Genomic DNA, 57,671 nt, shown 5'->3' with positions numbered 1-57,671 from the left:
GACTCCAACCGCCACACAATTGGCGCTGTTTTGCGATCACTCGGCGCGGAGGTCTCCGATCACGGTCTCGTTGCCGATCAGAGATCGCTCATCAGGGATGTGTTGTCCGAAGCCGCGAGCGAAAACGATCTGGTCATCACATCGGGAGGTGTATCGGCGGGAGAGGAAGATCATGTGCGTCCCGCCGTACAAGACATCGGTTCGCTGAATTTCTGGAAACTGGCGATTAAGCCCGGCCGGCCTGTCGCAATGGGCGATGTTGCAGGCGTTCCATATCTTGGCCTTCCGGGAAATCCGGTTTCGGCGATGGTCACTTTCTGGCTGATCGGCCGCCCGCTGATCCTTCGTCTCATGGGCGCGACCGATCTTTCCTTGCCGCGCTTTCCGGTCGTTTCCACGTTTCATCATTTCCATCGGCCGGGTCGGCGGGAATTCCTGCGCGCGCGCGTCAGCGCCGGTCCGGCCGGCACGATGCAAGCCGAGATTTATCCGTCCATGAGTTCGGGGATGCTGAGTTCACTGACCTGGTCCGACGGACTTGTCGAGGTCCATGAAAACACCCGTGATGTCGAGATAGGCGATGTCCTGTCCTACCTTCCCTACAGCTTTCTATGAAGAAAGATGAGGTCCCAGAAATGCCGATAGATCCGGCGCGTCAATTCAAACCGATCCGTATCGCCGTCTTGACGATCTCGGACAGCAGGAGCCGTGCCGAGGATGTATCGGGCGACCTTCTAGTCGAGCGCCTGATAAACGCCGGTCATCAACTTGGAGATCGTGCGATCGTCAAGGACGAAGCCGACGTGATCGCGCAACAACTTCGCCAGTGGATCGACGATTCCAGGATCGACTGCGTGATCTCAACGGGAGGAACTGGGCTGACCGGTCGCGACGTGACGCCGGAGGCTTTCGCCCGGGTGTGGGACAAGGAAATTTCGGGTTTCGGCGAGTTATTCCGCTATCTCAGCTACCAAACGGTGGGAACATCGATGATGCAGTCACGCGCCTGCGCGGGCATGGCGAGAGGCACCTATCTGTTCGCGCTTCCCGGTTCTCCAGGTGCCGTCAAGGACGGCTGGGACGGCATTCTGCTCACTCAGCTCGATAGCCGGCACCGGCCCTGCAATTTCGTTGAACTCATGCCCCGTCTTGCCGAGGCGTAATCATGTCGCATCCGGTTTTGCAGGAGATCGCACCCGTGTTTATCAACGCTCCCTTCATCCGTCTGTTGCGAAAACGATTGTTAGTCGTCTGTGAAGAATTCCCAAGTCGTTGATTTGGAATCAGGAAACGGCATTTTGCGGTAACGGCATTTGCCGGAAAGCGGGGCTTTGGAGCGGGATTCCTTGCAAACTTGATTTGTGATTCACTCGCCCAAGAACCGGCATTGGCGGGGAATTCGATGCGGCCACCAGAGCGTCGCGAGACGGGGGAGCAGGATCTTTTCCGCTCCCGGCTCGATCAGATCATCGACATGAGGCATCCGCTGGTGACGCTATCGCGCACCGTGGACTGGGGCTTTCTGGAACAGCGGTTCGGCGAGGTTTACGACGACGACCCCGGCCGGCCGCCGCTGCCGACGCGCCTGATGGCGGGGCTGGCGATCCTCAAGCACACCTACGACCTGTCCGACGAAGTTCTGTGCGAGCGGTGGGTCGAGAACCCCTATTACCAACATTTCTGCGGCGAGGAGTTCTTCCAGCACCGGCTGGTGTTCGATCGCTCGTCGCTGACGCGCTGGCGCAACCGCATGGGTGAGGAACGGCTGGCGGCACTGATCCAGGAGAGCCTGTCGGTTGCCGTCAGGACCAAGGCAATCAAGCCGTCGGAGCTGTCGCGGGTGATCGTCGACACCACGGTTCAGCCCAAGAACGTGACGTTTCCCACCGATGCAAAGCTTCTGAACCGGGCGCGCGAGAAGCTGGTGCGGCTGGCGCAGCGCCATGGGGTGGCTTTGCGGCAGTCCTATGCGCGGGTAGGCAAGTTCGCCCTGATCAAGCACCAGCGCCATGCCCACGCCAAGCAGTTCAAGCGCGCCAACCGGGCGCTCAAGACGCTGCGAACCTATCTGGGCCGCGTGATCCGCGACATCGGCCGCAAGATCGAGGGCAATGGTGGGCTCGAAGCGGCGTTCGCCAAATTGCTGTTGCTGGCGCGGCGCGTACGCGAGCAGCAGCAGCGTCAACGGGGGCCGAAGGTCTATTCCCTGCACGCGCCGGAGGTCGAGTGCATCGGCAAGGGTAAGGCTCACAAGCCTTACGAGTTCGGCGTCAAAGTCTCCGTCGCCACCACGATCGGCCACGCCAAAGGCGGCCAGTTCGTCACTCATGTGAAGGCGCTGCCCGGCAATCCCTATGACGGTCACACGCTGGCCACCGTGATCCCGGACATGGAGGCGCTGATCGGCAACACCATCGCGCGCCTCCTCGCCGACAAGGGATATCGCGGCCACAACGCGCCGCCCGATTACAGGTTCAGGGTCTTCATCTCCGGCCAGAAGCGAGGAGTGACACCCAGCATCAAACGCGAATTGCGTCGCAGGGCCGCTGTCGAGCCCGTCATCGGCCATCTCAAAGCCGAGCACCGCATGGGCCGCAATTATCTCTGGTTCCGTCGCGGCGATGCCGCCAACGCCGTCCTCGCCGCCGCTGGCTACAACTTCCGACGCCTCATCCGCTGGCTCAGGCTTTTGTTGCGCCAAATCCTCTCGGCTCTAACTGCCGCGCCTCAGACCGTTCCAGCCTGAGGACAGAGTTCTTCACGGACGACTTGTTAGTGTTTGGAAGTCGGGCCGGCGCCTTGCGTGTCACCCCGCCCAGACGCGGTCCGGATGACCCTCGATCCACCCGTCACTGATCTGCATCACGTTGTTGAGCGGTCCCGGTCGGTGTATTCTCGCAAAGCGGTTTCCTTTTCCTGATCCTCGGTTTGTCTGTCGAGACCCACAAGAGCTGAATCGGAGCGCCAGCCTTCTTCAAATTGTGCGAAAGAGTTTGTACGTAATCCTAGACTCAACGGAGCTACCATTTATTGTCAATACGCGGGGGCATTCCCCCGCAGCTGAGTGGTCATTGTGAGCCGCGCTAACGACGTGAGAGCCGCCGGCGCTAGACTCAAAACGGCCGCCGAAGCGGCCTCGGTAAGTCTGCCGCCGCGCAACAAATAAGAAGCAGGGAGCGTAAACGAAATGTCGAAAATTTTGATTGCGGATGACCATCCAGCATTCCGGCTGGTCCTTAAAGACGTGATGCGTTCTTTGGTTCCACCGTCCGAGCTAACGTGTTTCGAGGCTGCAGATCGCGCGCAGTTGTTTGACCGGTTGAATGTCGAACAACCCGACCTCATCCTGCTTGATCTTTGTATGCCAGGAATGACCGGTCTGCCGGAGTTGGTTGCGATCCGCAACATTGCGCCGACCACGCCTGTCGTCGTCATTTCGTGCCTCGACGACGACGCCACCGTCACGCAAGCGATCAATTGCGGCGCCTCCGGCTACATCCCGAAGTCTTCGCCCATGGACGCCTTGTCCTTTGCGCTGCAATTCGTCCTAGATGGCGGTGTTTACGTTCCCGGCGACACTGAAATCAACTTTCCCCAGAGGGGCAGTGCGGGAAGCGATGTCAGTCCGCTCACACCGCGCCAACTCGCTGTGCTTGGGCTTCTGGCGGCGGGCAAGGCGAACAAGGAAATCGCGCGCGAACTCGCGATCAGTGATTTGACAGTGAAAGTGCATATCACGACGATCTTTCGTAAGCTTGGCGTCACAACGCGCACGCAAGCCATTGTTGCGCTCCAGCGCGGACGGGCGTAGCTTTTGGATTATTCCAACTGAGCTTGCTTCGCCGCGAGGGAAGCCAGCGAGGCGCGCAGCTTCATTGGCATTGTAGGCTTGGCGAGAAAATCAAAACTGAGCCGTTTCAGCTCGCGCGGCAACTCATCGCGGGAATCGCTCGAAATAATCAGCGCCTGCAGTCCGTCCCCGAAAGCCGCACGGAGTGCGGTGACCGCATCGGTTCCGAGATTGTTGCCATCGAGATGGTAATCGGCGATAACAATCTGTGGTATTTCCCCTGCAGCACCGAGTTGCGCGATGGCCTCAGCCGCTGAAGGCGCGGCGATGGCGATGCATTTCCACGACCGGAGCAGGGACACGAGAGCGTTGCGCACCTGAGTGTCGTTATCGATCACGACGATGCAGCGCCCTGCCAACTCTATCGGCTTGATCGGGTACTTTTTCTTTCGCACCGCCACGGGCGCATCGGTCGTCTCGACCAACACGCTGAAGACCGAACCGCGGCCGAGTGTCGACGCGACCTCGATTTTTGCATCGATCAGGCGCGCAATACGCTGCGTGATCGCGAGGCCTAATCCGAGGCCTGGCTCCTGCTCATGTGCGGAGATGTCAATTTGCTTGAATTCCTCGAAGATCAGCTCAAAGTGATCTTCGGCTATTCCAATTCCGGTATCCAAGACCTGAATTGCGATTTTGCCGCCTCGTCGGCGGCAGCCGATCAGAATTGAACCCCTTGCGGTATAGCGTAAGGCGTTGCTGACGAAATTGCGCAATACGCGCTCGAGCAGGATGTGGTCGCTCATTATCACGGCGCTACTCGGTGCAACCCGCAAATGCAGACCCAAGGCTTCGGCTTGAGGCTGATAATCCTGGCGCAGCCGGTCGAGCAAGGGTGTGATCCGGAAGCTCGAGATTTCGACAGGCCAAACGCCAGCGTCGAGCCGGGAAATATCAAGGAGCGCCCGCAGCAATTCGTCGACCGTGTCGAGTGCTGCCCGAATGCCGTCGACGACATCCTTGGTATGTTCCTCTGCCTGCTCAGTCAGCGTGCCTAGAAACAGCCGAGCAACGTTCAGTGGCTGATGCAGGTCGTGGCTCGCCGCGGCCAAAAATCTAGTCTTGCTCAAATTGGCTTTCTCAGCCTCGGCCTTGGCGAACGACAACGCCTTCTCCGCGGCGCAACGTTCCGCAATCTGCTGGAAAAGCTGATGCGTCAGATGCGTCAATTCAGCAGTGCGCTCTGCGACTCTGTTTCCGAGCGTGATCGTTGCCTGGAACAGGGTGAAGCCGTTGGGGGCTTGCGCACTCACCTCGTTTTCGACGCGGTCCATCAAGACAGTGTTAATTTTCTGGAGCTTGGCGAGTTCTGCGTGAAGTGTGTTGACATCGACTTCGACGCTACCGCTCTGTGGAGCCGGCGGTTGCGCCGCTTGCCTGTTATCGCCCATTTTAATCGACGTCATAGGGTGTCCCGATCGCGACAGCGGTAAACGTTTGGTTGAGATGCATTCCCGCGAATTGTTCGCCATAGGTGCTGAAACCAATGACATTGTTGGCAGCGAAAATCTCGCTCGCAAGGTGCCTTGTCTGTGTTTCTTGAAGTACCAGGCTCCGGTAAATGCAATCGAAGCCGATCACCAGCTCCGGTGGCCCCAGGCTTTCGCTCACAGACTGAAAGAACGTGGTGAGATTAGGTACGATAGCCTCGCAGTGCGCGAGCCTCAGAACGACACCTTCGTCGATCGCGCAGAAGAAGGTCATGCTGCCGTCGAAATGCACCGACTGGATCGAACGCACATGGAAGTCTGCGCCAACTTTCACCATAAGGGGAAATTCGGAAAATATTGCGGCCGTCAGCATTTGTTCCGAGAGATTCAGAATTCTCGCGTATTCGCGAGCGGCGGGCTCGGCATTCAGTTCGAAGATCTTGCGCTTCACCGGGTCGGCCTTGGTCACGACCATCCGCACGTTCGATTCCAGAAAATTCTGGCACTTCATAATCCGGAAGGGTGCCCTGATCTTGACCACAGTTAGTAGTGCGGCATCGCGATGGAACGCACCATCGAAATAGACGAAAGCGCCTGTGAGGCATAAATTGTCCGCGGCGGAACCGCCGCAAAGCGGGACGATCTCAGTTAAGATATGAATCGAGGAGAGCACAACCTCTTCATTGCGAGACAAGCCGTCGATCAGAAGCATGGCGAAGGTATCTCTCGGGTCGAGCGCGCAGCCCTGCTCGCCCATCGCGGCCACTAGTTTTTGCGTCGCCGCATGGCCATCGGACATTTGAATCTGTGTCAGGTTTTGCATCACGACCGTCGCGGCGCGGCAGTGGGAAGAGGCGATGCTAAATCCGGTGATCGAGCCTTCGACGTACCCGATCGGGGCGATCTCGCCAGCGGTGGTGCAGCCGATGACATGCAAGTCGCCGAACGCCCGCCTTAGCTCAGGCTCTAAAGTGAACAAGTCAAAGTTGAACGAGCAAAAAAAGACGACTAGGCCGATGTCCGGTTGAGCGATAGCTTCGGCGAATTCGTGCACCGCCGTCACGGCGTCGATCGCAGTTGAAAAACCACGGCGTATCGGTCCTCGCCCCGCCATTCATCATCCCTTGCCACGCCCGATGGCCGAGAGCCCAGCCCTACAACCCAGCAATTCGGCGTCATAGTTCGTGTCAGCATTCTATCGCATTATACGACATAAATGTAGTTTTTCAGGAGGTCGGCACGCGGAGGAGGTCATGGTTAAGCAGGGCCTCGAAAAGCGTCATGGCACATGAGATCCCGGCAAGCGAAAGCTGGCGATCCGCCAGCTCGTGAAGCAGTTCCGCCGCGCCCCGGAAATGCTGCGCCGCCCACGATAGCTATTACCTCAGTAGTATATCTGCTTTGGAGAGCCGGTGATACGTTTGCTGGAACAATTCGAAGGAGACTTTAAAGAAGCTCTTTGACCAAGCAAATAACGTAAAACGGGAGCGAAAATGTTTGGAATTGACGAAAAAGTGCCGGAGTTTAAGGTTGTAGGCGTCAAGCCGGGCTTCGAAAATCCTCAAGAAAATGACGAAAGCGCCTTTGAAGTTCTGACGGAAAAGAGCTTCCCGTCGAAGTGGAAGATCCTCTTTTTCTATCCGAAGGATTTCACCTTCGTGTGTCCAACTGAGATCGCTGAGTTCGCTCAACTCTCGAATGATTTCGCGAAGCGCGGCGCGATCGTGCTCGGAGGTTCGACAGATAACGAGTTCGTAAAGCTGGCATGGCGACGGGAGCATAAAAGTCTTCGGAAGCTCCGGATCTGGCAGTTTGCGGATAACGGCGGCCTGCTCGCCAGCAGCCTCGGCATCCGGTCTTCTGAAGGCGTCGCGCATCGTTATACGTATATCATCGATCCAGAAAACGTTATTCAGCATGTCTACGCGACGAGCCTGAGCGTCGGACGGGCGCCGCATGACACCCTACGTGTTCTTGATGCGCTGCAAACGAACAATCTGTGCGCTTGTAGCCGGCCTGTCGGCGGGCCGGTGCTGACGCCGGCTGATCCATGACGGTTCTTTCACCATGAAGAACGATAGTCTTGGAGGAGCAAACCTGAACATGGACGCGGACTATCAGAATATGGCGGTGCTTGGCGCATCTCCCGCCGACCATGTGCCTGTGGGCTTTTACGGCGAGCGGGTGCTGCGCGTGCATCACTGGAGTTCCGCGCTTTTCAGCTTTGCTATTTCCAGGCCGCCGGGCTTCCGTTTTCGCTCAGGCGAATTCGTGATGATTGGTTTGCCTGCCCCGGGTCGGCCGCTGCTGCGCGCCTATTCGATCGTCAGCCCCTTCTACGCTGATGAGCTTGAGTTCTTGTCGATCAAGGTCCCCGGTGGAGCGTTTACCTCGCGCCTTCAAGGCATCGAGCCCGACGATCTCATCCTGCTCAGTTCGAAGCCGGCCGGCACACTGATCGCGGACGCCTTGCGACCAGGACAGCGTCTCTTTCTCTTGGCGACCGGCACAGGACTGGCGCCGTTTCTTAGTGTTGCTCGCGATCCCGATACCTACGAAAAATTCGAGGAGATCATCCTCGTTCATTGCGTCAGATATGTCAGTGATCTTGCTTATCGGGAAACGCTGGCCGGTTTATTCGCGGACGATTGTCTGGTGGGCGAGCAGGCGCTCGCACAGTTTAGCTATCTTCCGACCGTCACTCGTGACGGTTTTCCTCAGCGCGCTCGCATAACCCACATGATCGAACGCGGAATACTCGCAGAGGGATCCGACAAAGAGTTGGATCCAGTCACAGACCGGGTGATGCTGTGTGGCAGTCTGGCGATGATTGGCGAATGCCGCACGCTTCTGGAGCGTCGAGGATTCGCCGAGGGTTCGGCTAACAAGCCGGCGGAGTATGTCCTCGAACGCGCATTCGCGGGTTAGGAGATATTGTCAGAATGACTATTAGCTTCAACTGCGAAAATGCCCGCTATTCTTGGAACGGAAAGCTTGTCGCCTCGATCCATCGTCGCGACAAATTCCCAAACGGTGGTTCTGCGCGAACGATACGACGCCAGTTGGAAGGACGGGGCTCGATGATTCAAAGAACCGGAGGCGAGGCTCTGTCGAAGCGCCAACGCGCGCTTGTTTCTATCTTGATAAGAAAGCGGGGGAGGTCATGACTTTCGTAGTGACCGAGAGCTGCATCCGCTGCAAGTTTATGGATTGTGTTGATGTGTGCCCGGCGGAATGCTTTTACGAAGGTGAGCGGATGCTTGTCATCCACCCGGAGGAATGCATCGACTGTGGCCTGTGTGAGCCGCATTGCCCCGTCGATGCCATTGTCCCTGACAGTTATCCGGAAGGGCAGCGTTGGGCCGGCATGAACATTCAATATTCGCAGCTTTGGCCCAAAATCCGTAAAGCCAAATACCCGCCGCCGGACGCTGAGGAGTTTCGCGGATTGCCGAACAAGTTCGACAAGTTTTTCAGTTCCAAACCAGGGAGCGCGAGTTGATGTGCGTGATCTGGGCATTCTTGTTGGTCGGCCGACGCGAGATAACCGACTGAGGACTGGCATCTACAGAAACACAATTATCGAGACACGATTACTGAAACACAACTCGCATGCACAACCCGTGAATTAACTCGCAAACTGGGAGGAAAATACCATGGAAACCAAGAAAGTTGTTTGCCGAGCCTGCGACATGTTCTGCAACGTTCTCACTGACGTGGAGGACAACCGGCTCATTAAGGTTCACCGCGATCCCAACCATCCGATCACTCCGCACAGCCTCTGCAACAAGGGTGCGGCTTTCGCGGACACGGTCTATCATAAAGACCGCCTGCTCTATCCGATGAAAAGCGTAGGCAAGCGGGGCGAGGGCAAATGGGAGCGGGTCTCGTGGGAAGAAGCACTGGATGGCATTGCGGAACGGCTGAAGAAGATTGTTAAGGATTACGGCCCGGAAGCTGTTGTTCACACATCCGGTGAAACCGTGCCGCTCGAGTTGGCGCGCCGCTTCTCCAATCTCCTCGGCTCGCCGAACTGGATCCAAGCTGGCTATCTTTGCCTGGGTAACACGGCCGACGTCGCCAAGGTCACGGCCGGGTTAATGCCCTTCCCCGATTTCTGGCACACCAAGTGTATCGTGTTGTGGGGGCATGATCCTCAGCCGAACAAGTGGACAGCGGAATATCTTTGGGTGCGTGATGCTGTTAAGCGTGGGGCGAAGCTCATCGTCATCGACCCGCGCAACTGCTTCAGTGCAAAGCGCGCCGATATGCACCTGAGGATTCGTCCTGGTACGGACTCAGCGCTCGCCCTGGCGTGGCTGAACGTAATCATCAACGAGGAACTCTACGACAAGGAGTTCGTCGCTAAGTGGACACACGGCTTCAAGGAGCTGAAGGAGCGCGTTCAGGAATACACGCCGGAGCGCGTTTCGGAGATCACATGGGCTCCTGTGGACCAGATCAGGGACAGTGCGCGTATGTATGCCACCATGGGCCCATCGATCATGCCGTGGTCATCCAGCACCGATCAGACAGCCAACAGCACACACTCGTTGCGTTGTTTCATGATTCTCCGTGCCATCTGCGGTTACATCGACGTGGAGGGCGGAGAGTTGATGATGGGCTATCATCCGACGATCGTAACTGAAGATGAGATCGCGATGACCAGTGCTCTCTCTTCTGCGCAGATGGCCAAGCAGGTCGGCGTCGACTTTGCGAAAGTGCACAGCTACGAACTCTGGGACAAGCTCAACGATTCCTCTGAGAAGGTCTTCGGAAGAAGGTGGACGAGTCAGATCCACGCTGGTGCGATGTCTCGGCCAGCCGAAATCTGGACAGCCATGGCCGAAGGGATTCCCTACCCGATCAAGAGCCTCATCACTGTCGGGTCCGACCCTCTCACCGGTTACACTGATCCCAAGCACGCTTTTGAAGGTCTCATGAACCTCGATCTCATCGTGGCGATGGACATCTTCATGTGCCCGACGGCTCAGTTGGCGGACTACGTGCTTCCTGCCGCGAACTGGGCCGAGAAGTTGGGTATTCACAATCACTGGGATTGGCACCCGATTGTTATCGGAGGCGAGAAGGCTCTCGAGCCTCCGGGCGAATGCCGTGACGAGTTCCATTTCTGGCGAGAACTCGCGGTTCGCATGGGGCAGGGGAATCACTGGCCGTGGGAGACCCAGCGTGAGTATTTCGATTGGCGGCTAGAGAAGACCGGAATGAACTTCGATGAGTTCATGGCTGCCGGAGGCGTCAACGCTCCCGAGACTGAGTACAAAAAGTATGAAAACACCGGGTTTGCGACGCCCACGGGCAAGTTCGAGCTCTATTCGACCATCATGGAAGAGTTTGGCTATGATCCACTGCCCCGCTGGGTCGAACAAAACAGCACCTACGTCAGCAATCCGGAGCTGGCGAAGGAATATCCGCTGACTTATTTCGTCGGTAAAAAGGACGACCCGTTCTTCCAGTCTCAGGGGCGCCAGATTGCATCGTTGCGCAGACTGATGCCAGAGCCGGCAGTGGAGCTTCATCCAGACGCCGGTTACGACCTCGGTCTGTCCGATGGCGACTATGTCGCCGTTGAAACGCCGCACGGCAAAATTACTGGCGTCGTCAGGTTCAGCGACGACGCGCATCCGAAAGTGGCCCGCGTACCTTACCGGTGGTGGTTCCCGGAGCAGGCGCCTTATGCGCCGAACTTCTCGGGAGCGTTCCAGTCCCAGGACGGCCTGCTTGCTAGCGATAGTAAGGAGTTCGCCGATCCTGAGCAGGGTATGCCCGCGATACGCGGCTTGATGTGCAAGGTCTACAAGATCGACCGTCCGGAATACACCTCGGCTCTTGAAGAGCTGTCAGAGAACTGGGGTGGCTTCTCAGATGCCTGGGGCGGGCAAGTCCGCCGAGACAAGCGGTTGGAGAATGCTACATCGTAAGCTGTTCGGTATTCAGCTTGCACGGTAACTGAACTGGTTTCTGCGAAATCTGTACGGCGATGTCGGTTGATGGTGCGCAGAGACTAATCGGGCAGTCGGATGGAGTAGTCTTGAGCGGCTACTCCATTCGGTTACTGTAGTCCGTTCACTGTATGAAGCGTGAACTGATCAGCAAACCTCCAAAAGCTTGGACAGCCGGTCGACAGGCGATGTCATGAAGCTGAATAGGAATTTAACGAATTACGGTGACCGTACCAATTCGATCAAGTCTGCATCCGCGTGTGCCTTGATAAAGTCTTCCAATTGACCGAGTGACAAACCCAGTCATCGGCACCATTGGATCGCATAACGACAAAAAATTGAGTGAGGGTAAGAAGTACGTAGCGTTCTGGTCGGGTTCAGGCAGTGTGGCAAGAGCTGCTGTAGCGGACCAACCTCCGCGATCGCGATCTACGGTTTCGGATTTTCGGCGGTTTTCGAGAAGGTTGCGATGCACCGCTCAATAATAAAGAGACAAAAGAGCTCCTCGACGATCTAGGGATTGTGAGACGAACATGATGATTGATCCGTACAGCAGAGTAATAAATTACGTCCGTGTTTCCGTGACGGATCGATGCGATTGTCGCTGCATCTATTGCATGTCCGAGGACATGACGTTTTTGCCCAAAAAAGACGTGCTTACACTCGATGAGCTTGATCGTCTCTGCTCAACGCTCGTGCGGCTCGGCACGACCAAGCTCAGAATCACGGGCGGAGAACCCCTCGTTCGTACAAGCATCATGGAGCTCTTTCGACGTCTCGGGCGCCATCTGCAGTCCGGGATGTTGCGCGAACTCACACTAACGACCAACGGCACCCAGCTCTCCCGGTATGCGGATGAATTGCGATCCGCCGGCGTCAAAAGGATCAACGTGTCGCTCGATTCCTTGGACGCCGACAAGTTCAAGGCAATTACGCGCTGGGGAAAGCTCAAGAGTGTTTTGGATGGGCTGAATGCAGCTAAGAGCGCCGGCCTGATCATCAAGATCAATACGGTTGCTCTGAAAGGCGTGAACGACGACGAGCACAACGATCTTGTCGCGTGGTGTGGCGAGCAGGGGTTTGACCTGGCGTTCATCGAGGTGATGCCGATGGGCGATCTGATGGGCCCGAACCGCGTCGACCAATTCATGCCACTCACCCTCGTGCGCTCACGTCTTGCCGAGCGGTGGACGCTCGAAGACAGCGACTATCGAAGCGGCGGTCCGGCTCGCTATGTGCATGTTGCGGAAACGGGGCGCCGCGTCGGCTTCATCACCCCTCTGACCCACAATTTTTGCGAAAGCTGCAATCGCGTCCGCGTCACGTGCACGGGCACTATGTTCATGTGTCTCGGACAAGAGGATTCGGCCGACTTGCGAACGCCGCTGCGCACGTCGAGCGATGACGTATTGCTTGAGCACGCCATCCGAAACGCGATCGCGCGTAAGCCAAAGGGGCACGACTTCAAGATCGAGCGCGGCCGATCCGAAGTCGCGGTTGGTCGCCTTATGAATGTCACGGGAGGTTAAGCACGCGGTGAAGCTATATCAGTTCAAACACTTCGTAGCCGTCGTTGAAACTGGCAGCTTCACGAAGGGTGGACAGCACGCTGCCGTCTCGCAGCCGGCTCTTTCCGCAAGCATCGCAAAGCTCGAGACGGAGCTCGGCGTGAAGTTGCTTGATCGGCACCGGTCGCGCGTCGTGTTGACACCGGCAGGCGACCGTTTCCTCGAAACGGCGAAGTCAATCTTGCTTGCTTGCAATACTGTCAAGGCGGAGCTGAAATGCACCGTCGTGCCGAAGCCGCTGCGGATCGGCATCCTTCAGACTCTTTCTACATTCCGCGTCGCCAAATTGCTGAGCGCATATATGGAGACAAAGCCGAATACGGAGGTCCAGCTGTTCGATGCTTCGCGCGAAGACTTGCTCGAGCAGCTTAGCGAACAACGGTTGGATGTGATCATCACAAGCTTGGTAAATGATGGCACGAAGTTTACGACGCGCCCACTGTTCAAAGAGCCTTACATTCTCGCCATCTCAAGACACCATCGCTTTGCGCGGGAGAACAGCGTGAAGCTGGCTGATCTCGAAAGCGAGCCATTTATCATCCGCACAAGCTGTGAGACTTTTCAGCAAACGTCGAAGGTGCTTGAATCGCGCGGTATCAAGACGAGGATCGCCTATCAAACGGACCAGGACGATAGAGCGCTCGCGCTCGTGGCTGCCGGCGTGGGCATTTCTCTCTTTCCAACTCTGACGCAGTCGCCGGACGTTATACAGGTTCGTGTGAGGGATTTCGACGTCGTGCGCACCATCGGTATCCAATGGTACGATCGATTCGCCGACGAGCACTTGAAACGCTTTATTACTTTTACCCAGAACCATGACTGGAGGGCCACAGCGCCCGAGTAAGGCTCGGACCACTAGAGATAGCCTTGCAAGCGCAGCCGACAACGCGCGCCTTTCATCAGCGTCGCCAATGTAACCTGCCCGTTGGAAGGCTTGGCACCCTGATCTTCGAGGCGATGTATGTCCGACGGTCCGCCTCGCTCGGATAGACGGCCGCGAAGAGCGCTGCATATTCGTCGGGCGAACCGGGCGGGCAAGTTGCCGACGCCGTCGATGAACGATTGCAGTTCGCGTCGGACGGCCGGATTGGCGAGGTCGGCGACTTGCTTGGGGGAGACGCGTTGGCTGACGTAGAGTTGCTGCCTGATCCACGACCCCGAATGCGCTGAATCCCTCCCGAGGTCCTGGAGGGACCCTCTACAAAGGGGCCGACTCGAGAAGGACGAACGCGGATCGGAGCGCGAAACCGACACCAGCGCCCATCGGGCAGGGCGCCCGAGTCGGTGAATCATGAGTTAATTTTCCGGCAAATTTCGCCACTCGGCGACCCGACGACTCAGTCTATGACGACTTCGTCGCACGAAAAAAGCGGGTGCAAACAGATGCCAAATTCGAATGACGTTGCCAGCAACGAGATGCTTTGGGAGCGCGTCCTGTCCCTGCTCGTCGTGGGTGCCAGCGTGTTAGGCGGAGGCACCGTGTTGCTAATACAGGCGCTACCACCAATACTTCACGGATTTCCATAGAGGCAGAACGAGTTTTGAGTGGGCACGCGAGCCAAGTTGAGCGTCGAACGAAACGTCCAACAATACGTCCAACACGAAAATAGGCCGAAGACGTAAGTAATTGGAGTCGTTGGAAGAAATCGGAAGAAAAATTTGAGTCGGAGCGCTTCACCCGCATCGAACTTCATTAGGCCGGCTGGACGTGAACCTCTAAATGGATCGGATCGCTAGGCTTGACGCACAGTGCAATGCAGTTCGCGAAATCGCTTTCGGGCAAGGAGGCCAATGCTAGGCCTCAAGCTTCGCGAGCTCATCGGCAGATAGACAATGACGAGCGGGCGAGCAGGTCTCCCTCTATTCTCATGCTACGGCGGCCGATCGCTGTGGTCGGCGACGGCGGTTACGGCAGGCGCAATGCGTGATCTTTCTGATGAATGGCGCGAAGGATTGATCCACTGGGCGCCGCGGACGAACGCCGTTTCCGAACTGTGATCGCCCAACGCAAGGACCATCGTGAACCGCCTGCTATCGGCCCGATATTTACCTGCAGAGCGATAACGGGACGGCGTTCTTTGATGTCTGATCACGGCAAAGCGCACGCTTGCACGTCATAAAGACAGCTACGCGGCGACCGCCAGGATTTGGCATCGACTATCGATTTAGCCATCTTGGCGATAGTAGAAAGTTATCGCAACCTGTCCAAACGACCCAGCAGCGCGTGGCTGAGCTGAATTGCGCCATATTTTACGTGTGACCTGAATATGAAGTATCATAAAGGGCAGGGTTGATAGATAGCTGCCGAGGAGCCGAAAAACAGTTGCTCGGCGCGATGTCCTGACGCTTCAACGAGGGATCGCGCCATTGCCGGCAATTCGGCTTTGGCACGGCGATAATCGTCGAGCGGGATCGGGGTGGGTGTCTCGGGCGCATCGATTCGCAAGACGTTATCTTTCCCCACCAGCAGATACGCCTGCCCAAGGGCGTTCAGGGATTGTGCGCGCATGGCGGCGCTGAAGACGTCCCGCCATTGGAAAACGCCACCCTTCGCGCGTTTCTCGTCAACCTTGAAGGTCGTTTCGCCGCAGCCGAGGCTGAGAATCTGGATCTGCCCACGATCAAGCTCGAAGCAGGAAAGCGCATCCACCAGGGCGTTCATCACGGGATTATTGGCCCACAATCCGCCATCCACCATGACATAGCCGTTATTCGGCAGGGCCTTCAGGAAGGTCGGTGCTGCCGACGTCGCGAGGCCGACGCGCACCATGCGCTCGAACCTGTCCTTCTTGTAGTCGGGGTGATGGGGCGTCTTGAAGATCCAGGGTTCCCCGTGTCGCCCCTCAAAACTCGGGATGCACAGGCGGGTCTGCGCCGCGCCGAACGGGGTGTCGCCAAAGATACGAAGCAATTCTTCTTCCAGGGCCTTGCTGTCATAGGCATAGCGCGCGATCCGCCTCGCCTTTCGGAAGAACCCACCCAAAAACCCTGCAGGCGGGAAAATATGTCCGCCGCGCTCGACATAGATGTCCCGGATCTCGTGGGCTCGCTTTCCATGACCGAGGCCAAGGGCGATGATGCCGCCGGTCGACGTGCCGGCGATCATGTCGAAGTGGCGCGCGATCGGTTGGCCGTTCAAAAAACGGGTTTCAAATTCCGCCAGGATCGATGCCGGCAGGATGCCGCAGATGCCGCCACCATCGATCGACAAGATTCGAAACGGCCGGCCGGCCGGCCAGGGGAGTCTCGTCCGCCGTTTTTGGAGTGTCCCATCGGAGCGACGCGGTGGCACGTAGTTCATCGTTCACTCCCCAGCCAGAACCGGCTTTTCGAGGTGTTTGCCACCGCCAGTCCATGTCCCGGTTGCCCGCCATCCTTCGTAAGACGTGATCCAGTCGATCGCCCATGGCACCGTCGTCTCGGCGATCGTCATCAACGGCGACCATTCGTCACTGTCCGGATCGAACATGCACAGCGCCACGTCGAGCGCGCTGTCGCCGATATAGTAGACGTGTGGCAGTTGACCCTCCGGATCGCCACGTCGCGGTCGCAACCGCGGCGACAGGATGCGGACACGCGGCTGCAAGCGACGATTGTCGAGTAGTTCGATCACGCTCGGCGCGCGGTAGCTGATCTCGACGCTGCAGGTCTGCAGCAGGGGACGTAGCGGTCCGCGCCACGTTGCGCTCGCCCCCTCACGCCGGATTACCTCGAACGCGGGCCATTTATCAGTCATCATCGCAATCTGCTGATCGATGCTGACGATCCCGCTCAACGGCGTTCACCCATATTGGTATGGGACCTCGCCGCGACAGGAGAGATCGTGCTTGCGGCGCCGATGATTGCGGGCGCGGCGGGCACGAACAATCCGCCGGAGGGCGTGTAACGTTGGCTCCTCGAACGGATGGCGCGGCCCGTGCGCTCGTTGAACGTATCCAGCGAGCGCGTCACCACCCGTTCGCCGAAATAGTCCCGCAACCAATTCTGCAGATCCTCGAGCTGCACATCCCCGTTCTTGATGGCTTCCAGGCCGTTGGCGAGATCATGCAGGGAACGCGCGAACTCCGTCTGCTGCGCCTGGTTCTCAGGCCAGCGGTCCGTGAAGCGGTCTTCGTGCCATTCGGGGTTGCGGACATCGAGCAGATGCCCGCGGCTCGCCGCGGCATCGATGGCGCGGGCCGTCCAGCGCGCCTGCCGGATCACCATCGCCGACAACGACATGCCGGGGCTTGCGGCATGACCAGCATGGCATGAGAGCATGACTGACGGCGGAATCCGGCCAGATGCATTGGTATAGAGCACGTTCCGTAAACGCTTGATGAGTTGCAACCCGACTGTGGTCACGCTCTTGATGATCAGGGGAGTCTGTTCGGGAACCTCGTGCACATCGGCATCGGCGGCGAAATCCATGCCGTCTGCCGCGTAGAGGCGTTTGTTGAGGGCGAGGGCGAAGCGTTCCTCGGTCGGGGTCTGGCGCCGATACCACTCCGCAAACGCCCACGCGTTCATGGCGACCGACCTGTGCTTGTGCGTCGGCTCCCCCTTCTTTGCATGAAAGATGACGCTTTCTCGGTCTTTCGGGGTCGCGAGCCGCCGAGACGGCGTGATGTCGAGGTGCATCCGATCGGCGTAGCGGAGCGTGATACAGCGGGTCTGCCGTACCATCTCCACCGGATAGCCCCTGAGTGCTTCCTCCAGCAGATCGAGAGCTTCGTTCGGGGGCATCCATTCCGGAATGTCGAGTTCGGCGACGATGTCGAGGTCGTATTCATTGTCCGTGCCGCGCGTCGAGATCGTGGCGTCGATGGCCATCGAACCCTGCGGGTAGAAGCAGATGACCTTGCCGGCCAGGGGGCTCCCGGGGCGCTCGATGTAGGTCCGGACCGCCTCGTAGCGGGCGGTCGCCTTGGCGAACAGGCCAGGCGGAAGCTGGCAGTTGATGGCGATATCCGCGAGAATCGCGTCAAGTGGGTCAAGGAACGGGTCGATGGGGCCGCGGCCCCCGGAGAAGCGTGCATGTTCGTTCATGAGGCGCTCGGTTTACAAAACCGGCGGGGAATTCCGCCATCTTCCTCAATAGATGGTGAAGTAATTGAACTTTCGCAAGGTCTTGCGGTTTACAAATTGCAAATTATTTTCGCATATTGTAAACTATTCAGGAAAAAGGGAATCGGACATGATTGGAGCCAGACTGAAGGTGGCCCGCGCTGCGTCCGGCCATTCCTTGCGGGAATTAGCGGCCCGGATCGGTGGGTTGGTGACGCCGCAGGCCATCGGCAAGTACGAACGAAATGAAGACATGCCGAGCTCCCGGGTGCTGATCGCGCTCGCGGAGGCCCTTGGCGTTACGGAAGACTACCTTCTGAGCGATGAAGAGCTGGTGTTGGAGGGTATCGAGTTCCGGAAGAGGGTTCCGTCCTCCCGCGAGGAGGCAACGATCGAGGCGCGCACGATTCATCTATTGGAGCGTTATCTTGCTGTCGAAGATCTCCTGCAGATGCGCAGTGTCGACTGGGAAAAGCCTCGCAGTGCGCCACACCCGGTCAATGACTTGCACGACGCGGAAGACGCCGCGCGTTCGGTGCGGGAAGACTGGGGGCTTGGCAACGACCCGATCCCGAAGCTCGCCGAACTTCTGGAGGAGCGAGGGATCAAGATCCTGTCTCTTGATCTGGACGACATCGACGGTTTGGCAGCCAAGGTGCGGCGCAAGGACCGCGAAGCCGCGCGCGTGATCGTGGTCAGGAAAGACACCTGGTCAGAACGCAAGCGTTTCACGCTGGCACACGAACTCGGACACATGGTGATCGCGCCTGCCCAGGACGTTGACCCCGAAAAGGCGGCGCATCGTTTCGCCGGGGCCTTCCTGATGCCAGCCGATGCTATCCGCGCCGAGGTCGGCGCCAATCGCTCGTCCATCAGCATTGGCGAACTCGTCGCCCTGAAAGGACGCTTCGGCGCCAGCATTCAGGCGATCGCTTATCGCTGCAAAGACCTAGGGATCATCAGCGGGCCGGCGTTCTCGCAGCTTTTTCGGGTGTTCGCGACCCGCGGTTGGCGATCGTATCCCTACAAAGAGCCTGAAACGATTCCTCCTGAACGGGAAGAGCCGAAGCGTTTCGAGCGGCTATGCTATCGCGCGCTGGCCGAGAAAGTAATCGGCGAGGCGAGGGCGGCGGAGTTCCTCGGCATATCGGTTCGCGAACTGGAGGCGCGCCTCGATCAGGGGGCCACCTGATCCTTGCGTGTCCTTGTCTCCGACACCTCGGCCATCATCGACCTGGAGCGGGGCTCGCTTCTGCAGGATCTGTTTCGGCTGCCCTTCGAATTCGCCGTTCCGGACCTTCTCTTTCACCGCGAACTCAAAGGACCCCTGGGCGAGCAACTGATCGCCTTGGGCTTGCGTGTGGAAGAACTGACACCCGATGAAGTGAGGCGTGCAACTTCGACGCGCCGGGCGAATTTGGCCCTCTCTGTGCCCGACGCATTTGCCTTCTCGCTGGCGACTGTTCGCGGCTGGACGCTTTTGACAGGCGACGGAGGTCTGCGCCAGCTCGCCGCTTCAACAGGGCTTAGCGTGCACGGCGTCCTGTGGATCCTTGATCAATTGGAGACAGGTCGGCATGTGCCGAATGATCGATTGCACGCTTGCCTGACGGCCATCTCAACGCATCCGCGTTGCCGCCTGCCGACAGCAGATGTCAGAAAGCGCCTCGCGCGGTATGCCTCGAAGACCTGAAATTGAGATCATTGATCGAAGGCGATTTCGAAGCATTAGTCTAAAAGATGGCAAGTCGCGGCAAAGCCAAAGGAGTCAGCCTGGCGGATGTTGGCCGCCGTTCCCAACGACCCCGCGCCAGCATCGTCCAAGCGGATCCCTGACGATCAACTTGCCGCGAAGACTTGGCCCTGCCGCCTTATCGATCGGCAGCAATCCCTCGATCCGAGGTGACTCCGACCTTGACTGAGGGGCTGAATGTTCCTAATTTGTTCTCATGCGTTGGCTCATCGGCCAGGTCCGCGACTGCGGGCACGAGGCGGCAACGAGATGAGCACTTCGAAACTGACGCTGGCCTAGCCGTGACGACCGCCATGTGATCTGGAGCAATGATCAGCTTCCGCATAGCGATGGCCGCTGCGATCGAGGCGTTCCAACTCGGTATTAACAGTTAAGCTGCTATTGACTGATCGACGAACGACGTCATCGAGCGTGCGATGTGGGGACGGTCATGGCCGAGACACAGATTGAGTGGACCGACGCCACCTGGAATCCGGTTGCAGGCTGTTCCATCGTCAGCGCCGGCTGCACGAACTGCTATGCCATGGAGATGGCAAGACGTCTTCAGGCGATGAGCGTCCCGAAATACAGAGGGCTGACGCGCCGGAGTGGAAAGCGAACGGTTTGGAATGGCGTTGTTCGCGAAGATAAAACTGCGTTGGATATTCCGCTAGGTTGGAAGAAGCCCCGAAAGATATTCGTCAACTCGATGTCCGACCTGTTTCACGATCGGGTGACGGATACCTTCATCCTGAAAGTCTGGGCCGTCATGCGCGCTACGCCCCACCATCATTATCAGATTCTCACCAAACGTCCGGAGCGAATGGGCGCTCTTGTTCACTCCAAGATCGGCGAAGTCCTCCCGAACGTGTGGCTCGGCACGAGCGTCGAGAACGCTGACGTCGTCGGCCGCATCGATTATCTGCGGACCGTGCCGGCGGCGATCCGTTTCATCTCATTTGAGCCGCTGATCGGTTCGGTAGGCGCCGTCGATCTTCACGATATTCATTGGGCGATCGTCGGCGGAGAGAGCGGGAGGTCTGCCCGCCCGATCCGCGAGGAATGGATTGATGAAATCTTTGACCGTTGTGCGATGCACAATACGGCATTTTTCTTCAAACAGTGGGGGACATGGGGGAAAGACAATAAGCGTCGTTCCAAAAAGGCCAACGGGCGCGTATATCGCGATAAGGTTTGGGACGAAATGCCGAAGGCTTCGCTGTCGCCCTCGATAGCCTAGCCGGACGGCGGGGGCTTATTTCGACACAACAATAAGCTGTTGCATGGGCAACGCCTGCCCTTGTCCTGCTCTTGGGCAAGAATGGGAGGTTGTCGCCAGCGCATTGAAGCGTCCTTAGTGTTCGGGTTCTGCGTCATCAGCGACGAGCAACGGAGCACCTTTCGCGATGAGTGGACAGTATGAGTGGAAGCTCGGCCAGCCACTTCCTGTGCTGGGGGCCCACAGCGTCGCGAAACACGACATTTTCGAACAATACCTCGGTATCTATATTGAGCGGCTGACACGCACCCCAAGCCAGACGATGCTCAACTTGACCATCGTGGACGGCTTTAGCGGTGGTGGGCTCTATCGGCAGGGCTCTGCCGAGGTTAATGGTTCGCCGCTCCGTTTGTTGGCCGCTGTCGAAACCGCGGAAAAGGCGCTAAACGCCGCACGCGCGAAGGGATTCAACGTCAGGGCAGACTTTTTCTTCATAGACGCCAACCCTCATCACGTGGCCTTCCTAAAGGACCTACTTGAGAAGCGCGGCTATGGTGCCCGTCTCGGCCAGGACATTTTCATCTGTGAAGCCCTGTTCGAGGAGGCTTGCACCGACGTGCTCGCGCACATCCAGAAGAAAGGATCTGCGCATCGTTCGTTATTCTTCCTGGACCAATATGGCTGGAGTGATGTTCGGCTCGAGACGATCCGTAAGATCCTGTGTACCCTGAAAAACCCCGAAATCCTGCTAACGTTCGCCGTTGATGCCTTGATCGACTTCTTGTCCGTGAAGACTGCGGAAACGCAGGCGCTCCTGAATATCGATCTTAATCGCGAAGACGTCCGGGCATTGATCGATCTCCGCACAGGAGAGGGCTGGCGCTACCTGATCCAGAATGGACTGTATCGCCACATCCAAAATCGAACCGGATCTCGGTTCTATACGCCATTCTTCATTCATTCCGTTGAAGCCCATCGATCCTATTGGTTGCTACACTTGTCAAACCATCGTCAGGCACGCGATGAAATGGGAAAGCTGCATTGGCGGTTAAACAACCATTTTCAACATCACGGTGGGGCTGGCTTCCATGCGCTCGGTTTCGACCCGTCGAAAGATCTGCGACAGGGATTTCTGACTTTTATGTTCGACGATGACGCGATGAAACGCTCAGAAGCGGCCGTCATCGATCAGCTGCCCCGCATGATTCATACAGCGAACCGTAATGGTGCAGGTCTCGCGCTCGAGGAGCTGTTTGAAGGTAACTGCAATGACACGCCGGTCACGTCTGAGATTCTTAGTCGCCAGATCGCACTCCTTCGTGACGAGGGCGAGCTTATAATTGTCACGCCTGATGGTTCAAAAAAGCCGAGAGCGAAAACCATTAACTGGGATGATCGCTTGGTCTTGCCGTCAGAACGGTCGCTGTTTAGTCGTTTGGGCTGGCAATGAAATACGGTCCGGCCAAATTCAGCCGAGACGGTCTAGGTATCGGTCTCGCGGAGGTTTTCGAGCAGCGATTGACTCGCGCGCCACCGTTGCTCCTGCGCAAAAGCCGAGGGCAGCGGCTAATGATCGTGTGCGATATTGGCGGTAGCCTAAGACAGCAAGCTTTTGAAACATTCAGTTTTCTCGTTATCGATCTCGACCAGAACGGTAGCTGGCTTCAGCAGCAACGCGCTTTTCGCCAGCAGGTCTTGCCTCATCGTCGGCGTATCGCATTCAAGGCGCTCAACGATGCAATTCGTCGCCATGCTCTGGCGCCATTCTTGACCTTGGCTGAAAGCTTGACTGGCGTTCTAGTCACTTTCGCAATTCACAAGAACGAACGGCCCACCTTCGGGAGCGATGGTGCGGCACGGGAGGAACTCGCAGCTTGTTGGAAGCCTCTCGTAATTGCGCGAGTGATGTGGCTCGTCCATCTCGGTGCCTTTTTGATCAGCGGCCTGTCAGCGCCAGGGCAGGATGTTCTCTTTATCATCGATGAAGACGAGGTCGCCGCCAATGTCGGGCAACTGACGAAATTGACCGAGCTGATCGGTCGCGCCGTCAGCAACCAGGGAGGCGCCATGATGGGACACCTCCGAGTGGGAACAACACGATCGGATGATGGTAGCTATGGGCTGGAAGATCTCGCCGCACTTCCGGATCTTGCCGCTGGCGCAACCGCTGAATTCATTTGTGCGCTGGAGAAGAATGGTTTGGGCCCGCTATCGCCCATCGTTCAACGAATGCCCTCGTCCATTAGTTGGAAGACACATGCAATCATGTCCTGGGTGATCAATGCCAGCGATTCGCTTGCACGTTTTGTTTGCTTGATCGATCGCGTTCCAGGATCGTCAAAATGGCGCGCGACAATACCAGAATGGTTTCAGGTCCCGGGATTAATCGCGATGTTTGCCGCTATCCTTGTCGTATGACTCGACGACACGCCAGCCAACCCATGGCAACGACCTCCGGCCATAGTTTTGGTGATAGCATCTTTGCAAGCTTTCGAGGGGAGGGGAGTGATGAAGGTCTACTGCAACGGTAACGCTCGGATCAGCCACAATACGACCGGGGAAGTTTACGAGATCGAAGGCGATGAGCTGGACTGGGATGCAGTGGACGGCGACGAGCGCCAGATGGGGCCAGAAATCCACTATGAGGCGACTATTGAGCATCCCGAATTAGGCGAGCTGACCTGGGGCCTTTGGGAGTATCCGGTCGGTATCGAGAACAATCATGAGACGAACGCAGGGCCTCACCACGTCATTGCGGATTTCGACTACGGCCTCGAACATGGCGAGCCAGAGCCCGATGAGTGGCTCGACTATACGGCCCCCGACAATCCCTTCACGATCTTCATGAGTTCCTATCATCATACTGGCGATCTGCTCGCCGATCATGGAAAGGACAACGGCGGCCATCTGCTCAATCGGATGGTCTTTTCGCACCAGGTCACGGCTTTAGAAGCCTATCTGGGTGACACGCTGATCAATGAGGTTATAGCCGACAAAGCCACCATGCAGCGCTTGATCGATCAGGATGACGATCTCGCAAAGGAGAGGTTCACACTCGCCGATATCTCCAAGGATGCTGGGCTGGTCGAACGCAAGGTCCGGGAGCACCTGCGTTCCATCCTGTACCACAATCTCGCCAAGGTCGATGTCCTCTATAATATTGCTCTCGGATTCCGCATCCTGAACCTGGCCAACGACAAGCAGAGCCTCTTCAAGGCGGTGATGCTGCGCCATGACTGTATCCACCGGAACGGCTTCGACCGGGACGGGAACGAGCTGAAGGTTTTCACCAAGGCGTTCGTTCAGGACACGGCCGATCTGATCAAGGTCTTCGTCGATAATATCGAGAAGGCGGTGCGCGCACGACCAGCGGGCACATTATAATAGTGCATTATGCGCCGGACAGGTCGGCCGGTCCCACGTAGGTAATGTCGATACGGCCGACGTCCTGAGCCACCTGGGCGCGCAACACCCCGGCTCTCCCGGGGTTGAGCGCGGCCTGCACGGTGCCAAGCGGTGTGCCGTCGGTCGAGAGCAGGCGGGGCTGACCGGCCCAGTGATGAATCTGGACGGGCGTGCCTGGCGGCGGTGGCGCGCCGAGCCATGCCACGTTCGCCCAATATCGGCGATTGGCCCAAGTGCGATTTTCGCGCGGCGTAAAGCTTTGCGCGAAATCCATCCACATCGCCTTGGTTTCCGCGGTCGGCCAATTCGGCTGCGCGCTCCACGCCGCGACGGCTTCGGAATTGAGCCATTGCCGAAGTTCTTGCCCGGTCTGGAAGGTGGCGCCGGTATCCGTGACGGCTTTGATGGCGGCGAGCCGCGAGTTGAAGCCGGCCTGGATGAGGATTGACGCAGAACGGTTCAGCGTGCCGGTTTCGACGGCGGGAACGGCGAGACCAAGCTCGTGAGCTTCGACGGGAAGATCAAAGACGCCGACCGTATCGCCGTTCGCGGCTGCGCGAACGCGGATCGCCTCCATGGCCCACGGAAGGCGATAGACCAGACCTCCCTCGATGAACTGCAGCGTCTCCGATTCCTGACCGGCGGCGATGCCGGCAAGAGGCTGTCCGAGCAGCCAGGCGCGCAGGATATCCCGCCAATTTGTGGGCAAAGGGTCCGGCGTGAAGGGGTAGAAGGTGAAGACCTGCTCGGCGAGTGCCGTGATGGCGGCAATCGCCGCCTCGGCGTCGCTTTGGAGAATGGCGCCGTTGGCCTGGATCAGGAGAAGATTGGCGCCCGCTGCGATCGCGTCGAGTGCATGCCCAGTCGTCAGCCCGACCCCAGCCAGGAAATAGCCCCGACGCCGCACTGCCGTCGACTGGCTCCAGATAAGTTGGCTTCGCGACACAAGGCCCGCCTTGAGGACCTGCTGCACCTCCTCGTTCTGACGAAGAAGGCGACGCTGCCAGAGCGAGGACTGAAGAATGTCGTCCAGCGCGGCTTCGATTCCCTCGTCGGGGATATCATTTTCGCCGATCAGGCTGAGGATGGCCGTATCGAGCGTTGCGACATGCCGTTCCCAGTCGGCGAGCGCGCGCTCGCGATCCTTGGGTTCCTCGTTCGCGATCTCCGGGAAAGTCCAAGCGGCGGCGTTGTTGACGACATAGTCGATGAGCTGACCGAGGTCGCCGCCGATCCGCGCGTGCATACGAGACAAAAGCGTCCAAACCAGAAGCGCCAGCCCGCTTTCCATGTTTCGCGCGCCGAGATCGCTGATAAGAGCTTCCCAGTTGCGTCGCTTCTTCGCAATGTCGTCGAACATTGGAAAAAGCACGATGCCTTCGACGTCGACATAGGCGCGGCCGGCTCGCCCGATCACATTCTTGAACTCGGAGATGTCGATCTTTTCGCCACTGCGGTGGAGCGAGTGCATAACCACTGCCGTGGCGGACAGGTTGAGGCCCTGAGCCAAGGTTGGCGAGGAGATGGTCACCTTGAGCACATTATCGCGCAGCAGGCGCTCCACCTCCTTGCGGTAGGCGGTTGGTAGGGCGCCGTGGTGCAACGCGACTCCCAGGCGAAGGCATTTGAGGATTGCACAATTCGGCCCGAGCCATTCCTCTCCCAGCGCGATCGCAGTGTTGAGGACCGCGGGTTCGGCTTCGAGCAGTGAGCGCAGCGCCCCGCGCTCATGAAGATCGACGATCACGTCGGCGAAGGGCTCAACGCTTCGCCGCTCCGGACAGAAGATCAGGACTGTCTGCCCATCCTCAATCAGCCGCCACGCCGTCGCCAGGCAGAGTTCGCGTTGATCGTCCGGGAAGATGCGCGTCCGGCGGCGCTTTGGTGGAATCCAATTGGGTGGCGCGGCCCCGGTGAGGAAACGCTGCACCCACGGACGTTCCTCGCCGACGCGAAGGTTCAATCGCGCGGTGGCCGATGTCCATATCACCTCGCCGAACCGCAGCCGGGTCGGACGCCAGTCATTCTTGATCAGGCCGCCGGGATGATCACGCCGCAGCCACGCGGCGAAGTCGTCGAGCTGATCGCCGTCGGGCAAGATCGCCGACAGGCATACAATCCGCCGTTCGTGCGCGTCGGGACGGCGAAGGAGGCGCTGGATCTGTACCTCGTAGCGGACCTCACGCTCATTGAGGCCGATCATGTGCCCTTCGTCAAAGACGAGGAGACCGACATCATCGAGGAGGGACGGATCGTTGCGCAGCGCGAAGTCGAGCTTCTCTGGCGTCGCCACCACGATGTCCCGTTCCCGGATCGCGTCCTCATCGAAGCCGCTGACCCCAATGCTGCCGTAGAGGGCCGAGATTGTCTTGCCGAGCGGGCCGAAGGACCTCTGCAGGGTGGTTTCGGTCTGTGCCGAGAGGGCACGTAACGGGGTGATGAAGACCACCCTTTTGCCGCCAGCCAGGCATCGCAGGATGCACAGCTCGGCAATGCGCGTCTTGCCGGCGCTCGTAGGCAGGGAAACCACCAGATCGTCGGACTGATCGACAGCACGAGAGGCTGCTTCGACCTGCGATGGCCAGAGATCGACCTCCGCTTTGGGACGCTGTTGAAGCAATGCAATGAACAGCTCGCGAAGCCGAGGCCAATCGACCGCTTCGCCGCCCGCCGGCTGTAGCGGCACTCTCTCGTGGAAAGTGCTCGACCAGAGGTCCGACAGGAGGTGGATTGCGATGCGATGCGTCCACCACTGCGGCAGCATGTTCAATTCGCTGCAAATGGTGAGGTTCACCCGAAGCCGCGCCACCGCTTGATCGAGCAGGGCCCGTTCGCCGCGTTCCAGAGCTAGCAGGAAAAGCGACATGGCCGCCAGGAAGGCATCGGTCAGAGCCGCGTCGAGGCCGTCGAAGAGGAAGTCATTGCCTCCATCGACGGGATTGGCCGCGCCCTCCGCCTGATCGAGGTTCGCCTGGATGGCGGCGGCAATTCGGGCATCGCTGCCTTCGCCAGAAGCCCGGTAATCGAGGACAGTGGCGCGAAATGCCCCGAAGTTCCGTCGCATCAACTGGGCGAGCACACGTTCGATCGGCGAGAAATTCTCGTCGGCTTCGACGATCGCAAGCAGGGAATAGGCGCGGGCGGAGAGGTGCGCGAGATGATAGCTCGCCGCCGCCATGACGAAGTGGAAGTCGCGATCGACCTCCTGACGATTGCCCTTGGCGATGACTGCCTCGAGCGCGGTGGCGGCTTGCTCAAAGGCGGTACGCGCCTGGGCAGCGTTGCCGCCGAGTTCGCGGAGACGAAGACCCAAGCCAAGCAGGGCGTAAGCATAGGAGTGCAGATCATAGCTGAGCTGAGGCGCGAACGCTGGCGCGTCTGGTGGCAAGACGCCATCGCGCCAAATGATCGCCCTGGCCTGTCCGCGAGCGATCAGGCGTCCGCGAAACCCTGCCGTTGCAGCTTCATTGATGTCCGCGATTATCGCCTCAGGCGTTGTTGGCATTGGCGATTACCTGATCGTAGACAGCGCCGATGAAAGCGGCATGGCCGTCGACGCGGAGACCAACGCCCCACTGGTTAAAGGCACCTGGGTAAGCCTGAAGTGAGGCAGTCAGCATCGCCTCCGGTGAATTACCGGAGAATGTGAAAAATAGGTGCCGTACACTCGCGGGCGGAATTCCATGCTTAAGCAGGGCATCGTCAATAGCGTCCGCCAAGGGCAAGTCGCCAAGCTCAAGCAGGCGGGCAGAGACATATGAGAGGGCATGCCCCGAAGGTAGCCCCCCATCCTTGTCGAGGCTGGCTCGCGCTTCGGCTACAACCTGTGCAGTGAGAGTGACTCGGCTCTTGGCCTCGGTCTTTAGGAAGCGCAAAAGCTTTGTTTGTGGATCTTGAAGCATACCAATCACGTCTTCGCCGCGCATCGCCATGTTGCGATGGTCTTTCCAGCGCAGCCGTTTGATCGGCGCGTGATAACCACCGCTATGGGCATCGATCCATTCCGTCGCATAGATTTCGCCGAGATCACCCGAGCGGATAGCTTTCGTCGTGGGCAGCTTGCCCTCGATCAAGGCCGCGGCTGCGGGTTTTCCAAGCCGCCGGAGTGCTCGGGCTACGTGCTCTTCTGACGCGTAGTGCCCCGGGACGACTGCCGCTGTTGCTTGAACACCTGCGGCAAGGTTCCCAGCCTGCCCTGTCATCACTCGACGAAAGTGATTTCCTACCTGCCCATCGGCCAAAACGCACCAATCGCCGAACTGCACCATCTGCGTCCCCTTTCCTTGCCTTTAAGGTCGGCCGCCCCAGCAGATGATTCGCGCAACTAGACGCGGTACAGGCGTGTCTTGAGGCAAGGCGAGTATAAATCCAAGATATCAATATGTTACGGGGATATATTGCGTTTAAACCTCGATGTGACCATATTGGTGTATACGATGGCAGATTGGATCGCAATGGTGTAAGAGATGGCTGATGAGCTTTCGTCTCACGACATTCGCCGCATACGGGAGAAAATCGGTCTCTCGCAGGTCGAGGCCGGGGAGCTCCTTGGCGGAGGTCCTCGCGCATTCACCAAATACGAGAACGGGACGATCAAACCGGCGGCCGCCACTGCCAATATTCTGCGCCTTCTAGACGCGAACCCTTCAGCATTGATCACTCTGTCGGGTGGCAAAGTTGCCCCGATCGAATCCGAAGGCGCCCGACCATTCGAAGTGACCGGCAAGCACATCTCCGCACTCAGCCCCCGCAAGCTCGTTCTGCTCATGCGCCGCCTGCTCGATAGTGAAGCGCTTAGTGGCGATCTCCCCATGGATGGCATTCATGTTGCCGCGAACATCACTGCCGCCGATGGCGGTGAAGATGCGCGCATCCAATGGCAAGGCGGCCCGATCCGCACGAAATTCCTGCCGAACCGCGTTTCCCAGTTCCAGCTGAAAGCCGGCCGGATTACCCCGGCCGAAGCCGGTGCTGACGTGCTTACCACTGCGGGTGATGTAAAGCCCATGGTGCGCGACGCTCTGGAGCAGGGCGGCTGCTACATCATGGTTTGTGGCCAGTTCTATGAGAACAAGCTGATCAAAGCGCGCGTCGAAAGTATCCGGAAGGCTTTGGCCAAGGGCGGTCTTGCGGTCGGCCCAGAACGTATTCAATTTCGCGACGCAGACCAAATTGCTTCATGGGTGAACGTGCTGCCGCCGGTCGCTGTGTGGGTGCTTGAGCAGACGCAGCCCGGGATGGTCGGCCCATTAAAAGATTGGACCCACTGGGCGGGCCGGTTCGATAGCTTGCCGTGGGTTATCGACCCACGTTTGGTTAGCTTTCGCGAGAGGCTTCGCTCCTTGGTCGGAAGACCGCGCGGTGTTGCCCGCGTGGTGGGTCTGTCAGGCGTAGGCAAGTCGCGGCTCGTTCACGAGGCCTTAGGCCCGTCCGAGGAGGAGGGCTCTGTGGCACTTCTGTCGGATCTTGTCCTGTACGCAGTCGAGTCTGAAGCCGGCACGGTGGCAATCAAGAGCATCGTGCAAACGCTTGTAGACTCCGGCTTTCGCGCAATCGTCGTTGTCGACCGCTGTCCACTGGGGTCCCATCAGGACCTTGCGGCAATGGTGAAGCGCACTGGCAGCCGCATCTCTCTTGTCACAATTGACCACGAGGTTCCACCGTCCGTTCAAGGTGACGATGAATTGCTGCTCGTCCAACAGGCTAGCGACACCGTCGTGGAGGGAATGATCAAGCAGATTGCGCCCGATTTGCCCGGCGAAGATCATCGTCGGTTGCTAAAATTTGCTCGTGGCTTCCCGCAGATGGCGGCTTTGCTTGGACAGGCATGGTTGAAGGACATGCCTATAGCGGCAGCCACGAACGATGAACTCATCGATCGAATTCTTCTTGGACGCAAGCCCTTCGACGCGCCGCTACTGAAAGATGCCGGAATGATCCTCGGGGCCTTCCGCCTTCTAGGAATCAGTAGTGATCTCGACGACATCGCCCATGTCGCTCCACTTACGCGCGGGCGCTCCACTGAAGACTTGCGTGCCGCATTTGATGATCTTCAGGCACGGGGAGTTGTTCAACGCCATGGACGTTTGATCAGTCTCCAACCAAAACCGCTTGCTATGGCGTTAGCCGAGCGTCAATGGCGGCAATGGGGGGCACCTAAGTGGGACGAAGTGCTGGCCGGAAACCTTCCAGAACGGCTCCGACAGAATGTTGCTCGTCAACTTGCTATGCTCAACACCGTACCGGTTGCCCCTCAAGTAGCTCGCCACGCTGCACGGTTCGATGGCCCATTCGCCTCGCTCGAAGCTCTTGCCACGGAAGGTGCGGCAGAAGTCATCAACGCGCTATCCGAGATAGACGCCGAGGTTGTCGTAAGCCTCCTGGAGCGCATTCTGGAGCCTCTCTCCGTAAAACAGACTATGAACGTCAGCGGCGACCTTCGGAGAAGCCTGGTTTACGCATTGGAGAAAATTGCTTTTATTGAGTCCACTTTCGAACGAGGCGCACTCCTCTTGTTGAAACTTGCTGTTGCTGAAAATGAGCAATGGTCGAACAACTCGATCGGTCAGTTCAAAGCGCTTTTTCCGGTATTTCTCTCGAACACAACCGCGCCCCCCGCGTCGCGGCTTCGCCTGTTTGATGAACTGCTCCGGAAAAACGATCCAAAACAGATGCCGATCGTTGTCGAAGCTCTGGTCGCTGCGATCAACATGCACTCGAACAGCCGCATGGTGGGTCCAGAGATTCATGGCAGCCGGCCTGCATTGGAGCCTTGGGAGCCGAAGTATTGGAATGAGGCGTGGGATTACGTCATAGCCTGCGCTGATCGGCTGGTTACGCTCGCCCTTCGCGATGATTCAGTTGGAGCGGAAGCGCGTCATGGCATCGCGCATCAGTTCCGCACTTATGTCGAAGGAAATCTTCTTGACCACATCGAGCGATGGGTGGCCAAAGTGCGTACAGTCCATCCGTATTGGCCAACGGCTCTCAACGCGCTAGGCGACGTTCTCCAATTTGACCTCTCTGACCTTAAACCCGGTGAAGAGGCCCGCATCCGAGAACTGATCGCCGACCTCACCCCGCAAGATACGGCGAGTCGTGTCCGGTTTATCGTCACAGAGATGCCGTGGGATTACCCGATCGACGAGCAACTTGACTTCCAGGAACGAGAGAAACGGCAGGTAGATACAGTTCGGAATCTGGCGAAAGAGCTGCTCTTGCAGCCTGACGAACTGTCTTCGTTACTCGGCTCGCTCTCCGAGAGCGAGCAACGAATGTCGGTACCCTTCGGGCAAGCAATCGCGGAATTGTCGGAGGATCCGCTATTCTGGGAAACGCCGATCAAAGATGCTTACGCTGCGGTCCCCGATGGCAAGCGAAACTACGGCCTGATCGCCGGTTTTTACACTGGCCTTGCATCACGCCACCCCGCTGCCGTGGAAGCCTTCAAGCGCGAATCCGTCCACTCCGGGGTCTATGCGCCCATATTGCCATTTTTGTGCCTTCGGCTTGGTATCAACGCGGTAGATGTACTCATGGTTTGCGCAGCTCTCCAAGAAGGGACTTTGCCGCCTACCGCGATGTCGTACTGGGGAATGGGTGGCGTCTTCTCTAAGCTCGACACGCGTTCCGCAGCGGCCTTGTTTGATTATCTCCTCGTGCAAGAGGGCATCGGCTATTCGGTCGCTCTAGACCTCTTGGGGATGTTCGTACACGGCCAGTCCGACCGTCTGGAGGAGTTACGGCCGCAGCTCCTGCTCGCGGTCGACAACGTTAAAAATCGAACGAAACGCCACGGCTCGCAGATGGATGCGCATTACTTTAAGGAGATGGTGGGCTGGTTGCTTAAGAAAGGTCGGAATGACGCAGATGCTCGTGCCGCAGCTGGAAAGTTAGCGGCTTACCTTGCCGCGGACCCTGATAGCAACGCCCGTGATCTTATCAAACCGTTACTCCCAATCATGCTTGAGCGCTTCGCGCCGTTCGTTTGGCCTCCGTTCGGTAACGCCATTGTCCGCGATCGATTAACGGCTTGGCATATTGAGCATGTCCTCGGCGACAGTTCTTCGTTTGCCAATAAAAAGCAGCCTGCGGTCTTGTACGTGCCTGAGGACCTTCTTTTTGCTTGGGCTCATGCGAACCCCGATGCAGGACCTGCCTTTCTAGCCCGCATTCTGCCCGTGCTAACAACCCGCACCAAAGGAGCAGATTTTCATCCGCTCATGAGGCGACTCTTGGACGAGTTCGGGGAGCGTGACGACGTGCATCGTTACCTCGTTCAGAACATGCACTCGTTTGGCTGGACCGGTTCGCTCACCACGTACTATGCAATCTACGAGGAGCCCCTGCGGTCCCTTTTTGAGCATCCAATTGGTGCCGTTCGTCGTTGGGCACAGGTCACGCACGCACACATGCGCAAGCAGGTTGAGGCCGCGAGAAATGACGACGACGAGGAAGACGCGCAATGGAACGCCTAGCGAGGCAAACTCCAAAGCTCGACAGTACGAGATGCACGGCCTGATCCTAAGCTCAGGAGGCGAGGGGGATAAACGTATCGCTTGTTGTTCGCCGCGTATCATAAGAGAGCCACTGTTGCGGCCGCGCTGGCAAGGGGCAAGATCAAGGCTTGCTATCGAGCGTCTATGCGGCGTTCGATCTGCTATATCTCAGCGCCGCCGGGCGGTATTCGATTCCTGGTTGAACGGGCCGCGCAGTTCTGATGGCGGAATTTGACAGCGCATGAGCGAACCAGAGCGATCACTTGCGAGTCTCGGCCGGGCGGTTCCGCCTGAATTTTCGCGACGGAAGCGGCTCTGGATCTACAGTAGTCTTTGGCTGACGCATGTGGACTGCCCGTATGCAAGTTTAAGTGTGCAAACACTTGGCTATGCCGAGCGCCTTCTTCTGGATATGGAGGCGAGGCTGGCCGCGTTAGCGCGTGACGTGAAAGGTAAGAAGGAGCGCGACCGCCTGCTCTCCGAATGCTCGGCGCATTCCGTATTGTGGGTTTTCGGACTCTACGAAATCTTGCGGACGGTTCGCGAGTCCGGCGCGCCTCAATTCGCTGTATTAGAGCCGGTGTTCCGAAAACTGGAAGTCCTGCGGATGCCTCTTGCGAAGCACGAGGCCAAAAATATGAAGGGAACAACGCCTCCGCCGCACTATCCCACAGGTTGCTGGGATGTGGACACCGGTCAAGTCGGCTGGCAGGTCTTCAATCCCTTGACCGGTTCGATGGAGGTCTTGTCGCGAACGCCGCTCGCTAACGATTTTCTGCTTGTTGCGGCGGTACCGCCCGAACATATGCCGCCTTTTCCGATCGGCGGTCCGCTAGGCGAGTTTGATGACTGATATCGCAGGCGATGCGCGGGAACGTTCGAATGGGAGGCAATGCGTTGGAAAGCGAGGAAGATAATGGTGGGTCCGACGCCCTGTCCGCGGAGCAGGCGGACACCGACCGGGCGCTGCGCCAGCTTTTTGGGACGGCCATCGCCGATCGCTACGTCGACTTTTGCCGCCTTTGCAGCGGGCGCCTGCCGCTAAGAGTCTCACGACCACTTGCGGGACACGCGTTGCGCGAGCTGGACTCGCTCATCCGAAGTGTGCTGGCCGCTCCCATGGAGGCGCTCCCGCAAGAGGACGAACATCAAGCCAAGAAACGTGCGGCGGCGCTGTGTGCGCTCAAAGATATGCAGTTTGATGAGGCAACGCTCCAGAGAGCCGAAAAGGCCCTCAAGCCGCAGCTTAATCACCGCACGCAGATCGAAAAGATTGTGAAGCAGCTCGGCCTCGCTCCAGATGGTGACATCGCCAAGCTATGGTTTGAGCTCACAAAGGTAGTCGAATTCGCCCATCAACGCTCGTTTCATGAACGGCTCGAAGCCGATGCGGCATTTCGTGCCGAATTTGCGTTAAAAGTTGATACTGTAATCCGCGCAGTCGTCACCCAGCTGCAAGACCGGTACACCGCATTGACGCGGCGGGCGAAGGAAATCGCCACGCTGCGTCCAGCACAGGGTGTGAAGCTATTCCGGCGCGAAATTCCGGGAGCGCTGCCGCTTCTCCGATATTTCTACGACAACCTGTCGGAAGATTGGCTACCTTTCCTCGAAAAGGAAGGCCTCCTCGGCGAGCCGCTGCCTGATGAACAGTTGGCAGATGTCTCGCAACTCCGGGCTTGGCCGGCAGGGCAATATCTCGTCCGCATGGCCTCATCGACGAACGAAGAGACCCGCGCGATCGTGGCGCGCACGCTCCGGGTGGTGGGATCGTCCACGCATGCAGATGTCCAGCGTGCCGGGCTAGATGCGGCGGCGGCGTTACCAGTACCGGAAGCGGCAGCGGTGGTCGATCTCGTGGAAGGCTGGCTGACGCCCGAATTCGCGCCGCTCTCGGCCTCACCGCATGCCCTTTTGAAGCGGCTGGCCGAAGGCGGTGAAATGGCGGCTGCGCTCCGGGTGACGGCGGCGCTTTTCCGGGTCAGCCGCCGCGACGGAGAGGTCGCGTCGTTTTTTGATCCGACGATGTACGACCATTACCTTCTGTCGGCAGTCAGTTCGCTGGAGAAAGCCGGGCCGCTTGAAGCGCTTCCTCAGTTCTGCGATGCCCTCATGGAGGCCTCGCGCCTTGATCCGCATCTCGAGGGAATAAGGGAAGAGGATTATTCCTACTATTCGGTAACGTCGCTGGAGCCGAGCCCAACGGACGGCGGAGACGTCCTTTCGGCGCTTGTCCGCGCAATTGTCCGGTTTGCAGACGCGGCGATCAAAATGGACCCGGCAAACATCCGCCGAGTGATCGACATCCTCGGGAAGTATTCGCCGAAGATCTTCCGCCGTATCGCCCTTCATGCCTTGGCGAGTGCGGCCCAGGCCGCGCCTGATCTTGCCGAAGCGTGTTTGACGGATCAGACGCTCATCGACGCCGATTGCTGTAGGCAGGAATATGGGAAACTGGCGCGCGCTTGGTTTGGACGTCTCCCGGCGGCGCGGCAGACCGAAATCCTCGCCTTCATCGATTCGGTCGGTAGCGATCGGATCGAGATTTGGCACGAGGAGTTTGAAGCTTATTACAAGCGAAAGGCCGGCCCCGAGGACGATCGGCGACACCGGGAGGCGACTTTCCGCGACATTGTTTGGGAATGGCAGGAAGTGTTGCCACCGGATCGCCGTGCCGCCCTCGAGAAGACAGTCGCCGAACTCGGCGGACGGGACTCGTGGATGGAGCGGCATTTCCCAATAGAACCGCTGACTTTGACGCGGGCGGTGATGCAGCAGCAACCGGTTGATGACACGGTCGCGCACCTCGTCGCCTGGAAACCTTCGGATGCGCAAGCGCGGACGGTGCCCGGACTGGCGTTTGAGCTGCGGGAATCGGTTGCAGGTTCGCCGCAGATATTTTCAGCCGGCGCGGCGAAGTTCGCGGCGCTGCGGCCGGTTTTCATCCGGCATTTCCTCGACGGCCTCAGGCAGCCCGCGGCCAATGGCCTTGAGCTCGATTGGACATCCATCTTCGATTTGCTGGATACTGTCGTTGCCCGCGCCAAGCTTGAGTCCGGCGCCGCGTCAGCTGCGGGGGATGATGGCGATTGGTCATGGACGGTGCGAAGCGCGATTGATGTGTTGGCATCATCCTTCGGCCGCGGTGCGGGAGGCATGCCGTTCGCTCATGGAGAGCGGACTCGTGGCCTCGTGTTGGCCCTGTACCAACTAGCCTCACGGTCTTCCGTGCGGGAGGACGAGAGCCGCTATGACCGCAAGCATCGCTATTTCGCTGCCTATGGCAGTTTGCGTGGTGGGGCAATCGATCTTTGCATGCAGTTTATCTTTTGGCAGAGCAAAGACAAAGAGAGCGTGATCGGGCGATCAGAGCGAGAAGCGATTGCCAATTCGCCGGAACTTCGCGGCGTATTCGAAGCAGAGCTTGAGGATCGATCACCGGCGGGATGGATTCCGCGCGCGGTGCTCGGCCGCTACCTAAATTGGCTCCACATCCTTGGTGAGGCTTGGCTCAAGCAACAGCTCGATGCCCTTTTTCCGGCCGACAAACCTGAACTCGCGGATGCAGCTTGGCTGGGTTACATCGAGCATAGCTGGCCCACGGGACCGTTGCTGGACCGTCTTCGTCCTTACTATATGCGTCACCTTGAGTTCCTTGGGAAGGCCGATGCGCCGCCCGGTTTCGCCGAGACGGGAAATCGCTTGGCGGACTACCTAATGCTTCATTTCCTTTATGAGCAATTACCCGACGATCTGCTGGATCTCTTCCTACGCTCGTCATCCGGCGAGATGCGCCGCCACGCCATGGCGTATATGGGACGCCAGATGGTGGCCGCTGCCAACTATCGGTCGCGGGCGATGGCGTATTTTGAACGGCGGCTTGATAGCGCGATCAAGGCTGACGATCCCGAACCCTACCGCCGCGAGCTGGGCGCAATCAGCCTATTGTTTCGCATTGACGTTGATCGGGTATGGTTGCTCGACCAGCTTGCGAAAATGTTGAATGCTGGGTTTGAGCCGAACGAGCCTTTCAGCGTGGTGGATAACCTCTCCAAACTACTGCCGGAACATGCCGAAGCTATTGTTGCGGTAACAAACGCGCTCGTGAGGCAGCCCAAAGCGAACGGATGGCTTTTTGCGGCACAGGATCAGGCGCTGCGCGAGATCCTTAGTGAGGGCAGAAAGAGCGCCAACCCTGCTACATCAAACTTGGCGAAGGATATCGTGAATTTCCTGACCTCTCGTGGAAACACAAACTTCCTTTCTCTGATCGAATGATCGGCACGCGCCGCCTTTGATGTGCGGTCAAGGGATGGAGAGACCATGACCGGCTATATCCGTGTTCAGCAGATTCGAAGTCCGATCCGGCGCCACTATTCCCAGCGGCTCACGCTGAAGGGCTTGGGGTTGAACAAGATTGGCCGCATCGTGGTGGTCCCATTCAACGGGCCGACGTGGGGAATGATTCAGAAGGTCCGCCACCTCGTCCGGTTTCCCGATCAGGCGATTTACGAACAGCACCGGCTAGTGCTGCCCCAACCTATCAATGAAAAAGCCGATGAAGCGCTCATGCGCACGCTCGTTTTCAAAGGGCAGGCCCTCGAAGCGGTTCGTTTACCTGAGGGCAAAAACAAGAGCCCTGATTTCAAGCTGATGAAGGGTGGCGAGCTAAAGGCCTATTGCGAGCTCAAATCGCCGCGTGACGACCGGGTTCTCGCTGTTCCAAGGGACCTCAAACCGGGAGAGATCCGGCGAGAGATCCGGGAGAACCCGGCCGCCCACGCGTTGGCCCGGGTGATCGAAAAAGCCGCGGCACAATTCGATGCCGTCAATCCGGATCACGTCTACCCGAACATCCTCATTATCGTAAGCCATGCGCGGCTGCGGGGACCTGTGGATTTACACTTGGCGATCGCTGGCTTGCCGGTACCGGGTGGAGGCACTGGGTTTCTGCTGGTCGACCCGAACGAGAAAGATTTCAAGAAGGCTTGGGAGAAACAGCGAAAGCTTTGGGACGATGCGCGGAAGATCGATCTCTTCTATTGGATCGATGCCCATACCAAGACCGTCCGCCACGTTATCAATAATGATGGCGCCAAGCGCCGGGAGGCGCGTGACCTCATGAAGATTGACGCTTGAGCGCGCGCCGAGCCAGCTGTCTGCTAGGCCGTAAACTCATAAATCGCGATGACCGTGATGGGGGGTGAACCGTCCGTTTTCAGATGCTGGTACGAGATGCGGACACTCGACCTCCGATTCTCCACGGGCTCAGACGCTCCAGATCGCGAAGTAGTCAGCTTCGAGACGGTCTACCAGAGCATTTTCGTTTTGAGCCACGTGCGCATCGCGTGAGCAACTTCGGCTTTCCGCTCAAGTGGCAGCCAATGGCCTGCGGGCAGGTTTGTCACGGATAGGTCCTCACACGCGCGCTGCATAGGTTCGCCGAGACGGCTACGGTTGATGTCGCAGATCGGATCCCAGTCACCGTTGATGAACAGCGTCGGCTGCCCTAACCGGCCGCCCTCAGGAGCTGAGTGTAGATAGCCAATGTTGGCAGCATCGTTCAGATACCAGGTGTTGGCGGGGCGGAAACCGCGCTGGCGAAACGCATCCACCAATACATCGAAGTCGGCGGGCGGCCAGAGCGCAGGATCCGGCGCTGTCGGCAGCGCCCGATGTGCCGAACCGTAGCGTCCGCCGTTGGCCGTCAACAGGGCGGATGGCGAGATCTCGCCCGCCGAAGCGGGGTTTCCTGGTCGATAGAGGGCCGCCAAAGTCGCGGTGATGTCCGCATCCATATCGCCGACTGTTTGCTCGAAGTGGGTTAGATAGAAGCGATAATAGTCCCATTGCCCGTCCGGGTATTGGTCGGCGGGATAGAGGTCACGGTCTATCAGCGGGAGAAGGTTAGGTAGCGCGAACCCATGGGGAAAATACGGGACTGAGATAAGCACGACGCCCCGGCTCCGCGCCGGATGCAGCGCTGACAGCGCACCGGCGACGGGACTGCCCCAATCGTGGCCGACCCAAATGGCCGGGCGCGCGCCTAGATGGTCGTGAAGCTCGACCATGTCGCCAACGAGTTCCTCAAGGGCATAGTCATTGGAGGCTGTCGGTGCCGACGAGCTGCCATATCCGCGCATGTCGGGCGCAACACACCGCCAACCTTCGGATGCGAACGCCTCGATCTGGGCGCGCCAAATCAGGCCGATCTGGGGCCAGCCATGGAGGAAGATCATCAACGGGCCATCGGCAGGCCCGACCTCACAGTAATGCGTCGTGTGGCGGGGCGAGCGGAAGTTGTGGCTGGCAAGCTGCATCATCGGGACTCAGATCTAATCTTGGATGATCGTGCCAAAGGTCTGGAGATCCCCCGCAAGCAGGATGCGGGCGACGTCGACCGCCGCGTCGATCTGGGGCCAATGACCAGCATCGAGGACGTGAAGGACGCCATGTCGCGCATTGGACCGCATGTACTCGGCGACGCTGACATGCAGGTACGGGTCGTGCTTTCCCCAGATGAGCAGGAGTGAAACTTCGGAGCGCCGGAATTCCAGCAGGCGTGCCGTATTGGCAGCGACCTCGTCGGTCAATTGATAGGTCATCTGGGCAAAGGCGGGGCCAGCGCTTGGCCGTTGCCGGAAGTTGTTGTCGATGATCGGCCCAAGGAAATCCATGTATCGGGCCTTCTGTGCCTCGCTCAGGCCCACCTGCATCTGATCGCGCTGAAAGCCCAGCAGCCAGGCGAACTGCTGCGGGCTTGCCAGGAAATGCCGTGACAGCGCCCTCAGGCCTTTGTTCGAAAACAGTTCGATGAACTCGGGCACGCGCAGGCCGGGCGCATCGCCGTAGAACGCGTTCATCAAGCAGACCGATGCCGTGCGCTCGGGGTGCCTGAGCGCGAAGTTGACGGCGGCCGGACCGCCCGCGTCGTGGCCGACAGGAATGATCTTCTCCAGCCCCAATACCTCCACGACCGCTTCCAGATCGCCAAGCTGTTGGTCGAAGCTATAGCGCGCACCCTCCGGCTTATCGGAGGCGCCGAAACCCAGGAAGTCGATCGCGATGGTTCGACGCCCGGCCGCCACCAAATGCGGGATCAGGTCGTCGTAGATGTGGGAGTTGTCCGGAAACCCGTGCAGCACGACAAAGGCGGGCCCGCTGCCCGGAAAGTCGCGGACGTACAGGCTGCCGCGATCACGCTCAACGCGGTGTTCGGTGAAGGCGGGTAACATGTTTGAAGACTCGCTCATTGTCGCTCCTTCGCGGTTGGCAACGGGCGCTCGAATTTGACGAGGCGCGTCTCAGGCAGGTTTCACGGTGCGGAGAAACGTCACGAGCTGGTCGCTGACCAGGTCGGCGGCCTCGTGCTGAACCCAGTGGCCGACATTGTCGAGTTCGAGCCCGCCCACCAGGCCCGGCAGACCCGCACGCATCTGGTCGATCGTCAGCGGATAGAGTTCCTTCAGGCCGTCCGCCTTGCCCCAGATAAAAAACGAGGGCTGCGCGATCCTGGCGCCTTTGAAAGCGGGGGACAGCGCGAAATACGGTTCGGCCGCGCGATAGTAGTTCAGGCCGCCGTGGAAGCCCGTGCGTTGAAACTCGGCGACGTTGTGCTTGACGTAGTCCGGCTCCGCCCATGACGGCAAAGGCCCAGGCGCCGGGCGATGAAGGCTGCGGGCTGGATCCAACGGGCTCCACTGCTTCCCGGCGGGAGCAGACCCGGACGCCCAGAACAGAATTCCCGGAATAGTCACCGCAGCGTCGGCCCAGATTTGGTCGGCGTCCGGTCGGATCTGTTCGAACATGTAGAAGTCGTTCTCATGGCCCGACTTCCGCATGCGCTCGAAGACGCTGACCTCTCCGCGCGGCACGTAGGGTACGCTCAGGCAGAACACGGCGGTGAACCGATCGGGCCGCATCATCGCGGCGTTCCAGGCGTGCGTGGCACCCCAGTCGTGCCCCACGAGAACCGCGCTCGGGATTTTCAACGCATCGAGCAGGCCGATGAGGTCGCCAGCGGTTTGCAGCGGCGTGTACAGGCTCGCATCCGCAGGCGCGGAGCTGCGTCCGTAGCCGCGCATATCCGGAGCGAGCGCCCGGTATCCGGCCGCCGCGATGGCTTTCATCTGCCGACGCCAAGTGTAGGCCGTATCAGGAAACCCGTGGCAGAAAAGCACGGCTGGCCCTTCACCTTGATCGGTCACGTGAAGGGTGATGTCGTTCGTCGCCACGTCGTATTCCTTGAGGCCGTCGTTCCCCCCGGAGATTTGCGCTTTAGCCATCCTACCCTCCAACAGGCTTGCGGCAGCGGCTGTGCCCGCCACAAGCAAAGTGCGGCGCGAGAGCACGACGCTCGGGCCCGAAATCTTCTCGTTGCCACTCATGACGCCGACTTTGTCCCTTCCTGCGTGATGCCTTGCCGCTCGCAGGACAGAGAATGGTTACTACCGATTCAAAGCATAATATCGTAGAGATGGGAGGCTTCCTTCCATTTTTTGGAAACAACGATGGATCGCTTGGACTCGATGTCGATACTCGTGACGGTCGCGGAGGCGGGCAGCCTTACGGCCGCCGCCCGGCTGCTCGACACGCCGCTCACTACCGTCAGCCGGAAGATTTCCGATCTGGAAGGGCACCTCAAGACCCAGCTGCTGACACGCTCAAGCCGCAGGATCAGCCTGACAGATGCAGGTAAGTCCTACGTCGCCGCCTGCAAGCGAATCCTGGAAGACGTGGGCGAAGCCGAACGCATCGCGGCGGGGGAGTACACTGCGCCCAAGGGCGAACTCAGCGTGACGGCGCCCATCGTTTTCGGTCGCCTGCATCTGGTGCCGGTGCTGGCTGATTTTCTTCGGGCTTATCCGGATATCGACGTCCGCCTGACGCTCAGCAATCGACAGGTCAACCTGACCGAGGAAGGTATCGATGCCGCCCTTCGCGTCGGGGACCTGCCAGACAGCGCTTTGATCGCCACGCGCGTCGGCACGATCTGTCGAGTATTCGCTGCCAGCCCGGGGTATCTCAAGGCCCGAGGCATCCCGCAGAAGCCAGCCGATCTTATCGGACATGACTGCATCGGCGTGCAGGGCTTTACCGGATCAGGTTTTTGGAGTGTTGCCGATGACGGTGAGATTCCGGTTCGCTATCGGCTCATCGTGAATTCGACCGACGCTGCCTGCGAGGCGGCGAAGGAAGGGATGGGGATTGTTTCGGTATTTTCCCATCATGTGGCATCGAACTTCCAGGACGGCACCCTGGTTTCGGTTTTGCCAAACTTCAGGCGAGAGACGCTTCCGCTCAGTCTGGTGCGGGGAGCGGGAGAATATCTGCCGCTGAAGCTCCGCGCCTTTCTGGATTTCGTCACGCCGCGCTTGAAAGCGCGGTTAGCTGCGGAGGCTTGACCGATCTGGGCGGCCGGGAAGATACGCCGACGGCGAATGTCCTCTTTCGGAGAGCGTCGCGACTGCTGATTTGTACGAGCTGGATGGGCCGTTTGCCGCCCATCAGCCTTCACATAGCTGAATTTTGGTTTTCTGCCAACATGAGCCAATATAACCTGACCGACTTCGAATGGCGGGTGATCAAACCGCTCTTACCCAACAAGCCGCGGGGTGTGCGTCGCGTAGATGATCGGCGCGTGCTGAACGGCATTTTCTGGGTTTTCCGATCCGGTGCGCCCTGGCGAGACCTGCCGGAGCGCTATGGCCCGCGCACGACCTGCTACAATCGCTTCGTACGATGGCGAAAGGCGGGAGCATGGGGTCGGCTGATGGACGCGATCAGCACCGCGCGCGACGATACGATCCAGATGATCGACAGCACTTCCATCCGGGCGCACCAACAGGCTGCGACAGCAAAAAGAGAGGGTTCAGATCATTGCCTCGGGCGATCACGCGGCGGGCTCACGACTAAGATTCACGTCGTCGTCGACGCGCAAGGCCGGCCAATCCGGCTCGGCCTAACAGCCGGACAGGCGAATGACGGGCAGATCGCCGACACGCTGCTCGACCACCTTGGTCCACGCACCATCGTCGTCTCCTTCGGACTCGTGCGTGGTTCAGGTGTCGCCAGTGGTGTGAATGACCGGGACGTGGTCAGTCTCTTTGACCGTTCCTGCTGGCTGCCTGATCCCATCCGCGGCGCCCCGCCGCCGAACTTCGACTTCGGCGGCATCAGCGGCGGCATCATGCTGACCGTCATCCAGGGCACGCTCCGCTCATGGTCTCTGGCCGGGGTGGTTTATGAGGGGCCCTGCACCTCGGATAATCCGGGCGAAGCCATAGAAGGGCTCGAAATCCTCAGAGCGCGCCGGGCTCATTTCCTGAAGCCGGACGGCGGACTCGATACCGCGCTATGGCATGCGCTGGGCGGCCACGATCATGTCGAGCCCTGAGATTTCCAGGTGGGATGGCAATGAGCGTATTTGAAGGACGCGGCGTGTTCTGGTGGCATGACGAGGCAATCGCCGAAGGCCTGCTCGCTCCCGACGCGCATGTCGCAGGACTGCTGCGTATTGAAGACAATGGACGCGCGGTCCTCGAGCTTGACGGCTATCTATCGAATCCGCATGGCCCGATGGCAGCAATGGCCCGTGAACCCGTCACGCGCTGCATCCAGGGGCTTCTAAAAGGCAGCGGCGAACGTGTTCTGCTGTGCGATCTGATCAGGAATGGCGGGCAGTTCAGCACCGACGGCATTTCTTATGAAAAGTTTAGCGCCGCCCACTGCCTGATCGGCCGCGGCACCTTCTCAACGGCCGCAGACGCACCGCTGTTTGCCATGCTGACCATTCCGCTGACGGGCTTCGAGGATTGGCTCCGGCTCGGGGTGATCAAGGTCGAGGATACACCCGACGGGATTGCCATGAGCTACCGAAGGCGCGACGACGTCTCTTACCGGGATGATGACGGAAGTCTGACGCTCATCTTCGATATCGAGGTCGATACAGCAGGGATGCTCGGAACGCACGCCTATTCCCTCAGACAGACGGCTTACGCGAAGCTGGATTTTAACGCCGCAAATACCCTGAACGATCTCGCCCTTCAATTCCAGATGTTTGAAGATCTTCTCAAGCTGCTGACCGGCTCCGACTATGAGCTGGGTTGGCCGTTTGTGGATCTCCCGGATGGCACGCGATGCCGATGGTATTTTCACCGGATGAAGAACAAGGAAGCGGTCGAGGCACCCTCGCACTACAACACCATCACGGTGTTTCCGGAGCTTCGCGACAAGTTCGACGCGATCTGGTCTCGCTGGAAAGCGATGCGAGAGGAGTTCGGTCCGGGGGTCTACCTCTATCTCGGTCTGCGGCGCGGTTTGGCCATGTATGTCGAGCACCGCTTCGTCAACCTGATCTGGGGTCTCGAAGCCTTTCACCGCAAGAGGGGCGGCGGCTCGGCTCCGGCTGCGCTCGTGGCGAAAGTGAAACGGGTTCTCGACAAGATCGATGATGCGAACGACAAGCGATGGTTGGAACATCGCCTTGAACATGCGCACGAGCCGTCTCTCGAGCAGCGGCTTTTCGAGGTCTTCGAGGCGTTGCCGCTGGGCCTCGACGAAAACAAGCTGCGGACGTTCTGCCGCGCATGCGCAAAATTGCGCAACGACATTTCGCATTTCGGCGGCGATCGACATGACGCCAGTTATTCCGAGTTTCTGAAGGACGCCAACATCAAGAGCGAAGCGCTCTCGGTCCTTTACCATGCGCTGTTGCTGCACGAAGCAGGGATCGACGCACAGATATTGAAGCGATGGATTTTCGACAATTTTCTATCCGCTCCGATCAAGATTCATTTTGTCCAGGCAGGACTGCTCGACAAAAGCGTTCTACGCCCCGAAAGGCAACCGAACGCTCAGGCTACGGACGGAAACGCCTCTCAGGACGTCGTCACGGCCGACGGTCCTGCGCCATCAAAGTGACGTGTCGTTCGCTATCCAGCCGTATCCAGCCCGCACATCGATGTCTCGCGGACCGGTCAGGACCAGCGCATCGCTGAACGGCCGGAACTGTGCATCGACCTTGCTCGAATGGGGGTGCTGTCAGCTTTCTTCGAACAATTTGATCGTGTTCATTCTTGGTCGAGAAAACTCCGTCTCGACGGCCTCGCGGGTTAGCCATTCGTCAGGATTGAACCAGCCGGCGGCGCCAAACATCTGGAAGAAGGGAATTGCCACGCGGCGGAGCGCTTCAAAATAACTGTCTCGCAGCAGCGCCCAGTCGATGGCGATGGTCTTCACGAAGCGATCGTCGGCCATGCCGCCGCCGCCCGCCGCATGCCGGAAATGGTCCCACGCGAGCATTCGGCCCTTCAAGCCACGCCAATCCATCCGGACCACAACCTGGGTCACGCCGGGTATTTCCTGCCCGACAAGACGGGCATGAGCGAGCAGCGAGTGAATGACGATCAAGATCCAGCTTGCCGTCAGGTGAGGCGGAATCGCCTCGGCCCCAGGGCGCCGCCAATCGTCCCGGAAAGACTCGATGCTGACGCCGATCCCGCATTCGTAAATGCGCCAGTAATCAAAGCTACTGCTGATCAGGCCGGTGTTTTCGACACGCATTCCTTCCAGATACGTCATCTCCTGGCCCGCAAGCGTAGACGAGCGAACCTGCGGTGCCCGCTCAGGGACGTGCAACGGCAGGAATGAGTTCCAGCCATAATGTGCATAGCGGTGCATTTCGATCGAGACACGTTCGTTCACCGCGCGCGGATTTGAAATCTCGACGAGGTCGCCGTCACTGCCAACAAGCGCATAACCAAGAGCGGAATAGTTCGCTCCGGCATTCACGATGCCGTCGCGATATTGCGGGTCCACCTTATCCGCCAGCAGTCGGGTCTGTGCGGTAAAATCTTGCGCCGTATCATCGACGGCGGCCCGCAGGAGATTGGCTGCGCGCTCGTCAGGCTTCGATTGCCGGGCAAGCGATTGTCGCAAGACGTTGCCCAGAAGATCGCTCCGATGCGTGAGGCAACGATCGAGCAAGGCGTTCCAGTCGTCCGCTCCGCGAATAGGCGCGCTCTCCGGGCCCGCTGCCCGGACGTAGATTGTTCCCAGCGACACGCCGACAGGACGATTCCGGCCGTCCTGCGGTCCGTCTGCGATGGCAATGACCGGACGCGCACCATGTGAGGGAACCACGACAACGGGGTATGTCACCCCTTCATGCACGATGTGTTCGACGAGAACCTGGATCCGCGGATCAAGGTATTTCTTGACGATACCGGCGATTGCATCCTGGCCGAACAGAGCGAGATCCAATTCCGTTGCACCAAGCGGAGTCCTTGCCTTGTCGTCCACGCCAAAGACCAAATACCCGCCGCCATGATTGGCGAGCGCGGCAAGATGCCGGGCAAGTTTCGCCCGCGTCTCATTGTCCCTGGGGTCCATCCAGGCTTTAAATTCGACATCGAGGCTCTCGTTTGTTCGCGCCAGGAGATCCGACAAATCAAAGGAGGGCATAATTCTCTCAACCGGAAATCGCGATCGGCGCGGGACGCGGCCAATAGGGCATTTTAGTATGGATAGGCGGCCAAATCACGGGCCGATTGTCATGTTCGCGTTGCCATGATCCTCCTTCGCCCCGCCACGGCTGATTGTGGCCGACGGGGGTGTCGGGCATCCGACAGCTTGCCGTTAGCCGGCGCGCCGTTATTTCTGCTTTGGAAGCAAATCCAGATAGCCCCCGTCGCCCAGGGCAGCCAGATAGCTGATCGTCTCCGCGGCGTATGATCGAGCTTGGTCGGCGCCAGACGCCAATCCGTTTTCGAGGATGAGCCGCACGGCCTTCTGCTGAGTCATGTATACCCACCGGTCAAACTTCTCGTTCTTGACCAGGGCCGCCAGAACCTGGACCGCCTTTTCCGGATGATCGGACGAGAGTTTCGACAAATGATCCAGCACGCTATAGGGTTCCGACGGCGCAAACCCGCAGTCGGTCATGGCCAGCACCTGGTCCATCAACCAGGAGCCGTCAATGTTGTCATGAAGAAAGAACTGGCCGATCGCCCCCAGTTCCTCGCGAAACCGATCGGGGTCGGACGAAGTTCTTGCCGCGGCGAGCCGCCGATTCCAGTAGGAGAAAGCGCGGCTGCGGAATGGTTCGGGAATCTTGTCGGCCGGTAAGCCGAGCTGCGTCCCGAGAAACCACATGGCGTGTTGCCGGGCACTGGCTGGCGCGGTGTCCCAAAACAGCTCGAATACATCGTCCGGCAACGCCGACCAGATGTAAAGCATCAGCAGATATTCAGAGAGCCGCTCCTCAACGTGGAGGTGATCTCCAGGACCATCTTCCGCGCCGAGCCGGCGAATTTCCGCGGCGTAGCAGTCGCGCATCGCCGGGGCGAGTTCCTTTACCGGCTGACTGTCCGTCGTGAGGTGAGAGACCCACGTAGCGTCGCGAAGCGCGATGTTATCTGTCGGAAACAGGTCCGCGATATGGGCCCGGACCCAGACCTCGCCAAAGTAGGAGATCCAGGTCAGGTAGCGACCGATGATCGCGCGTGGGATGCGTCCGCTCGACGTGACGTCGCGCAATTCCGCATCAAGAATCGCAGTCAGATCCGGAAGGTTCTCAAGTGCCGCGTGCGGCGACCGTCCGACCACGCTGTTACCATCCTTGCTTAGCCAGAACGGCAAGACCAGCACAAGCTCCATCGCCGTACCGCGTGCCGTCCCCTGCGCACCGTAATATGGGTAGTTTCGATAGCTTTCCTCAAAAGTCTCGGTTTCGGCCTCGCGCGGTGCCTTGCGATAGAATTCCTGAACCAGTGCCATCACGAGCGCTTCATGTGCAAAGGGAATGCCTTGCGCGCCTTGCCGCAATCCCGATGCGAGCAGGTCGGCGGCGGCCTTCCGACTCCACGCGGAGTCCGCGTCATCCCCCTCAAGTCCGCTGGGTGGTCGTTGGCCGGATTGAATGACCCTTGCGATCAGGGCGACCGCGCCGTTCCAATCGAGATCGACCCGATTGTTCGAGGCGTTTTCCAATCCTTCCAGCACGGCACGGCCATAGAGCAGCGGAACGTCAAAAAAGCGCGCCGCATGGGCCGAGTAAAATGCCGCGTTCTCGATCGCGGCATTGCGCAGGCGCTGTGCCAGCGCGGTCGCAGTCTCTCGTTTTCCCTCGAGCGGGGGACGCCAGCTCGTCAGGAAAGCGATGATGTCGTCGATGGGAGCCGAGGAAAAATTCGGGGCTGTCGGCGGGGGCGCTTCGGGTTCGTCGAGCTGCCGTCGCCATGCGTCGGGATCACCGAGCTCATTGACGATGTTTGTCAGCGCGGCCTGTCGCTCCTGGGGCAGCGCCGATTGCCATGGCCACAATATGTCACGTACCACGGATGTGTTGAACTTTCTTTCATCGTCTGTCGTCGGAGGCTTCTTGTTGTGCGCTTCGAAGCGCTCCCTCCAGCCATCCCGGTATTTGTCCGGCAAGCCATCGACGAAGGCGAGAATGCGTTGTTGGACCGGGGGAGAGAGCGAGGGAAACCACGCTCGCGCCAATTCGGCAAACTCGGCGCGGCACCAGCTTGCCTCGATCAGATTGCCATCGGTCAGATAGATTTCCGCCAGCTCCGGGGCGCCACCTGGATTCGATGAAAGGACGTGCAGCGCCAGGCGGACAAAGATTCTTGGCGCATGGCGCTTGATCCGCAGGATCACCTCGCGCGTGGATGCAGGATCGGCACTGATTGCAAGCCGCGCCGCCTGGACGATTCCGCCGATCAAGCCGCCGAACACGTCATGTTTCGTGCCGTGCTCGGAGATCCGTTGCGAAAGAAAATAAGTGTAGTCACCAGGCGGATCGTCCCGAACCTTGCCGCTGATCCGAACCGCCTGGTCGAGGAGTCCACACAGCAGAGCCACGGTCTCCACGCCATAAACCGGCGCCAGTGCCTTTACCGCACCCGGCAGGAAATGCTCGTACATGTGTCGGCTGAATAGCGTGCCGAGCCGGCCGTCTTCGTCAAACACCTGGAACAACGCGCGCGCTACGCGCAGTGCCGCCGGCCCATGACCGCCTTGCGCCAGCCGCCGAATGAGGTCGTGGGGGCCTTGCGCCATGACAAATCGCGCGTCGCGCGTCAGCCAGGCCTCGGCAAGATCCACGAGGGGGGCGGCGTCATCCGGCGGCAGTGCCGCTAGCACTTCCATCCCCATCTGTTGCACATCGGGATGCGGCGAGGCGCCGACATCGCGCAGCGCCTGGACGATCAGAGCACGCGCCTCGGTGCCTGGAGAATTGGCCATCCGCAGGAGATAGCGGCCCGCGGGCCATTGCCGCAGCAGCAACCTGTCGCCTTCAGCCTCCTCGTCGGGAGGCAGGGTTGGTGCCGCCAACAGGTTGTGCCGGGCGAGGTGAGGGAGCCAGTCCGGTGTCTGGAGCTGGTTGAAGAAGTGCCACAGCAATGGAAGCGCGCCGGGAATCTCTTTCACGAAACTCTTCACCGCGGCGCCGCGATCCGGCGTGGCCGCAAGCTGATCGACGCGCTGCATCAGGGTCGCGTATTTTCCCTGAAGCGCGATCATCAACCCGCGCATGACGGTGTCGAAGGGATCTTGCCACTGGGCCCGAAATGCCGCATCGACCGCCAGTGACTGATAAAGGGCGCGACCATGCGCCTGGCCGTGAGCTTGCGAAATCGCAATCCACGCCCGCGCGATGTCACCATCAGCCGCCAGCCCGAGACGCGTGACGATGGCCTGAATCTGGGCTTTGTGGCTCAACCGCGGCTGTAGTTCCTTCGTGGCGCGATTGATTGCGTCATCGCTGAAGCCGATCGCACGCAAGTTCGCCCTGGCGCCTTCGATTTTTGAAAGGTCTTCCGGCGTGGCATCGACGGCGATTTCCATCGGCCCGGCCAGCGTTTGCCGCAGGATCGATTCGAGCTCGCGCAAGGCGTGGGCCGCAACAGGAATTGACACCCGAAGCGGAAGCGCGCCCGACGCCAGCCGGCAGAAGTCGACATAGCGATCGGCCATGCTCTTTCCCAGCAATTGCTGGATCAGGGCTGCCGTATTCTGCTGCTCCTGTGACAGATCTGGTCGCTTGGCGGGCTCGTCCATCTGGCGCCGGCGGTTGACGCCGCGCATGCCGGCGCAGCGGGCAAGAGTTCTGTATCAATGGCAGAAAAAACGAGTTGCTGAAACGGCAGGGCGGCGAGGGGCGCCGCCAGCCCAGGATAGACGATTGCCCGATGACATCCGGATTGTATTCATCCAGAATGATCGATAGCCGCTGCGTCGGTGCCGGGCGCTTGGACAAAGACAGCAGCCAGCCAAACGCACCTATAGGTTCGATATCGTTTCCGGTCTGGCGTTCTCTGATAAGTAATTGAAATTACATGGAATTATTTGTCTTTTCTTTCTGATCTGAGAAAAGATTGTTTGACAGCGCGGCCATCCCTGTGGCTCACTGTCCTCAGTCCGAGGACAAAGGACAGGGGCGAAATACCGGATGAAAAGCCAGGACGTCGTCATATTGCTGAAGCTGGTGAGCCTCGAGCACGAGGAGCGTAAGGGGGGCGGGCATCCAAGGTTGGATGTGCACCGCGAGGATCTCTTTTCCGCTCGCGGCTTAGAGGCTTCCCTTGGAATCAGCAAGACGGAAGTCAATGCCTCGGTCAACCGAAGCATCTCTTCAGGCCTTGCGGTCAAAGATCGCAATTCCGGCCGGCCGAAGCCCAACCGCCGCAACCTCCGCGATTTTATTGTCCACGGACTGAAGTTTGTTTTTCCTGGAAGGCCCGGCGCCATGACGCGAGGCGTTCCGACCGCCTTTGCAGCTCCCTCATTGAAGGGTCTCCTAGTCAGCGCGGGGGAGTATATCTACGTCTGGCCGTTCGCGAAAGGCAAGGTCCAGGGACAATCGCTGGACCCTCTGTTCAAGAGTGTGCCCGAAGCCGTCCAGAAAGACGAGCGTCTGTATGAATATCTGGCCCTTGTTGATGCCATTCGGATTGGAAATCAGCGGGAAACCGGGCTGGCCGTCGAGCGCATTTCAGAAAGGCTTTTGAAAAATGACCAGCGTTAAGGGCCAACTCCTTGTGATGTTGGAAACCGTCGCCAAGGCGCTGGGCGACGACCTGCGCGGGCGGCTGGTCTTTGTCGGCGGATGCACGACAGCACTGTTCATTACTGATGAGATCACGCTCGAAGGCGTGCGGGCAACCGACGATGTGGATCTGATCGTTGATCTCGTCGGGCGTGCGCAATGGGCGCAACTGCAAGAGCAGTTGCGGCAAAAGGGATTTGCGGAATCTCCAGAGGACGATGTGATTTGCCGGATGCGGCTTGGCGACCTCAAGGTCGATTTCATGCCCGATGATGAAAGCATTCTCGGCTTTAGCAATCGCTGGTATGCCAAAGGCATTGAAACGGCGGTCGATCATCCTCTGACCGATACGATAACCATCAAACGCCTCACGCCGGAATTGTTTCTGGCGACGAAGTTGGAGGCGTATCTCGGTCGCGGCAACAATGATCTGTTAGGAAGCCGCGATACGGAAGACATTCTTCTCGTCGTCGATGGCCGCGAGGAGCTCGTCGCTGAAATTCAAGCCGCGGACGATGATGTTCGCCGCTACATTGCAGAACAGTTCAGAGCTCTGCTGGAACATGATGATTTTGATCACTTTCTGGCGGGCAATATCAAAGGGCCGGAAGGGCGCGTCGATATTGTGCGGGAGCGCTTTGTCGCCATAAGCGAGAGCGACAGCTAAAATGGAAATGCAGCTCGATTGGCGCAGTCAGCAGGGAACAAAGACCGGCGACAATCGGGATTACGGGGGCGTCGGAATACGCCCCGATGGGGTGCTGTGCCTCGTTCTGGATGGTTCAACGTCGGGACCAAAGAGCGGCGAGCTTGCCGGCCAGATCGCCCGTGATGTCATAGATTGGTACGTCGCCACGGCCGAAGACGTCGCGGCAGAAACCCTCACTGCACAAATGCGCAAAATTCATGGAAGCCTATCGAAGCGGTTTCCCCGGGATAAGGCCAGCTATGTGATCGTGTGTCTCGCAGGAACTGGACCGGCACTCGTTCTACATGCCGGCGATTGTTTGCTGGGACGGCAGGTAGGAAAAAGCCCTCTCCAATGGCTCATCAGGCCACATACGTTGGCCAATGTGATTGACGACATTCCAGTCGCGGAGATTGCAGAAAGTCACGTCAGGCATCGACTCACCCGGAGTTTCCGGGCCAGGGAGTTCATGCTTCCTGACGTCACTGAAATCAAAGTAGAGCAGGGCAGCTCACTTGTCGCTGCTACCGACGGGTTTTGGGCAGAACTTAATTCTGAAAAACAAGCCATGCTTATGCGAGGGCAGATTTCCCCGATGATAGGCGAAGCTGACGACCGCAGCGTTCTTACGATTCGGCTGCTTGATAACGAGCAGCGCGTCAAATTCCACCTCAACGAGGATAGGTTGGAAAATTTCTACATAGGCGGGCCTTCGGCTCGATCTGAACATCGGACTAAATGAAAAACATGCGTCTCTCAACACGGGTAATGGGCTTTTGGGGAGGATTTCGTGAGCGCCGATTTGGACGTCGCCTGTGCGAAGGTGGGTCGCTATCTTTACGAGTTCGCGCTTTTGGAACGCGAGATCAACGCGAGCATCGTGCAGATACTCGATCTTAAGAGCGACGCAGCGGACGTGGTGTCGCACAGCTTGGATTTCTTCAAGAAGGTCAACTTGCTGAAGATCGTCGCCAATGCCATCGTGATCGCATGACGATTGGCGCCCGAATGGCTGACAATCGGAATACGCTCGCCCTTGTCGCAGCCGCTGCGACCTTGGCGCTTGTATTCGGATTTGCCTACGGCGCCACCTTTAACGGTGGTTGCGAGCAAATCAAGGACGCTCCATTTGGTTGTCTCGAATGGTGGTTTTCCCGATACCAGACATTGATCGCAATGTTCGGCGCGATTTTCGTTGCTTGGCTTGGCGTCCAGCCTGTTCTGAAGCAGCTCAAGCTGTCCTCGGTGCAGACCGCCGTTGCCTTGCAGCAAGTTCACGCTGACCGCGAAAAGCGCTTGGAAAGTTGGCTCAAGCCAGAATTGGTCGCGCTGGAAAAACTGTCCGAAGAATTGGCGCGTGGCTACTACGAACGCGAGGATGACCATGCTGTGCTTCCTCATTGGGTATGGGACATGAACCAAACAGTCGACAGCACCCGCGATCGTTTACTTCAACGGCAAGACAGAAACTTCGGGCCTGCCGAGATAACAGCCGCCCGTCAAAACCTCATCGACATCCTCGGCCAGCTCAGCAAGTGCATGTCGGACTACAATGGGTCTGTCTACGCCGACGACCCGGAGTACGGTCTCTCCGACGACGACCGGGCGAAGATTGACGCAGCCGAGAACAAAGCGCGGGAAGATCTGCCGGCCCGAATTGATGAGGCGTCAGTGGCGATCAAGACATTCGCTGAAGCTGTGGCAACAAACCTTCGGGAGTTGCGTTTGAAGCGTCGGCTCTATGATCATATGCTGGCGAGCGCCAGTCTTCCGGCGGAGAAGTTGGACTAAGACGTCTGCGATAGCTTGGACGATGAGGCAACCCGGCGATACGGATTCTTATCCGCGACGTGCCCCAAACATGTGATAGCTTTTCTCGCGAGGATTCGGCAGTCTATCCTAGCGAGTCATGATCGTCAGCACCGTGTAGGCAGCTTGGCTTGCTTGGCGTGGACAACATGAAGACCCGCCTGTCCGGGCGCGAGTTTTTGAACGGCATGGCCAAACCTGGACGCGATCTCCTGGAAATTGATGTCTTCGATGTTGCAAAATCCGTGCGAGCGAAGAATCGCGGCAATGCCGGCCGGTTCGAAACGGTTGAACTCACAGCGACCCGGGGGGATCATTGGCCGCACCGAAAATTACGAGCGTTACTGTACCTCAGGGCAAGTCGATACAGCAGTCGGATAACTTTCTCGCGGCGAAGCACAACCAGTTAAACCGTTTCAAGTCGATCGACGATCTCGTCACAGATGAGAAAAAGTTGAGTGCCGCCGATCGGCTGGCGATTGAGCACCACATACTCAATATCCGGGCTGCGACGGCGCGGGCGCTGTGGTCGAAGGAGATTTACGTAGGCCGATCGCTGCTAGACGAATTCGTGCTCGCCAGTGCGAAGCAAGGCGGCGGAGGCGTTCCTGCGCGCGTGCTGAGCGAGTTGGCATCCTCCGGGGCGGAGAATCCCGGATTCGTCCTGTACCCCCTCACAAGCTTTGCCATGAAAATGCCGCGGCTGCTGCGGTCGGCACCCGATTTAAAGGACTTCATCGTCTTCCGCGCCGCGGGCTTTGCGGCAAGCGCGCAGGTGCACTCCGTCGAGGCAGGCTACAGGCGTCTGACGCAGATGGCCCGTGCCCTCGGTATACGCCAGCGTATCGACTGGTGGGACGTGCAGCACTTTGCTCACAGCGCGAAGTGGCTCGGCTGGAACCCCCTCCTGCTGGTGAGGCTCACGTCGCACACCGGCGACATGTACGAGAACCAGTTCGTCTACACTCTGAAAATCAGATCGGCGGCCTCAGCGTTGCTGATGCTTCACGCGTTGTCACTCGAGCGCGAGGGCCCGGTCGACAAGTTTCGGTCTTCGGCGCACGTCAACAATTTCCAGACGCTCGACATCCGCCACTACCTCATCGGCGAAGGCATGCCAACGGGAAAGATCTCGACAAGGCGCGTCCCGATGAACGTCTCGCCGCTCGATCTCGCGAGGCTTTCGGACGTTGCGGCCGTCGTGTCCACGGAGGCGATGTCGACGAACGCCATGAAGCGCCTCGAGGCGCAGGTCGTGGCGGCACTCAGGGTGGTCGAGCGCGGCTACTTCCAGCATGTGAACCTTACGAGCAAGTCGAAGGCCCAAGCCCGCTTCTACAAGCGACTAGTGACGGCGCTAGACTGGTTCCGCCAGTCTTTCGGTTCACATGCGAATGAGTCCGAGGCTATCGTTGCTCTGGCGGTCGCATTCGAGACACTGCTCACTGACCACTACCAGCCGGGCGTCGCCGACCGCATCAGCAGGCGCGTCGGAATCTGCCTTAAGGGCTTTCCCGGCGTCGCCACCTACAAGCAGAGCGTCATCGAGATCTATTACGCCCGCGGCAGCATCGTCCACACAGGCGAGCTCGGCCAGCAGGCCAACATCACGAAGGCCCAGGCGGCATCCGCGCGCTGCTTCTGCAGCGTCGCCTCGCGCCTTGCCTCGTGGACGCCCACGCCAAGCGAACCGATGCGAAGTCTTCTAGGCGACACCTAACCGGCTATGCTTGGGGCATGCCAAAACCGATGCGATTGGACCCTTAGCGGACTCGGTAGGAAGCGCCGGACGGCACCTCAGAGACGCTGAAGCCTCTATACTGGGTTGCCAAAAACATTGACGCGAGCGTTGTTGAGGAGCTGTTGAAGGTTCAAATGAAGAAAATACCGCAGGCAAGGTAAGGGTGTAGCGAGGATCCTGAGGTCCCTCAAATTCCAGAAGCGATTTGGGGCCCAGCCATTTCCGTCGGCGATGTAGGTCATGTAGTTCTTCGGCGGCCGATTGTTGAGCTCGAACGCGATGGGCGCCCCCTGTGTTGACCAATTCTGAGCGTCCCAATAATCCCGCGCGGAGAGGTCGTCGTAACGCCAATGGAAATGCGCGAACCCGTTGCGAAGCGTCCGCAACAGCGAGGTGATGTTGGATGGTATCGTCGGTGGACACTTTTTCCAATCCACCTGGGCCTGTAATCCAGAATGAGCCATCGGCGCCTTGACCGGAATCTCCTTCGACGATTTGCCGGAAGTCCTCGCGAAGATTGGCATCTCCGGCCAGAGCCGCTGCGAAATCCAACCGTGTGGAGTGGTCTTTGAAGGCCTGATCAATCTCGCCGAAAAGCGAGGCAAGTATCGTCAGATCAGACATGACGGAATTGTCAGGGTAGATGAACCCAGCGCCCGGGGTACTTGGCACGGTTCTAGACAGCTTCTGTGTGAACGCGAAATATGCGTTGAACTTCGGACGGGCCGAGGTCTCAAGGATGTCGAGACTCTCGCGTGGCAAGTGAGACAGTGCAGGGTGGCATGGGTGCAAGATTCGCTATTGGACGGCCAGAGGACATCGGGATCAGACACTGTCGGACGGAAGCTTAGTCAAAGCGAGCGACCACTCGGGCAGGGCTGCAGGCGCGGAGAAGGGTCTTGGAACCATCTTAGAGCGCCACCCCTTCAAAGGCACTTTTGGGTTCGAAATGAACCTTATACCTTGGCTGATCCTTGCAACCCCTTGAAATCGCAACAAATGCGTGCGCCCTCCGAGCGCACCATAGGCCCACGATAGACCCACGATTGTCCTTGAAATCGTTTAGCTTTTTTTGGGTGTTGCCCGGGGATGTTATCACTCTGTTCCCGCCCGGCATTCGCACACTGTTCGCTTCGGTCCCCGCAAAAGGTCGTCGTGTGACCGGCTCTGATCGAATGCGACGATCTTCTCCATGCTGCCGAGGCCGAGCTTCTCTCGATTCGCCTGGGCGATGCAGTGGCGCCGGCATTTTCGGATCGGTCCAGCCGAACATGGCCATCATCTGGCTCTCGGTGCATATCCAGGTCGGCTGAGCGTACCAACTCGTCAAACTCGTTGGCCATCGTCGCACCTCTGAGTTTGGGCGGGAGCGCGGCAAGGCGGTCTCGTCCCCGATGGGGAGCCGGGGCAGCGGAGTGATGTTCTAGTGTAGGCGCTTGCTGGGGAAGACCTACTTCACTGGAAGAGGCCAGTGCCAGGCGCCCCGTTCAATCGCTTCAAGGGCGTGGAGGGCTGGAGTCGGTCAAGGGTCAATCGCCTCGGCTCGCCCGTGCGGCCGTGACGTCCGACAAAGGTCGTTGAGCAGATGTCCTCAGCGACGTTGGTCGAAGGTCTCGAAGGGCCAGCAGCCGACAACTGGCGCCAGGCGAGCGCGTTGCCCTCCAATTCGAGCCGATGGCGACGTCTCAACGCCGACTATTTACAACCATTCCTCGGGAGAGCGCCTTCGAGAGAGCCGCTGCAGTGTCCCGCAGAGCAGCAAGTCGATCCTCCATCTGCTTGTTCATGATACGCTCAAGCGGCCCGGTCATGCCGACCGATTGCAGAACTGAGCCATCTGAAAGCACAATGGGGACCGCGAGCGCTGCAAGCCCTTCGTCGATCTCCCCGACACAGGTAGCGTAACCCAGTTTTCTGACCTTTGCGAACTCCTGTTCAATCCACTTTCGGTTGGTGTGTGAATTGACGGTCGGCTTAGGAAGCTCATTTGAGAGAGCTTCAGCGACCAGCTCCTTGCTCTGAAATGCCATGATGGCCTTGCCCGTCGCAGCTGCATTCACGGGCATCTCGATTCCCGGCTGAACATATCCGCGCCACCTCACATCGGGCGAATATGAAACGGCTACCAGTACGCGCGCCCCGACCAGGCGTGCGAGATAGCAAGTCTCGGTGGACGCCTCCGTCAAGGCATGAATATGGGGACCGGCAAGCGATGCGTACCAGCCGTCGTCGGCGCTCGCATGCAGGAGGCGCGTCAGCCTGTCGCCGACTGAGTAGGTACGTCCGGCTTCTCGTTCGACCGCCAGTCCCGATCGAACCAGCCCCTTCAGCAGTCGATGTGCGGTTGTCTTGGGGAGTTCGAGGATCGATGAGACGTCGGCGAGCGTGATCGCGCCAGGGAAGGCGGCAATCAATTCGAGCACGTCGATGTACCGAGCCAGCGGGCCGGGCGAATTGTCATCCATGCGCATGTGATCCGATCAATTTTTGTGCGGCGCAAGCAAAAATGAACGGCTTGACACCCGGCGAGGAGGCCGTCTACCGTTTCGTTATTCGGGATTATGTTCCGGAAAACGGAACGTCTGTCAAGCCTCGTGAAGCTCCATTGGGCGTGATGGACAAGGTTATTTCAGTCCAGGAGACGACATGAAGATCACGCGGAAGGCC

42 protein-coding genes and 2 pseudogenes (2 of these 44 cut by a window edge) are annotated in these 57,671 nt (G+C 58.8%); 30 read left to right on the top strand and 14 right to left on the bottom strand.

Annotation, left to right across the window (positions count from 1 at the left end; genetic code table 11):
* From glp to FJV43_RS01795, 4 genes are all read left to right on the top strand, one after another.
* Positions 1–615 carry the final stretch of a gephyrin-like molybdotransferase Glp gene (gene glp / locus FJV43_RS01810; protein WP_239624192.1) on the top strand. It extends 615 nt beyond the left edge of the window, so the window shows 615 of its 1,230 coding nt (coding positions 616–1,230); the start codon falls outside the window, past its left edge; the stop codon is at positions 613–615.
* A gap of 20 nt (positions 616–635) precedes the next feature.
* Positions 636–1,163 carry a molybdenum cofactor biosynthesis protein B gene (gene moaB / locus FJV43_RS01805; protein ID WP_239629808.1) on the top strand — a complete coding sequence of 176 codons (528 nt, stop codon included), beginning with the start codon at positions 636–638 and terminating at the stop codon, positions 1,161–1,163.
* Between the two features lie 239 nt (positions 1,164–1,402).
* Positions 1,403–2,746, top strand: a complete 1,344-nt coding sequence (locus FJV43_RS01800; protein WP_239620637.1) for an IS5 family transposase — start codon at positions 1,403–1,405, stop codon at positions 2,744–2,746.
* Between the two features lie 441 nt (positions 2,747–3,187).
* A complete protein-coding gene (locus FJV43_RS01795; RefSeq protein ID WP_239624191.1) occupies positions 3,188–3,811 on the top strand; it encodes a response regulator transcription factor in 624 nt (207 codons plus the stop codon).
* Positions 3,812–3,819: 8 nt separating this feature from the next.
* Here the strand turns inward: FJV43_RS01795 and FJV43_RS01790 are convergent, their stop codons facing one another.
* Both FJV43_RS01790 and FJV43_RS01785 read right to left on the bottom strand, forming a co-directional pair.
* Positions 3,820–5,256, bottom strand: a complete 1,437-nt coding sequence (locus FJV43_RS01790; protein WP_239624189.1) for a hybrid sensor histidine kinase/response regulator — start codon at positions 5,254–5,256, stop codon at positions 3,820–3,822.
* Entirely contained in the window at positions 5,243–6,394 is a 1,152-nt protein-coding gene (locus FJV43_RS01785; RefSeq protein ID WP_239624187.1) for an FIST N-terminal domain-containing protein, read from the bottom strand. Before FJV43_RS01785 ends, FJV43_RS01790 begins: the two co-directional genes overlap by 14 nt.
* A 379-nt stretch (positions 6,395–6,773) precedes the next feature.
* On the opposite strand from FJV43_RS01785, the gene FJV43_RS01780 reads away from it, so the two are divergent.
* From FJV43_RS01780 to FJV43_RS01755, 6 genes are all read left to right on the top strand, one after another.
* Positions 6,774–7,334 (top strand): peroxiredoxin, encoded by a 561-nt coding sequence (locus tag FJV43_RS01780; RefSeq protein ID WP_239624186.1) that lies wholly within the window; start codon positions 6,774–6,776, stop codon positions 7,332–7,334.
* A 70-nt stretch (positions 7,335–7,404) separates the two neighbouring features.
* Complete coding sequence (locus FJV43_RS01775) at positions 7,405–8,208, top strand: ferredoxin--NADP reductase (protein WP_345946213.1); 804 nt, start codon at positions 7,405–7,407, stop codon at positions 8,206–8,208.
* A 235-nt stretch (positions 8,209–8,443) separates the two neighbouring features.
* Positions 8,444–8,782 (top strand): ferredoxin FdxA, encoded by a 339-nt coding sequence (gene fdxA, locus FJV43_RS01770; RefSeq protein WP_239624183.1) that lies wholly within the window; start codon positions 8,444–8,446, stop codon positions 8,780–8,782.
* A gap of 154 nt (positions 8,783–8,936) precedes the next feature.
* Positions 8,937–11,222 (top strand): molybdopterin-dependent oxidoreductase, encoded by a 2,286-nt coding sequence (locus FJV43_RS01765; RefSeq protein WP_239624181.1) that lies wholly within the window; start codon positions 8,937–8,939, stop codon positions 11,220–11,222.
* A gap of 554 nt (positions 11,223–11,776) precedes the next feature.
* Positions 11,777–12,772, top strand: coding sequence for a GTP 3',8-cyclase MoaA (gene moaA, locus FJV43_RS01760; protein ID WP_239624180.1), 996 nt, complete (start codon positions 11,777–11,779; stop codon positions 12,770–12,772).
* 7 nt (positions 12,773–12,779) lie between these two features.
* Positions 12,780–13,655, top strand: coding sequence for a LysR family transcriptional regulator (locus tag FJV43_RS01755; protein ID WP_239624178.1), 876 nt, complete (start codon positions 12,780–12,782; stop codon positions 13,653–13,655).
* A 1,431-nt stretch (positions 13,656–15,086) separates the two neighbouring features.
* On the opposite strand, the gene FJV43_RS01750 is transcribed toward FJV43_RS01755, so the two are convergent.
* From FJV43_RS01750 to FJV43_RS01740, 3 genes are read right to left on the bottom strand one after another with little or no spacing between them, the layout of a single operon-like run.
* The gene (locus FJV43_RS01750; protein ID WP_239624177.1) at positions 15,087–16,112 is read right to left on the bottom strand and encodes a CBASS cGAMP-activated phospholipase; all 1,026 of its coding nucleotides are present in this window, start codon (positions 16,110–16,112) and stop codon (positions 15,087–15,089) included.
* Between the two features lie 3 nt (positions 16,113–16,115).
* A complete protein-coding gene (locus tag FJV43_RS01745; protein ID WP_239624175.1) occupies positions 16,116–16,586 on the bottom strand; it encodes a hypothetical protein in 471 nt (156 codons plus the stop codon).
* On the bottom strand, positions 16,583–17,839 hold the full coding sequence (locus tag FJV43_RS01740; protein ID WP_239624173.1) for a nucleotidyltransferase: 1,257 nt from the start codon (positions 17,837–17,839) through the stop codon (positions 16,583–16,585). The genes FJV43_RS01745 and FJV43_RS01740 overlap by 4 nt, the downstream gene beginning before the upstream one ends.
* A gap of 64 nt (positions 17,840–17,903) precedes the next feature.
* Here FJV43_RS01740 and FJV43_RS01735 point away from each other — a divergent pair, with 64 nt between their 5' ends.
* The 6 genes from FJV43_RS01735 to FJV43_RS01710 all read left to right on the top strand — a co-directional run bounded on the left by FJV43_RS01735 (position 17,904) and on the right by FJV43_RS01710 (position 24,192).
* Positions 17,904–19,049, top strand: a complete 1,146-nt coding sequence (locus FJV43_RS01735) for an XRE family transcriptional regulator (RefSeq protein WP_239624172.1) — start codon at positions 17,904–17,906, stop codon at positions 19,047–19,049.
* Positions 19,050–19,052: 3 nt separating this feature from the next.
* The gene (locus FJV43_RS01730) at positions 19,053–19,550 is read left to right on the top strand and encodes a hypothetical protein (RefSeq protein ID WP_239624170.1); all 498 of its coding nucleotides are present in this window, start codon (positions 19,053–19,055) and stop codon (positions 19,548–19,550) included.
* A gap of 490 nt (positions 19,551–20,040) precedes the next feature.
* Positions 20,041–20,829, top strand: a complete 789-nt coding sequence (locus FJV43_RS01725; RefSeq protein WP_239624168.1) for a DUF5131 family protein — start codon at positions 20,041–20,043, stop codon at positions 20,827–20,829.
* Positions 20,830–20,995: 166 nt separating this feature from the next.
* Complete coding sequence (locus FJV43_RS01720) at positions 20,996–22,258, top strand: three-Cys-motif partner protein TcmP (RefSeq protein ID WP_239624167.1); 1,263 nt, start codon at positions 20,996–20,998, stop codon at positions 22,256–22,258.
* Positions 22,255–23,226, top strand: a complete 972-nt coding sequence (locus FJV43_RS01715) for a hypothetical protein (protein WP_239624165.1) — start codon at positions 22,255–22,257, stop codon at positions 23,224–23,226. Before FJV43_RS01720 ends, FJV43_RS01715 begins: the two co-directional genes overlap by 4 nt.
* Before the next feature lie 90 nt (positions 23,227–23,316).
* Positions 23,317–24,192 (top strand): hypothetical protein, encoded by an 876-nt coding sequence (locus FJV43_RS01710; protein ID WP_239624163.1) that lies wholly within the window; start codon positions 23,317–23,319, stop codon positions 24,190–24,192.
* A 7-nt stretch (positions 24,193–24,199) separates the two neighbouring features.
* On the opposite strand, the gene FJV43_RS01705 is transcribed toward FJV43_RS01710, so the two are convergent.
* Both FJV43_RS01705 and FJV43_RS01700 read right to left on the bottom strand, forming a co-directional pair.
* Positions 24,200–27,718, bottom strand: a complete 3,519-nt coding sequence (locus FJV43_RS01705) for a DEAD/DEAH box helicase (RefSeq protein WP_239624162.1) — start codon at positions 27,716–27,718, stop codon at positions 24,200–24,202.
* Positions 27,702–28,481 carry a Hachiman antiphage defense system protein HamA gene (locus FJV43_RS01700; protein ID WP_239624160.1) on the bottom strand — a complete coding sequence of 260 codons (780 nt, stop codon included), beginning with the start codon at positions 28,479–28,481 and terminating at the stop codon, positions 27,702–27,704. The genes FJV43_RS01705 and FJV43_RS01700 overlap by 17 nt, the downstream gene beginning before the upstream one ends.
* Positions 28,482–28,679: 198 nt before the next feature.
* Between FJV43_RS01700 and FJV43_RS01695 the strand changes: the two genes are divergently transcribed.
* From FJV43_RS01695 to rpmD, 4 genes and pseudogenes are all read left to right on the top strand, one after another.
* Complete coding sequence (locus tag FJV43_RS01695) at positions 28,680–32,690, top strand: type II toxin-antitoxin system MqsA family antitoxin (RefSeq protein ID WP_239624158.1); 4,011 nt, start codon at positions 28,680–28,682, stop codon at positions 32,688–32,690.
* Between the two features lie 262 nt (positions 32,691–32,952).
* Entirely contained in the window at positions 32,953–33,564 is a 612-nt protein-coding gene (locus FJV43_RS01690) for a hypothetical protein (RefSeq protein ID WP_239624157.1), read from the top strand.
* A gap of 29 nt (positions 33,565–33,593) precedes the next feature.
* Positions 33,594–36,989 carry a hypothetical protein gene (locus FJV43_RS01685; protein ID WP_239624155.1) on the top strand — a complete coding sequence of 1,132 codons (3,396 nt, stop codon included), beginning with the start codon at positions 33,594–33,596 and terminating at the stop codon, positions 36,987–36,989.
* Positions 36,990–37,034: 45 nt separating this feature from the next.
* Positions 37,035–37,214, top strand: a pseudogene (rpmD, locus tag FJV43_RS01680) (50S ribosomal protein L30); the annotation flags it as partial.
* Positions 37,215–38,020: 806 nt separating this feature from the next.
* On the opposite strand, the gene FJV43_RS01675 reads toward rpmD, so the two are convergent.
* The 3 genes from FJV43_RS01675 to FJV43_RS01665 are packed head-to-tail and all read right to left on the bottom strand — an operon-like array spanning position 38,021 to position 40,996.
* Positions 38,021–39,034: an alpha/beta hydrolase gene (locus FJV43_RS01675; RefSeq protein ID WP_239624154.1), complete on the bottom strand. Its 1,014-nt coding sequence runs from the start codon at positions 39,032–39,034 to the stop codon at positions 38,021–38,023.
* 12 nt (positions 39,035–39,046) lie between these two features.
* A complete protein-coding gene (locus FJV43_RS01670) occupies positions 39,047–39,964 on the bottom strand; it encodes an alpha/beta hydrolase (protein WP_239624152.1) in 918 nt (305 codons plus the stop codon).
* 51 nt (positions 39,965–40,015) lie between these two features.
* On the bottom strand, positions 40,016–40,996 hold the full coding sequence (locus FJV43_RS01665) for an alpha/beta hydrolase (RefSeq protein ID WP_239624151.1): 981 nt from the start codon (positions 40,994–40,996) through the stop codon (positions 40,016–40,018).
* Positions 40,997–41,221: 225 nt separating this feature from the next.
* Between FJV43_RS01665 and FJV43_RS01660 the strand changes: the two genes are divergently transcribed.
* The 3 genes and pseudogenes from FJV43_RS01660 (at position 41,222) to FJV43_RS01650 (ending at position 44,633) form a co-directional block, all read left to right on the top strand.
* Positions 41,222–42,115 (top strand): LysR substrate-binding domain-containing protein, encoded by an 894-nt coding sequence (locus FJV43_RS01660; RefSeq protein WP_239624149.1) that lies wholly within the window; start codon positions 41,222–41,224, stop codon positions 42,113–42,115.
* 140 nt (positions 42,116–42,255) lie between these two features.
* Positions 42,256–42,753, top strand: a pseudogene (locus tag FJV43_RS01655) (IS5 family transposase); the annotation flags it as partial.
* Between the two features lie 374 nt (positions 42,754–43,127).
* A complete protein-coding gene (locus FJV43_RS01650; protein WP_239624147.1) occupies positions 43,128–44,633 on the top strand; it encodes a HEPN domain-containing protein in 1,506 nt (501 codons plus the stop codon).
* Between the two features lie 120 nt (positions 44,634–44,753).
* Here FJV43_RS01650 and FJV43_RS01645 read toward each other — a convergent pair whose 3' ends face one another.
* Positions 44,754–46,175, bottom strand: coding sequence for an ATP-binding protein (locus tag FJV43_RS01645; RefSeq protein ID WP_239624146.1), 1,422 nt, complete (start codon positions 46,173–46,175; stop codon positions 44,754–44,756).
* 189 nt (positions 46,176–46,364) lie between these two features.
* Positions 46,365–49,805: a hypothetical protein gene (locus FJV43_RS01640; RefSeq protein WP_239624144.1), complete on the bottom strand. Its 3,441-nt coding sequence runs from the start codon at positions 49,803–49,805 to the stop codon at positions 46,365–46,367.
* 364 nt (positions 49,806–50,169) lie between these two features.
* On the opposite strand from FJV43_RS01640, the gene FJV43_RS01635 reads away from it, so the two are divergent.
* From FJV43_RS01635 to FJV43_RS01610, 6 genes are all read left to right on the top strand, one after another.
* Positions 50,170–50,745, top strand: coding sequence for a hypothetical protein (locus tag FJV43_RS01635; protein ID WP_239624143.1), 576 nt, complete (start codon positions 50,170–50,172; stop codon positions 50,743–50,745).
* Positions 50,732–51,433: a hypothetical protein gene (locus tag FJV43_RS01630; protein ID WP_239624141.1), complete on the top strand. Its 702-nt coding sequence runs from the start codon at positions 50,732–50,734 to the stop codon at positions 51,431–51,433. Before FJV43_RS01635 ends, FJV43_RS01630 begins: the two co-directional genes overlap by 14 nt.
* Before the next feature lies 1 nt (position 51,434).
* Positions 51,435–52,196, top strand: a complete 762-nt coding sequence (locus tag FJV43_RS01625; protein WP_239624140.1) for a protein phosphatase 2C domain-containing protein — start codon at positions 51,435–51,437, stop codon at positions 52,194–52,196.
* 48 nt (positions 52,197–52,244) lie between these two features.
* Positions 52,245–52,448 carry a hypothetical protein gene (locus FJV43_RS01620; protein ID WP_239624138.1) on the top strand — a complete coding sequence of 68 codons (204 nt, stop codon included), beginning with the start codon at positions 52,245–52,247 and terminating at the stop codon, positions 52,446–52,448.
* Between the two features lie 14 nt (positions 52,449–52,462).
* Positions 52,463–53,245 (top strand): hypothetical protein, encoded by a 783-nt coding sequence (locus FJV43_RS01615; RefSeq protein WP_239624137.1) that lies wholly within the window; start codon positions 52,463–52,465, stop codon positions 53,243–53,245.
* Positions 53,246–53,579: 334 nt separating this feature from the next.
* Positions 53,580–54,983: a HEPN domain-containing protein gene (locus FJV43_RS01610; protein WP_239624135.1), complete on the top strand. Its 1,404-nt coding sequence runs from the start codon at positions 53,580–53,582 to the stop codon at positions 54,981–54,983.
* Positions 54,984–55,078: 95 nt separating this feature from the next.
* On the opposite strand, the gene FJV43_RS01605 is transcribed toward FJV43_RS01610, so the two are convergent.
* Together FJV43_RS01605 and FJV43_RS01600 are read right to left on the bottom strand one after the other, a co-directional pair.
* Complete coding sequence (locus FJV43_RS01605) at positions 55,079–55,528, bottom strand: hypothetical protein (protein ID WP_239624134.1); 450 nt, start codon at positions 55,526–55,528, stop codon at positions 55,079–55,081.
* Positions 55,529–56,689: 1,161 nt separating this feature from the next.
* Positions 56,690–57,469, bottom strand: a complete 780-nt coding sequence (locus FJV43_RS01600; RefSeq protein ID WP_239624132.1) for an IclR family transcriptional regulator — start codon at positions 57,467–57,469, stop codon at positions 56,690–56,692.
* Between the two features lie 181 nt (positions 57,470–57,650).
* Between FJV43_RS01600 and FJV43_RS01595 the strand changes: the two genes are divergently transcribed.
* Positions 57,651–57,671: the 5' end (the start) of an ABC transporter substrate-binding protein gene (locus FJV43_RS01595; protein ID WP_239624129.1), read on the top strand. Its footprint extends 1,131 nt past the window's final position; only the first 21 of its 1,152 coding nucleotides appear in the window; the start codon lies at positions 57,651–57,653; its stop codon lies beyond the right edge, outside the window.

The organism is Bradyrhizobium sp. I71, assembly GCF_022354745.1.
Classification (GTDB): Bacteria; Pseudomonadota; Alphaproteobacteria; order Rhizobiales; family Xanthobacteraceae; genus Bradyrhizobium; species Bradyrhizobium liaoningense.
Note: the sequence above shows the minus strand (reverse complement) of the source record. Positions and strands in the feature narration are given on the sequence as shown.

Coding starts and splice junctions, on each gene's coding strand:
- moaB (WP_239629808.1), top strand. CDS start 636: ATGCCGATAGATCCGGCGCGTCAATTCAAACCGATCCGTATCGCCGTC.
- FJV43_RS01800 (WP_239620637.1), top strand. CDS start 1,403: ATGCGGCCACCAGAGCGTCGCGAGACGGGGGAGCAGGATCTTTTCCGC.
- FJV43_RS01795 (WP_239624191.1), top strand. CDS start 3,188: ATGTCGAAAATTTTGATTGCGGATGACCATCCAGCATTCCGGCTGGTC.
- FJV43_RS01790 (WP_239624189.1), bottom strand. CDS start 5,256: ATGACGTCGATTAAAATGGGCGATAACAGGCAAGCGGCGCAACCGCCG.
- FJV43_RS01785 (WP_239624187.1), bottom strand. CDS start 6,394: ATGGCGGGGCGAGGACCGATACGCCGTGGTTTTTCAACTGCGATCGAC.
- FJV43_RS01780 (WP_239624186.1), top strand. CDS start 6,774: ATGTTTGGAATTGACGAAAAAGTGCCGGAGTTTAAGGTTGTAGGCGTC.
- FJV43_RS01775 (WP_345946213.1), top strand. CDS start 7,405: ATGGCGGTGCTTGGCGCATCTCCCGCCGACCATGTGCCTGTGGGCTTT.
- fdxA (WP_239624183.1), top strand. CDS start 8,444: ATGACTTTCGTAGTGACCGAGAGCTGCATCCGCTGCAAGTTTATGGAT.
- FJV43_RS01765 (WP_239624181.1), top strand. CDS start 8,937: ATGGAAACCAAGAAAGTTGTTTGCCGAGCCTGCGACATGTTCTGCAAC.
- moaA (WP_239624180.1), top strand. CDS start 11,777: ATGATGATTGATCCGTACAGCAGAGTAATAAATTACGTCCGTGTTTCC.
- FJV43_RS01750 (WP_239624177.1), bottom strand. CDS start 16,112: ATGAACTACGTGCCACCGCGTCGCTCCGATGGGACACTCCAAAAACGG.
- FJV43_RS01740 (WP_239624173.1), bottom strand. CDS start 17,839: ATGAACGAACATGCACGCTTCTCCGGGGGCCGCGGCCCCATCGACCCG.
- FJV43_RS01725 (WP_239624168.1), top strand. CDS start 20,041: ATGGCCGAGACACAGATTGAGTGGACCGACGCCACCTGGAATCCGGTT.
- FJV43_RS01720 (WP_239624167.1), top strand. CDS start 20,996: ATGAGTGGACAGTATGAGTGGAAGCTCGGCCAGCCACTTCCTGTGCTG.
- FJV43_RS01715 (WP_239624165.1), top strand. CDS start 22,255: ATGAAATACGGTCCGGCCAAATTCAGCCGAGACGGTCTAGGTATCGGT.
- FJV43_RS01710 (WP_239624163.1), top strand. CDS start 23,317: ATGAAGGTCTACTGCAACGGTAACGCTCGGATCAGCCACAATACGACC.
- FJV43_RS01705 (WP_239624162.1), bottom strand. CDS start 27,718: ATGCCAACAACGCCTGAGGCGATAATCGCGGACATCAATGAAGCTGCA.
- FJV43_RS01700 (WP_239624160.1), bottom strand. CDS start 28,481: ATGGTGCAGTTCGGCGATTGGTGCGTTTTGGCCGATGGGCAGGTAGGA.
- FJV43_RS01695 (WP_239624158.1), top strand. CDS start 28,680: ATGGCTGATGAGCTTTCGTCTCACGACATTCGCCGCATACGGGAGAAA.
- FJV43_RS01690 (WP_239624157.1), top strand. CDS start 32,953: ATGAGCGAACCAGAGCGATCACTTGCGAGTCTCGGCCGGGCGGTTCCG.
- FJV43_RS01685 (WP_239624155.1), top strand. CDS start 33,594: ATGGGAGGCAATGCGTTGGAAAGCGAGGAAGATAATGGTGGGTCCGAC.
- FJV43_RS01675 (WP_239624154.1), bottom strand. CDS start 39,034: ATGATGCAGCTTGCCAGCCACAACTTCCGCTCGCCCCGCCACACGACG.
- FJV43_RS01670 (WP_239624152.1), bottom strand. CDS start 39,964: ATGAGCGAGTCTTCAAACATGTTACCCGCCTTCACCGAACACCGCGTT.
- FJV43_RS01665 (WP_239624151.1), bottom strand. CDS start 40,996: ATGGCTAAAGCGCAAATCTCCGGGGGGAACGACGGCCTCAAGGAATAC.
- FJV43_RS01660 (WP_239624149.1), top strand. CDS start 41,222: ATGGATCGCTTGGACTCGATGTCGATACTCGTGACGGTCGCGGAGGCG.
- FJV43_RS01650 (WP_239624147.1), top strand. CDS start 43,128: ATGAGCGTATTTGAAGGACGCGGCGTGTTCTGGTGGCATGACGAGGCA.
- FJV43_RS01645 (WP_239624146.1), bottom strand. CDS start 46,175: ATGCCCTCCTTTGATTTGTCGGATCTCCTGGCGCGAACAAACGAGAGC.
- FJV43_RS01640 (WP_239624144.1), bottom strand. CDS start 49,805: ATGCGCGGCGTCAACCGCCGGCGCCAGATGGACGAGCCCGCCAAGCGA.
- FJV43_RS01635 (WP_239624143.1), top strand. CDS start 50,170: ATGAAAAGCCAGGACGTCGTCATATTGCTGAAGCTGGTGAGCCTCGAG.
- FJV43_RS01630 (WP_239624141.1), top strand. CDS start 50,732: ATGACCAGCGTTAAGGGCCAACTCCTTGTGATGTTGGAAACCGTCGCC.
- FJV43_RS01625 (WP_239624140.1), top strand. CDS start 51,435: ATGGAAATGCAGCTCGATTGGCGCAGTCAGCAGGGAACAAAGACCGGC.
- FJV43_RS01615 (WP_239624137.1), top strand. CDS start 52,463: ATGGCTGACAATCGGAATACGCTCGCCCTTGTCGCAGCCGCTGCGACC.
- FJV43_RS01605 (WP_239624134.1), bottom strand. CDS start 55,528: ATGCCAATCTTCGCGAGGACTTCCGGCAAATCGTCGAAGGAGATTCCG.
- FJV43_RS01600 (WP_239624132.1), bottom strand. CDS start 57,469: ATGGATGACAATTCGCCCGGCCCGCTGGCTCGGTACATCGACGTGCTC.